Genomic DNA, 55,821 nt, shown 5'->3' on the forward strand with positions numbered 1-55,821 from the left:
TGGAAATTGCCGTTGCCAAGGCTGCCAAGCCGGCAAGCCTGGCACCGGTGGCCGCACTAACACCTAGAAAATGTCTGCGCGCGGCATTGCGCGGCTGATTCTGTTCTTTCGGGTAAGACATCCTGACGCTCCTTTGAAATGGTCTCGGCGCGCCCACCAAGCCACGCGTGTGGTTTCCCCAAAAGACAGAATATTACGTCAGCGAGAACTGGCCTCGGACCAAGGTCTTACGCCTAGATTATCAAAAAGCTTAATGAGGGTTGTCCCGTTGTTTAACGCGGTGCCGTTCGTCGCCCCGACCTAAGGTGCGCTCTCGCAACGCTTCGAACGTCTTTGGTCCGCTTGCTTCTGAGATAGCATCGTTTGGTTCCATTTTCAGCTCAGACGACATAAATGGCAGAGCTCGACAGCGCGGCCGACCCAATGCGTTCGCCGCGGGAAATTGTTGCACTCCAATCGCGGACGGCGAACCTCCTAATGGTGGTCGGTAGTAAGATTAGGAAAGAGGCAGGCGACTTGCCGTCGCCTCCAGCGGTTCGAAAGACGCTTTCACGTTCGAAATCGTCCCTGAAATTCGCTTTGCCCATGAAGCCTTCTTTACGTCAAACCAAGGAAAAGAAGCCCTCTGCAAATCTAGGGGTGATTCAATGGGAACATCGGGGAGACGCCATAGTTCAGGCGCGCATGGTCAACGACATAAAAGAGCTGATAGAGCAACTGCGTGACCCTGCGCGGGTTTATCCAATTCCGGGCGATTCGGCGGCCGCCGACAAGATTGCGACACTTTTGGAAAATGCTGCCATTGTCGGGAAGGCACCCTTGAGCACCGTGGACGTTCTTAAAGACACGGCGGTCAGATTGCTCGGCCGATCTCACCTTCTCAGTTGATTGCTATTGTCCATGGTCAAAGCTCGATTTGGAAAAACCTTCCTTTGCGATCTTGTGCACGAGACGAAACAGCGCCGCGTCGATATTAGGGCCATCAAGGACGGTAGGATCATCTGAGATCATTCGAAGCGCACGTTCCGCAAGACGAGCGGCGTCTGCATCCGACTTGACGTAGCGGCGCGTAAGTCTGTTCAGAGTGGAAATAGTCGTCGAGTGGGATTGCCGGAGCACATTGCACCCTTTCCTGTTCGGTCAGCGGGTGCACGTATAAACACTCGGCCATCAGCGCCAACGGTTCAGAACTGCTGATGATGGGCCAAGAGTACGCATTTTTACTGGGCGAGTCTATGCGATAGGGTAATTATCGGCGCGTTCGATAGCGAAAACACCAACTGAGGCCGACGACGGCCTCGACAAGAACCGAAAAGGGTGGTTCCCGGTCCCAGGGAAAAACACCCCTTTCGTGCGGACACTGGAGTTGTCAGCAAAACAGCAAATAGCGGACTGAAAGGGGGCTGCAATCGGACCAAAGTCCCGCGCCTTCTCGGAGAGTGCACGCGACGAATAGCCCCCAGGTGGGGCAGGCGCCGTGCGGAATGAAATGACCATTGGCGGAATGGAGGAAGCATCGAACCTCCTGTCCAGCGTTCCCAGGACGTATCCATGTGCCGTCTCGCGCGGCCTTATGCTCGCGGCCGTGCACGGGCCCAACCGCCTGCAGATCTCGATCCGGCCGGTTTGCGCGTGAACGAGCCCTCTGCTGCGGCTGCTCCGTATGGAGAGCCAGGCAGGCGGCGATTGCCGCGGGGTCATGGACCGGCTGCGGGCCTATACGCAGGCATTCTGCCAGCGGTTGCTGCAATCCTAACGCGCAAAATTTCGGCGCCATACGTTGCCGCGGCGCAATCTTCATCGACATAGGGTTGGGCCCGGTGGGCATGATCGATTTCAGGAGACGATGGCGTGTGGATACGTGTCTGTTCATGCGGGCTATCGGCATTAGACGATCGACCGCTGCGCTGAGAAGAATATAAAAACGATGTCGCAACCACCACGCCGTCTCCAGACGCTGATACGTCGGTTCCGACGAAGGGTGATTTGCCCACTTGAGACGAGGCCGGGATTCGCGTGGGAACTGTCTCGGCGCATGGCAGTTTGTGTGCGACGCGTCCGCAGCAGCGGAACCCGCACGGAGAATATGCCATCGTGACAGAAGCCGACCTCAAGAGATCACCCGCCTCCCAGAGCAAGAAGAGCGGTCTCGGGAGAATCCTGGGCCGAGGCATCATATCCGGCGCTGCGGACGACGATCCCTCCGCAATCGGCACCTATGCCAGCGCCGGCGCGCAATTCGGACCCGCCATTTTATGGACGGCACCCGTCACGCTGCCGATGATGTTTACAGTGGTATATCTATCATCGAAACTCGGTCAGGTCTCTGGTCGCGGTCTCTTTCATGCGATCCGGGATTTTTATCCAAGGTGGCTGTTATGGTCTGTTCTTTTCGGCGTGGTCATCGGAAACACGATCGAGGCAGCTGCCAATCTCGGAGGCATGGCGGCGGCGATCAACATCTTGGTGCCGGTTCCCATACCGCTTATCGTAGTGGCCGTCGCCGCCATTCTTCTCGTTATCCAGGTTTTCGGCTCCTATGACTTGATCCGCCGCATCTTCAGATGGCTGGCCTTGACGCTGCTGGCCTATGCCGGCGCAGCGGTTCTCTCAAAGCCTGACTTCCTCGCAACATTTAAGGGATCATTTGTTCCAACGGTCGAATTCAACAAGGAGTTCCTCGCCATTGTTGCCGCTATCATCGGCACGACACTGTCTGCGTACCTCTACACATGGCAATCCAATGAGGAGGTTGAAGAAGAGATCGCCGAGGGCAAGGCAACTGTTGAAGAACGAAAGGGGGCGAGCGATGACGATCTTCAAAAATCGAGCCGCGAAATCCTCGTCGGCATGACATTTTCCAATCTGATCATGTACTTCATCATCCTTGCGACCGGCTCGACCCTGCATGCGAACGGCCAGACCGAGATCGGAACAGCCGCACAGGCGGCCGAAGCCTTGAAACCTATTGCTGGCGACGCTGCCGGGTATTTGTTTGCGGCTGGAATCGTCTCCGTCGGTTTTCTGGCCGTGCCGGTGATGACGACGGGGGCTGCTTACGATCTCGCGCAGTCTTTCGGGATCAAAGGCAGCCTCAATGCGAAGGCTGGGCGGGCGCCGATGTTCTACATCATCATCGGACTTGTCACGCTCATTGCGGTCGCGCTGAACTTTTTGGGCTTCAACCCAATGAGAGCTCTCGTATGGTCGGGCATCGTGCAGGGCTTTTCGACGCCGCCGCTGCTTTTCTTGATCCTGCTGATGACCAACAACCGGCAGATCATGGGCGACAAGGTGAATTCCAGGGCCATGAACGTACTGGGCTGTGTAACGGCAGCAGTTATTTTTGCTGCAAGTGCCGGGCTCGTCGTCACCTGGTTCCTCTAATCTGTCTGCTGACACTGCGTTCCCGTGCAGGCGCTGCTCGCGGCTTGTGGTTCTTTGGCTAACCATTTTCGAGGAAGCGAATGAGCGGCTAGCGGCAGCGAGATTTCACGATTGGATGCGTAGCTCTCACCTCTGCTGGAACTGGTTTCATCCCCACGTCGAGTGCGACCCCAGCAATGGATGGTGATTTTACTGAGAATGCAGCTGGTCCGCTTCAGGTGGATATTCCCCCCCAAGCTGTCAATCAAAACCAATAGCTGATGCTTGAAAGGGACCGGTCGAAGGTCGATCCCCTTCACCTGTCAGATTGTTTGAGAGGATAGGCGACCTGCCGTGGCGAGCGCCTCGCACGCGCGTCTGGAGGTATGTCGCTGAATGACGGCCTGAGTTGTTGCTCCGGCCGTCGGGATCTCGATAGACGGTCGCTGGGTCTCGTCATGTTCTCCGTCTCGGCGCCTAAGTTCTTTCACGGCCGGATGTCGATGATCGTCTTGCCTGTTCGCCGTTCAATCGGGTTGAATGCCGCAATGGCATTGTCGAGTGTTGAGACATTGCCGATGTTCGTCCTCAGGCGTCCATCACGTATCCGCTGGACGATCTCACGCAATTGGGCACGATCCGTCTCGACGACGAAGTCGATCGCCAAGCCATCGACCGGTCGCGCTTCGGCCGGACCAACGATGGAAATCAGCGTTCCTCCGGTTCGTACCAGCGCGGCTGAACGCTTCTGAATGTCGCCGCCGATGACATCAAGCACCAGATCGACACCGCGCACATCTTCCAGTCTATCGTTATCGAGGTCCAGAAATTCCTGCGCGCCAAAGTCGAGCGACTTCTGACGGTCATGAGCGCGGCCGGTACCGATGACATAGGCTCCGAATTCGCGGGCGAGCTGCGTCGCAATCGCACCGACCGCACCGGCGGCACCATGCACAATAACGCTTTGGCCTGCCTGGAGGCGGCCATGCTGAAACAGTCCTTGCCATGCCGTCAGACCCGAAATCGGCAGGCTTGCTCCGACTGTGAAGTCGACGTCACCCGGGAGCGGGGCAAGATTGCGTGCCTCGACAGCCGCATATTCCGCCAGAGTGCCGTCGCGATACCAGTCGGTAAGGCCGAATACCCGCTGCCCCACCGACAGACCGCTCGTGCCATAGCCGAGAGCGGTAATCACTCCGGCGAACTCATGGCCGGGAATCGACGGTGCCCGCTTGCGACCGACGCGATCGGTCCAGGTGGAGGGCCAGGTCAGTTCGGTCGGCACGAAGCCCGACGCGTGGACCTCAACGATGACGTCGTTAATCGCCGCCTGCGGCTCGGGCCGCACTTCGACGGTCATGCCTGCCGTTCCTTTGGCTTCATCAGTGGCTACGATCGCTTTCATGATCATGATCTCCTAATATTTGTTGCATAGACGCGGTTTTTCTTCTCGCGCTGGCAGTTACGGGTTCCTTGCCTCCCGATGGCACTTATTACGGCTTACGATGTGATGCTGACGGCATCTGCTTGGGTCTCTTTGGAGCTGCCTCATAACGGCAGTCCAACACCTCCCCGACCCTTATTGGCGCGGGGGCGGGGGGCGTTTCATTGTCAAAAGCTCGACCACATCTTGCAGATCATCTTCAGACGAGATGCCAAGAGTGAGCCATTTCCCGTCGACGTAGGTTTTGGCTTCGTCGTAGAGCTTGACCAGTTGCGGACGCCAGACATAACGCCGCTCCTCGAACCTCTCGCGTTCTGCTCGGCCCATCACCACGAGGGCTGAAAGGAGCCGGTATTCCGGCACCAAAGTGGTGAATGCCCGGGTCTTCTTGTAGCGCAGGGACCAACCCCGGTTCTTGCCGCCGTAGAGCCAGTCGGGCACGAAAACCCCCGGGTAGAATTCGTCGATCCAGTCGCGCAGCTTGGTCCAATGTCCGAATGCCTCGGGTCCGATCCATTCGTGGACAGCGGCGTCATCGGGAGGCCCGGATCTTTCGATCATCCTGTCGCCTTTCTGGGGAAGTTTAGCTGTATGTTGAATCATCTGAAACCTCTTGTTCATCTTCGGGCTGCGCCGACGGGTGGAGATGGCGATGCCAGGAACTCTGGGTCCTCAACATGCTCCTGGCGACAGCTGCCGGAGCGAGGGGTGGTCTCGATACCAACTGCCCGCGCGTGAGGGCGCTGCGAGCTGATCTTGGGTTTTCCGCAGGTGATCCACGGCGGTGAGGTCGAGAGAGGCGAGGCCCTTGTCCCTCGCTGACGACGCCTGGCTCCAGTCGAGGAACGCAGTGCCTTCAAGCGGGAGAAATTGCTGGGTCTTCAGCCCGATGGATTTGAGCGCAACTGACAGATAGGGCGTCAGAAAGTCCGGTTGGTTGGCTCGCTTGCCGGTGAAAAAGCCCCCAGACGTCACGCCGATGAACACCGGACGGTCCCGGAGCATTCCGACCTTGCCAGCAGGCGTTGACGTCATGGTGCGGCCGACGCGCAGAATTTGGTCGATCCATGCCTTGAGGACCGATGGAATGCTCAAGTTGTGCATGGGCGTCCCGATGACGATTGCATCCGCCGCCTCGACTTCCCGGATAAGCAATTCTGAAAGATCCAGGGAACCGACCGGCGGGGCGGCCAAAGTTGCCGGCGACGCCAACGCGGCAGCGTAAAGGGCCGTGGTCTGGGGGAGGGGTTCCGATCCCAAGTCACGCCTGGTGACGTCAGCGCCTGGCGCGACCTGAAGAAGCCTTTCGACGATCGCCGCCGAAAGCTGCCGGCTGTGCGACTGTTGACGCGGGCTGCTATCGATATGGAGAATGTTCATGGGATTGATCCAACAGCTTCATGAGGTTGCGATAATTGCGGACTCAGATCGCGCCGGCCGGAGCAACGGCGGGAAAGTCCTTGTCGGGATCGAAGACGTTGTTGAAGAAGTTCGTCAGTGAGTACATGGCTACCAGGGCGACGATCTCCATGACGTTCGCATCGGTGTAACCGGCATCGCGGACGGCTTTCAGATCGGCGTCGCTGACCTGCCCTCGGGTCACGATGACCTTGCGCGCAAACTGGACGGCAGCATCGCGCTTCGGATCGTTTGCATGCCCTTTTCGGGCGAGGATGATGTCGTCCGCCGGCAGTTTGGCCATATGTTCGGCGGTAAAGCTGTGAACCGTCAGGCAATAATTACAGCCGTTCACTTCGGAGACGGCAAGCCCGATGCTGTCGCGGGTCTTGACGTCTAGCGTTTTGCTCAGTGAGCCGAGCAGGGCAGCCCATGCGTTGAAAGCGATGGGGCTTTGCGCGAAGGCTGCCATCATGTTCGGGGTGAACCCGATGTTTTTGGTGAAAGCGTCGAGGGTCTGCTTGGATGCGGCCGGTATCTCTTCCGGCGTCAGAACGCGGGTTCTGGCCATGATAGTCTCCATGAATGTTGATCAGGTCGAGGGTTATGCGAAGGACAGGACGTCGGCGAGGGGAAGGCGCGGCTTTTGCGGCCAGTTGCCGGCCCGCTCCGGTCCCACGGTCAAGAGCATGACCGGGATCTCGTCTTCAGCCAGCCCGAATTCGCGATGCACGGCCTCTGCGTCAAAGCCGATCATCGGCGTCGAACCAAAGCCCAGCGAGCGAGCTGCATAGATGATCGCTGCGGTACCGAAGGTCGCCGAGCGTACCGCCTCGTCACGCTGTCGCTGGGGCTGATTGTCATAGAGGCTGCGCGCGGGAGCCTCCCATTCCGGCACCAGGTGCGCCGGCATGATCCCTGCTTCCACCACCGGCGCCAAACGAGCGGGCACGGTGCTGGCATCTGCAAACCGACCGACGATGATGAAGGTGACGGCGGCTTCGGTGATCGCCGGCTGGTTCCAGGCGATCGGACGCAGGCGGGCCTTTGCCTCCGGCGTCCGGACGGCGATAAAGCGCCAGTTCTGCAGGTGGAAGGAGGTGGGCGCCGAAGTGCCGATGCGCACCAGGTCCCGGATCTGGTCATCGCTCAGTGTGGCGGAAGTGTCGTAATATTTGGCGGCACTACGGCTCAGAATTGTTTCGATGACGGGGTTCGTCGGCGTCAATTCGTGGTGTGTGTTGCTGATGTAGTTCATTGGGTGGCTCCCTCATCAAGTGATTACGGAGCCGATATTACGGCCAGTGCTGATGATTTCGAGACTGGATTTCCTCAAACTGCTGCTCGAAAGGATCAACCATTCGAGCCCATCCTACGGAGCGCGTATCTAGCCCGATTGCGCGAGCCGGCGCCATTCCCCTGGCGTCATCCCCATTCTCTCGGCAAACACACGTCGGAACGCCGAGACGGACTGATAGCCGACCGTTTCGGCGATGGCCTCCGTGCTGATCCCCGACTTTTTCAGCTCGTTGGCCGCCAGGCTCATGCGCAAATCAGTCAACAGGTCGAGGGCCGAGCAACCGAGCCTGTCCTGGAAGTGGCGCATGAACGTGGCACGCGACATGCCGCACAGGTCCGCCAGACCGGGCAGTTTCCATGGCTTGGCCGGATCGGCGAGCATGGCCGTAATGGCCGGAGCCAGTCGCGGGTGGCCGGCGAGGGCCAGCAGGCCTGCGGGGGCCTTCTCGGATTCACTGGCCGCGCGTAACACCAGCGTGAACAGCGCTGAGGAAAGCGCATTGAGCACGGCGCGTCCTCCCGGCCGATCGCCTGCGGCCTCCATTCGCATCAGGCCCACGAGACTGGCCAATTGGTTGGTTGCGGATGCGGCACCGTCTTTGCCGTGGCCAGCTCGGGCAACGAGATTCAGCGGCAAATAGGTACGGATCAGTCGATCATGAGGAGGTGCGATGAAAAATCGGCCACATAAGAGGTCGAGCTGCTCACCGTTGCTGTCGTTCTCGCTCAGCATCCAACCGGCAGAAGCCTGCCGCTGCTGAGTGGGAACCGGCGTTTGTCCGCTACCGTCATGCAGCACATGCGCCGCGCCATGCGGTAGCAGCACGATATCACCGCTCCCCAACTCCCGCGTTGTCCTTGCCTCCGGATCTTCAAAAATGGCCCGGCCCCTGACGATGACGTGGTAGGGGATTTCGTTCGCAGCAGCTCGGTTCCACATAATCCGCCATGGCGCGCCGTAAGCGCAGCGGACCTCGAGCTGGCCGGTCACCGTAATGATTTGCAGAAGATGGCTTAGCCAGTCGAGTTCAGACATAGGACACGCAGATTCTTGTGTTCAAACTCCTATACTACTTCCACAGTGGATGTCAGCGGGGTGGCCCGCGCCACGCCACGGCTGATCTGCGCGCCGCAACGGTCGCGCCGGCTCGCCTGAAGGAACAGGTCCTTTCGTTCTGCGGCTGCCGAGGCCGTCAACACAGAAACAGGTGCTGCGGCGCGCTCACAGCCCGACCCTCATCCGTCGGTCCAGCTTCGTCTATGGCCCTTGTGGCCTTGCCATATATGTCGATTCCGACAATGACCCGAAACCGCTCGATGCTTGAGTTTCTTGTGAGAGGGCAGGCTCCGGCGAGATGTAGGGGGAACCAGTTGCCGAAGGTCTGTCACACTCGGTCGGAGAGAGCAGCTTGGCCGCTTCCAGAAGCAGACGTCCCCAGCGGCAAGGCAGGACCATTCGATTGCTCCCGCAAGTCCGCCGTTGCCTACCCGCAGGTTCCCACCTGAAAACCGACGCTGGTAGTGCAATGGAATGAGTTTCAGGAATACTCAGTCAACGACCGCCGACGAAGAAGTTACAACAATAGCGGTCGCAATTTCCTTGCCTTCACGGCGATAACTGTGCGCAACGCTAGAGTCGAAATATATGGCGTCCCCCCCATCCAGCACGGCCTCCTTGCCATCCACTTTGACTGTAAGCCGACCGCTGAGGACGTAGATGAACTCGGCGCTGCCATGTCGATGCGGCTCCGAGGGCGGCCCATCGACCGGGAACTCGGCGTAGAATGCCTCCATGCGGCGGCCAGAAGCGGGATAGTCGAGGCTTTCGAACAGATAGGGCGGGTGCTTTTCGCCCGGCCGGCTTGGAAGTTTGAGACGCTGTTCTTTTCGGACGATCGCGATGAGCGGCTCCTCCTTCTCGGCACTGAAGAAGTGATCGAGGCCGACGCCGAACACCATGGCGATCCGAAGCAGCGTGGGCAGCGTTGGAAACATCTGCCCGCGCTCGATCTTCGACAGCATCGCAGGCGAGAGCCCGGTGTGTTGGGCCAACTGCACCAGCCCCAGCTTCTTCCTCAGACGCAGCGCCTTGATACGGGGGCCGATCGCGTAGCGCTGCAACTCGTTAGACAGCGTGTCGGAGAGCACGTCGCAAACTCCTTTTCATGTCGAGAAACTATCACGAGCACACTTCTCTTCACAAGAGAATTATCATTCTTCTCACGAAAATTTGAGTAGAAAGAAAACTAGTTATCTCCATATGAAATACCGCGTGCATCTCGTACCGTCACACAGAGAGGAGAAATGCCATGAAAATGAAAGGCCTTTTACTGGCTGCGGCAATCGCCCTTTGCAGCAGCGTCAGCGCGTTTGGCGCGGAGAAGGACGTCGTCGACACCGCTTTGCAGGCGGGTCAATTCAAGACGCTAACCACCGCGCTCGAAGCGGCGGGCCTGGTCGCCACTCTCAAAGGCCCGGGTCCCTTCACGGTCTTTGCGCCGACCGATCAAGCCTTCGCCAAGTTGCCCGCTGGTACGGTCGAAACTCTTTTGAAGCCGGAGAACAGACAAAAGCTCACCGATATCCTCACCTACCACGTCGTTGCGGGGAAGGTGATGGCCGCGGATGTTGCGGGGATCGATGAAGCGAAGTCGGTGAATGGCAAAATGATCGACATCAAAGTCGACGGCTCCACGGTCAAGGTAGACGATGCCACCGTCATTGCTGCCGACGTTGCTGCCTCGAACGGGGTTATCCACGTCATCGACCAGGTGATGATGCCGCCTGAACACTGAGCCCTAGTCCGCGATCTGGAGAAGAACCATGAAGTTCATCAACATTTTCACGCTCGTCCTCGTGATCATCGGCGGCCTGAACTGGGGGCTGGTCGGACTATTTGGCTTCGACCTCGTGGCCGCCATCTTCGGGGCTGGCTCGGCGTTCGCCAGGATCATTTACATCCTGGTCGGGCTATCGGCGGGATGGCAGATCGTCCCCCTGTTTTCTGCAATGGGCTCCGGCGGGTTCGCTGCGAGCCAGAACCGATAGGGCCTTCGAAGGGAACCGCCTGTTTCGCCGGCGGTTCCCTCGATCGTTTGGCGGATGGATATGCATTCCCTCCTCGTGCTGGTCGCCTTCGAGGTCGCAAGCTTTACTGCGGCAGCTACCGGCGTGATGTTCAGACCAGGCGACTGGTACAAGCAGCTCGACAAGCCAAGGTGGCGCCCGCCCGACTGGCTGTTTGCACCGGTCTGGACAGTTCTTTATGCGTTGATCGGGCTCTCGGGCTGGCTCGTATGGCTTGAGGCGGGCATTGCCGATGGAGCACTGCCTCTCGGCATCTATGGAGTCCAGCTTCTGCTCAATGCCGCATGGTCGCCGATCTTTTTTGCACTTCACCGGCCGGGGCTGGCAGCGGTAGAGATCATCGTGCTTTGGGCTGCGATCCTGACGACGATAATCATGTTCTTCCCCGTGACTGCGGCCGCCGCCTTGCTGCTTTTGCCTTACCTCGCCTGGGTGAGCTTCGCGACGGCACTCAACCTTTCCATCTGGCGGCGGTACCGCCCGCAACTACGATCGCAGGGTGTCCGATGAGAGCCCGGTGGATCATCGTGAACGATCGAATGCAGCAAGGCTACCGGTACGCTCTCGTTGCGCCCATGGGCCGCGACTTTCATCCCGATTTCCGGCCAGACTTGACACCGGCCGAGATGCTCGCGCTCGGCGTGTTCGGTGGCAAGTACATGACCGATTGCCGGGAAGAATTTCCTAAGAGCTGGTTTGCAGAGGCCCGCCTGTCGTCGCTGCGAAAAGACCCGTCACTTAATTGGTTCGGTATCGACGCCAGCCAACCGCTCAGCGTCTGGCGAGCCAAGGGATGGATATACCCCGACGATCCGCGTGGCTGGTTCCAGTGGTACTGCCGCTACTACCACGGGCGTCGCATTCCTGGCGAGGACGAGAGACAAATCGCCCGTTGGAAAGCCATTCGCCGCCATATCTCGCAGGTTCGCCGGGCCTGCAGGCCTGGGGACTGCTGGTGCCGGCCGCGTCAGCGCCAGGCTCTGCTGCATTGGGCATATGACAGCCGTTCAATTTGACCCTTATGCCGCTGCTGTGCTGAAGCGGCGCCAATCGTCAGCCAGGGCATCAGATCGGAAATTCGTTTCGATCCAGAGGATGTGGCGGCGCGTGCCGGTGCGGGATCGAGGTCGCTCTCTCCGACTTGTCATTCCGGCGGCGCGAACTTGAACAGCGAAAACGAATCGTCGGTCCAACCCTGATGAAACCAGGGCGAATCCTGAATATGTGATGCCGTGATGTACATGGTGCCATCTGGTCCTTGAGCGAACGTATCAGGCCAGCGTAGTCGACTGTCCTGAAGCAGAGGGGTGACTTTCCCGTCCGGCCCAAGGATCTTCACGCCGTCGTTTTCCATAGTGCTTAGAAAGATGCGGTTCTTGTCGTCTATCCACAATCCGTCGGTCGGCTCGGTGTCGGCATACTTCTCGGGTTTCGCCGCAGATGGATCCTGGGATGCTTTCTGCAATGCCTCGGTTGAAATGCGATACATCGTATTTCCGGTGAGCGCTTTCCAATAGAGCGTCTTGCCATCCTTCGAAAGCGCAATGCTGTCGGCGTTGAACTGCGGTTGACGGCCGTCGGGTCGGCGAAGTGGTTCGCCATCGACATGGACGACCACTCCTTTTTCGAACTGGGTGGAGGGATCGTCACTCAGAACCCGCCACGCCTTTCCAGAGTTCAGGTCGAGAACAACCAAACCGCCCGGCGAGCCGGAATCGGTGAAATAGGCAAACGCCCCATCTGGAGCGATGCGCACATCGTTGAGGTAGCTAGCCGGACCGGCGACATCGGGTCCGACTGGGTAAACGCGTTTGACAGCGTTGGTCTTCAAGTCGATCTGCACCAGTTTCGGGCCGTCCTTGACCGTCTTTTCGCTGTTGGGCGCTGCCGGGTCGACGACCCACAGCGAACCTCTGCCATCGGCAACAACGCTTTGCACGGTGACGAAGTGATCCTTCGGAGAAAGTTCCGACATCTTAGCGTTTCGCCACGCATTCCACTCGTCGTTCGGATAGGGCCTGATTGAACCATCCGTCATCACTTCAGCAACGGAGACTGGAACGTCTTCAGACCAGCGGGGGAAGTTGACGAAGATCCTCCCATCCTCCGAAACGGTAACCCCTGTGACCTGATGCTCGAACATAGCGACCTTCTGCAATCGGTCATCGGTCTTTCCGGCGACAGGAGCTACCAGTTCCTTCGCCTTGTTTGTCAGCCTTTCTATGGTCTGGGCATGGGCGGGCGGCGCTGACAAAACGACAGCAGCAGCTGCGGCCGACAGAGAGCTCATTCGAAAGTATGTTTTGGGCATAGCTCCGCTCCGGATCGTTGCCGCCCTTGAACCTCGCCCGCGTTTGAAAGTTCCCGCGTCCGGAAAATGAAATCTCTCCCGATCGACGATCGCAGATCTCGACACTTTATTCCCCGCCGCATCTGCTTTTCTGCTTGAACGATCGAAACATCTCATTCGCGCCGTCAGGAGCTCAGCTTTTCCGTCTCCTGCATCAGAGGCTTTGATCGTTCGCTATCTGGCGCCAGGTAGCCCACCGGGCGGGCTTGATTGGTAGAAGTCCATTTCGAAGCCTGTAGGTATAACGGGTGCGCCTTCCTTCTTGGGCTTTTCGGCGATCATGGCTTCCGTGGTTGCCGGAAGGCCGACAAAAGAGACGCGTCCTGCAGAGCTGCGCGCACCACCTTTGCCGGATCGAAGGCGCCCTGAGCACTAGAGATTGCCGTATTCGCCGGTTCCAGCCATAGGAAACGTCAGTCATCTCGCGCACTTGTCGGCGACATCTCGCCGGCTTGAAAATTTCTCAACTCGGTTCTTGAATCCGGAAATCTGAAAACCAAATCGATTTTCGCCAGCCGCTGATGACGGGGCTGGCCTTTACTGGGAGCGCCGCTTTCGGCACTTGCGTACCCATGTTGCTTCAAGGAGGATATGGCTATGGCAACATCTCATGACTACACGCCCTCCGCTCGAGCATCGGCTTCGACCGCGTCTTCAATCTTCTTGAGAACGCTCAGCGGGCTCGCTCGATCAGCGAACGATATACGCCGTACTTGCGGCGCCCGGTAATATTACGGGTTGGGAAGGAGAGAGCGATGAAACCCGACATGTTCAAACGGCCGGTGTCTATCCTTGTCGGCCTTGGCTTTCCAGCTGAGGTCGGCGGTGTTATGGACGCGTATCGATACCTTTCAGAATGGCCTGCCTCGTTGAGGGATGCCGCACACTCAATCGCGCTGAAGGCTTGTGGCGCGGCATTGCGCGGCGAGGTGGAAGCGGAGACCGCGCGTGGCTTGTTCGCCGCCTTTGCCGAAAAGCACGATTTACTTGCGCCAAAGATGGGCCCCGGCGTTGCCGCCCACTTTCGGCGGGACAGAGATCCGCACGTCCGGTAAGCAGGCCAGACATGCACGAGATGTTGCGGCAGGCTGCCAGCGATGCGGTGGCAATGGGTCCGGCGATCTTGCTCCAAGGGTTGCATGTCGCGCACCCGCTAGACGTGGTCAACGCTTCTGCACTTTATCCTGACGACCGACGAACCATCCTCGCGGCGTGGATATCGGACGTCTACGCCGTCGGATCAAATCCGGCGTTACGTTACATGCCCGGCACAAGTAAACCGGTAACCGTAGATGAAATTGACTCAGCACTGACAGAGCTTGATCGACGTTTCGGCGCCTAGGTGCCCTCTTCTGGCAAGAATTCGGCGCTTTTCAGGGGAACGAACAGGTCACCGGTTGACACCTTTTTAAGAGCGGTAGTGCGAAAACGTTGACAAGCGCATGCGATGGAAGCCGAATGGCGTCATCCGTCCGGGTACGCGATTGAATGGACCGGGCAGACTCCAGGCCTTGAAAACACAGTTTCTCGCGGGACAGGTTCAAGTCGATTCGCTTCGCTCTTCAAGTGCCTGGCGTTGGTCACTCGCTAGCAGATCCCAAAGCATGCCATCATCTCACCAACTCAGATGATCGTTGTCATCGGGCATTTGTGGCAGGCAAGCTCTCCTTAAATGCCTGCGTGCCCTTCATCATTTCGGCAAGAAGATAGCTGCGGCTCGCCAGAGGATGATAGCTTATCGTTCTTGGCAGATTTTGCGCCGCTCAGCAGGAGCCCGGCAACCGACGCGATGATCATGACTGCGCCGACAAGTATGAGCGATGTTGGTCGTTCGCCGAGAAAAGCCCAGCCGAGGGCAACGGCGATGATCGGATTTACGAAGGTGTAGGTGGCGACCAGGGCAGGAGCAACCCGTTTTAGGAGCCATATGTAGGCGGAAAAGGCGATTACCGTGCCGATGAAGGTGAGGTAGGCCCAGCCCCCAAGTGAGACGGCGGAGATCTCCGTCCATTTCAGCGTTCCCAATTCGCCGGAGACTGCGCTGATGGCGAGCAATGCAACGCCGCCGGCGAGCAATTCGAGGCCTGCCAGGGCTGTCGAGGCAAATTCGGAGGAATAACGCTCCGACAGAATGGTACCGACTGCCCAAGACAAGGACGCTCCCAGCAGGAGAATCACGTCCACGGGATGCATCGTATTCCCGCCGGAAGTGACTTCCTGCCATGCAATGAGTGCGACACCCGCGACGCCGGGAACCAGAAGCGCACCGGCCACGCCGGTTGGGCGTTTCCCTCCCGGAATAAGGAACTGCAAAAGTGCGATCCAGAGCGGGATTGTTGCCAGCAGCAGTGCTGCCACACCTGAAGGAACCCGCTGTTGCGCTTCCGCCAGGACACCGTGACACCCGACAAAAAAGAGAAGTCCGCACATGATCGCAATGGAGCACATCTTGGTCGATGGCAGTGCCGCGCCTCGCATTCTCGCATAGCCGTACAGGATCGTGCCGCCGACAAGGCAGCGCGCGGACATCAGAAGAAACGGGGGCAGGGTTTGCAGCCCAAGCGCCAAAGCGAGATAGGTCGAACCCCAAATGAGATAAATCGCTGCAAACGCCGCAGCGATGGCGATGTATGGTCTTGAAAGTGTCATGGCCGACTATAACCTCTTAGAGGGTTATAAACACAACCAGGATCGGGATATTAGGTTCCATGAGCACGCGCATGAATTCCAAAGCGAAAGCGGGAGGCCCCAAAGAGGATCTGGCTATAAGCTTTGTGAACACAGCAGCTTGGCGCCTGCGCGCGGCTCGGGAAGAGCGGCTTCCGGACGCGCACGCATTTCTGCGCTGGATGGCCGCCAATGTGACTGGAGATAGCCAGCATCTTGAGGCAATCCGCGAACGCTGGCATCGCATTCCAGATGAGGCCGACAGCCTCTACGAGACGATCATCGCGCTGCGTGAGGCGATTTATGAAGTGCTCGTCGCGCGCTTGGCCAATCGTCCTGCGCCAGTCGCTGCGTTCGATTTTTTTAACGGACTTCTGGCTCGATCCGCTGATGGAATAAGACTTAAAGGGGAAGCGGGCGAAATCATCTGGAGTATCGATGGGGCCAGTGACATCGATCTGCTGAGACCCGTCATCACCTCGGCTGCGGCTCTCATGACGGGCCCGAAGGCGCATCGAGTGCGGCAATGCCAGGATGAGCGCGGCTGCGGATGGCTGTTCATCGACGAAAGCAGGGCTTTGAACAGACGGTGGTGTTCGATGGGAGACTGCGGAAATCGAGCGAAGGCGCGACGGCATTACTTGCGATCACGTGCTGATTAGCGCAACCAGGACCTCTTCCGGCTTTCATCCTACGTCGACCGCGCGTTCGACCAGATCCCTGAACTACGATGTGCAGCGCGTCCTGGGAACGCAGGAAGCGATCGGGATCTTTTTCATGGGAGAGGTCGGCGTTAAGGTACTCACCCCGTAAGATTGGAGAACGACGCGGCGTCAACCGGGGCCAGTTGCACTGCCATCTGAATTGACCCTCATCGTCGCCTCCTATTCGCGCGAAGAAGAGGACAGGTTGGACGGGAGGTCAGATCCTCACTTGTGAGGGCGCAGACCTCCCGTAGAGGTAAGGAGGATGGGACCGCACGCTTGAACAGGGGAGATTGAGGGGCACACTTCAATCGCGCGATCCCGACGTCTCAACCGACAGCATGTCCGTTTGTTCCCACCATCTTTGACCGGTGTTGGATTTTGGAGCATTTGCTGATGTAGTGGCGAGATGGCAAAGCCGCCAACGTCAAAACGCTCCTGCAGGATGACAAGCGCTCCGCCGACAAGCGCGCAAGCCGCGAGATCCTTCACAGCCAAAACTTCCCATCCGGCACGCATTGACTGTGGCTTGCGGTGCTGAAGCCAAAGCCGCCCAGAGGGCCGCAACCGGTTTCGAGGTGAAGTGGGATGGCTGCCCGATCCGTACACAGAGCCGAAGGGCATTCGCATTCAGACGCGCGGCGGCCACGATTGGAGGCACGGTTTCCCGCAGCTGCAGCGCGGCCACTGGGATCCTCGATGGCAAGGCCGTGATCGTCGACGAGCGAGGGCGCTCGGATTCTTAGCTGCTGCAACAATCGTTCGGCGGCGGCGCGTCCGTGATGATAGCTTTCGACCTTCTGTATCCGACGGTCACGACCTTAAGAACACTGAGCTTTCGACGCGCTGGCAGTTCTCGCTCAAGGCCGTTCCGCAGGCGCACACCCGCAAGATGTTATGATCGTCGGCGATCGGCGCCTCTTGGGCGGTGTGCCAGCACATCGTGTCCGTCCTCCGCGTTACCTTTCGATGATCATCTAGCCATTTTTAGTCTCCTCTGAACAAAAAAAGGCCGCCCTATCGGCGGCCCTGATCGCATCGTAGCCTCAGGCGACCTTCTGACCCTTGGCATTCGCCTGCGCCTGCGCAAGCTGTGTCAGCTTCTTGTCGGTCGCTTCTTCTTCGGCCAGGTTGGCCTTCAGCAATGGAACGGCGTCCTGCAGGCCGAGCTGGTTTGCCCAGGCGATCAACGTGCCGTAGCGCGCAATCTCATAGTGTTCGACGGCCTGCGCTGAGGAAATAAGGCCAGCATCGAGTGCTGGCGAGCCCTTGAACTCCTCCATGATTTCCTCGCCTTCGGCGATGATTCCTTGGATTGCCTCGCAGGTCTTGCCGCGTGCCGGCTTGCCCAGCAGCTCGAACACCTGCTCTAGGCGCTCAATCTGGCCCTGGGTCTCGTCGCGGTGCTGAATGAAGCCAGCTTTGCCCTCCTCGGATTGGGCTGCACGCGCCATTTTCGGCAGAGCCTTCAGGATCTGCTTTTCGGCGAAATAGATGTCCTTGAGAGTATCGATAAACAGGTCATCGAGGGTCTTCGCAGTTGCCATGAGGGCTCCTCCTGTTGAATGTGTTGATGGTGCTCGTCGCACGAAAGCCTGTCTCAACGCGGGCGATACGACAATGTTCCCGTCCGAAGGCGGACCGAAACGAGTTCGCCCGCGCATTCCACCTTGTTGTGGGGAGTGGACGGATCGCAGCTTCATCATGCTCTGGGTTTGGCGCTGAGACTTGAAGTCATTTCGTCCCTTCCTTCATCGAAGCCAGCAACTGTCCAGGGCGTCGCTACAGGAGGAGCGCTTGACGAGGTAGTTTATTGCCTGGGTTCGGAGATGATCTGACTATTGTGCGTAAAGCTAACTGCGCAACTGGAGGTCTGCGGGGCCGCCTCGGCGGCGCTAATCTTGCGCAGGATTTTTTTCTTTACCCTCCAAACCGGAAGGACTCCTGGAGTGAGCGCGCCTGCAAGCGCCGGGGCTCCTTCAAACGGGTGCACGATCTTGCCTCTCTTCCCGAATATTCTCATGGCATGGACTCCTTATCGGATGACCAACGTCGCCGTACCCTTGCAGTTCCGCTTGCCACGGACGCGCCGACAGCAGCATCGTCGTCTTCTCCATCGAGCACCTGTCTGGCACAACAAGAGGGCCCTCTACCGCAACGTTCGCTCCTGCCAGGAGACTCTCGAATGTTGGGATAGCGATGCTGTGCAGAACGGCCGGTCCGCGGTCGCGGAGTTCGGCTATCCTCCGCGGTCTTGGGCCGCTGACCGTCAGCCCTGATCACAGATAAAACATTTCGCAAGCCGCAGCGCCTTAGGTCGGCTGGTCGTCAGTTTGACTCTCGCCGGGGGGCCTTTCTCTGGTTGCCAGCGTAGCGGAAGCCGGCAGGCCTTTAGCATCGCGACTGCCACGCGTCCTCGCGGAATTGCTCGGTGTTGTCTGGGATCGGCGTGCTCGAGCGTATTGCAACACAGGCTCGCCATCGAGTCCGAGACCACAAGCCGCTATCGCGCCTCGTCGTCGGAAATTTCTTCCAGCGTAACACCGGCAAGCTCTTCATTCAGTTTGGCGATATCGCCAAGCGACAGGATTCCTGTGATCATCCCTTCATCACTGAACACCAGAAGCCGGCGCATCTGAAGCTCTGACATCCTGTCGGCCGCTTCGCGAAGTTCCGTACTTTCCAGGCAGCTTTCAATCCCACTTGTCATGATCGTCGAAATCGGGCAGCCGACATCGATGCTTTCCGCAACGGCACGCACGACGATATCCCTATCGGTCACGATGCCAACGACGTCGCCTTCAATGACAGGAATGATGCCGGTATCGATCTCGGACATGAGCCGGGCGACGTCTCGGATGCTCGCATCGGGCGCAACGGTAACTACCTGTCTTGTCATTACATCCTTCACCAGCATGCTCATCTCCTTTTTACACTCAAGCCAAACTTGCGCGCTGGCCTCGAGGTTCCACGAAGTTGCAGGTTCGATGCGCCAAGCCAGCCGGGCGCACGGTCGCGCGCTCGTTCCGGTTCAAGACGAGTTTGTTCCTGTGATCGGATTGCCGGCCTTCCTCGCCGTAGTCTCAGGCGCCACGTCAATGGCGGAATCCATGCCCTGCGTTGGGCTGCCAATCGTGGCTGACCGACGTGGCAGCAGCGAAGATGAGCGAAAGCTGTTCCTTTCAACTGCGATGCAACCGGGATCGAGCCTGTTGGTCCGGATGCGAGGAACAATGCGGTCGAAACGACGTTCCGTGCCAATCGAAAAGGAGACGCGTATGCCCGCCACCGATCTGTCGGCAAAGCCTGTCGAAGAGATTGCATCGCAGCTTTCGGCTATGAGCATCGAGGAGGTTTTCGCGATGATGCGCCAGCTGGAGATTGCCAGCGAGGAAGCGGACGTTGCCGGCCGCGACCAAGTTCTCTCGCGCATCGCGCTGGTTGAGGAGGAAATCGAACGCCGTTTTCCGGGACAGGTCCTCGCCCCTTATCGAGACTGGAAGAAAAACCATCCGCTCCTACAGATTTAATTGGGCGTTTCGGCAGCAACCACAGGAGGCTAGATTGAGCAGTTCTGACCGGACGACCGATCACAAGACGATTCGTGCCTGGGTCGAGGCGCGAAAAGGACGCCCCTCGGTTATCCGCACCAAAGGCAAGGGCGGGCTACTCCGTATCGACTTCGGCGAGAAGGAAGAATCCTTCGAGGAGATCGACTGGGACGAGTTCTTTCAGATTTTCGACGAAAACAAGCTGGAGTTTCTTTACCAGGAGGAGACGAAAGACGGCGAGATGAGCCGGTTTGCCAAATTCGTCGAGCGAAGCTAGGCCTGTTCTTTCATTCAACTGTGTGGTGAGTATGACAATCGACGATCAGCAAAGACAGATTGCCGAGCGGCTCGGCGTGTCGAACGAGTTTGACCCGGCCACAGAGGCACGCCGTCGCAGGCAATTTCTCGCCGATTATACCCGCGCGACATCCTCTCGGGCGTTGGTGCTCGGGATCAGCGGAGGCGTCGATTCCCTCACAGCGGGCCTGCTTGCCCAGCAAGCTGCAGCCGATCTTCGCGCGCATGGTTACCAAGCGTATTTCATTGCCGTGCGCCTTCCCTACGGCAGGCAAGCGGACGAAGATGATGCCCAAAGGTCACTTCAGGTGATCGCACCGGACCGGGTCGTAACCGTCGACATCAAGCCAGCTGCCGATGCCATGCTCGATGCCATCACGCGCGATGGGGCCGACCTCATGGTGCAAAGCCGGCTTGACTTCCACCTCGGAAATATCAAGGCCCGCCAGCGTATGATCGCACAATATGCGCTCGCCGGCACGACGCGCGGACTTGTCATCGGCACGGACCACGCGGCCGAAGCCGTCATGGGTTTTTTTACAAAATTTGGTGACGGGGCCGCGGACATTGTGCCGCTGGCCGGCCTGACGAAACGGCGCGTGCGGGCAATCGCTACCCATCTCGGTGCACCGGACGATCTGGTATTCAAGATTCCGACCGCTGACCTCGAGACCGATGCTCCGCTGCGACCAGACGAAGACGTCTATGGCGTGACCTACAGTGAGATTGATGATTTTCTCGAAGGCCAGCCCGTCTCAGAGGCCGCCTTCGAGACAATTCTTTCAACCTATCGTGCAAGCGAACACAAGCGCCAGCTTCCCCATTCGCCCGACTCGCTGTGAGGCCTGCGGCCAGCGGCAAGGCAGGACCTGTCGGCCCTGTCCCAGGCTGCTGGCGAAGGTGTGGGGCCAACCAGGCGCTGCCGGGAAGGTCTCATGATCTAGGAGCGAGCGAGGACACCGCTGCTCGCGCGTCGTCGATCGTCCGTAACGACGCGGACGATCCGCGTGGCTTTGGTCCGCTAGCGTACAGCCGTGCATCGTTCTTGCTCATGAAGCGTTTGGTGCTCACTAGCCCAGGAGCGCCTTTCAATGATTGACGATACGCCACGCCACCCGTCCACATCACTTGAGCGACGGAGGGAGGCGTTCGAAGAGATAGCTCGGGCTGCGCGAAACGCGCTTGACGAGGAGCGCAGTCGACGCAACGAGAAGAACGCCCGGCTGAAAGCGGGCCGGCAGCAGGCGCAAACGCAAAGCTCGAGACCGTGAGCATGCCGGCTGGAGATGGAGTGGAACCTCGACACGAGCACCCGCACTCGACGGGGTGGCAGGCGAGGGCATGCCGGACCAGAAGCAGAGGCGGCGCCCGCATGACGCGACGCCTGATCAAGAGAGCGGACAGCGTGGCCATCTTCTTTAAACGTACTTCTTTGGTCAGCGCGTTGGCGTGTCCACGTCTTCAACAGGAAACCTTCGCGGCTTACCCCGGCGCATCGCCACAAAAGGTGATATCTTGCGAACGACCGATTTGACCGGAGGCGTCCCGGGCGGGCCCGACGCGGATCTGCAAAAGCCTTCACGTCTGCCTGCCGCCTTCGTCGCCGATCGCCTTCTGGTCGCGATGGGGCAATGCGGACACGGCCTTGTCTATGTTGCATTGAGCGAAGGCGGGGCGCGCGCAATCGTTGATGCGGTCCGTTGTCTCGATCCACGGCTTGCCGCGATCCTTCTCCCACCCTGGGACTGCCTGCCCTTCGACCGTGTGCCGCCCTCACGCCAGTCGATGGGGCGCAGAATGGAGGCGCTGTGGCAGTGGGCCCATAGCGAAGGATCGAGATTGTTGGTGACCTCACTCGATGCAATGCTCCAGCGTGTACCGCCCGCCGCGGTCATAGCGGCCAATCGATGCCGGTTGCGGGTGGGCGAGCCATTGGAGCGCATCGCGTTCGAGCATTACCTGCAGACAACGGGCTACATCGAAGACAGTGTTGTCGATGATCATGGCGAATACAGTATTCGCGGTGACGTGATCGACATCTTTCCTGCCGGCGGCGATGCGCCGATCCGCATCTTGCTCTCCGCCAAGGGCGCGATCGCGGAATTGCGCATCTATGATGCGCTAACGCAAAGGACGCGGGAGACCCTGGATACGGTCTCGTTTGGACCAGCCTCCGAAGCGATTCTTTCTGGCGAGCTTTCTGATGGCCCTGACAGCGAGCAGCCGCCCTCGCAGGACATGGAACGGCACCTGTTGAGTCTCTACGGCAGCCTTCAGACCGTGTTCGAGGCGATCGGCGACGTACCGATGATATTTGCGTCTGGATCTGATGCGAGGGCCGAAAGTTATCACGCCATCATAGATGACGCCAGGCAAGCCCATCGCGCCTTACGCGGCGGTCTGCAGGTTGAAGGGCACTCCCTCTATCTCGACCGCAAGGAATGGCAGGCGGCAAGGCATGGACAGGCTTCGTTGGCTGTGGATTTTGCCGGCGGCGAGCCCGTGCCCATGTTTTACGAAAGCCCGCAGCCACGTCGAGCCTTTGCCGATTTTGTCAAATCCGCACTTGGCGAGCGCAGAAAGCTGGTGCTGGCGGGGCGGGGTGAGGTGTTCGATAACGTCTGCAAGCGCGTTGAACGGATGAGCAATGTCGGCGCCGAGCCCGTCTTTCGGTGGTCCTCCGTCAAGGACGCCGCACCAGGAGCGCTGCTGACGTTTTCGAGTGACTTGCATGAGGGTTTCTTCTGCGCGGCGCATAATCTCGTCGTCCTCGGGCTTGGCGATATCGTCGGTCCTCGCTCGGATGGGGGTACACAGCAGGCGCTTGCGGCGCCTGATCTGCAAATCGGCGACGCGGTCGTTCACGAGGATCATGGGATCGGGATCTTGCGCGATCTTGAAAGCCTTGAAATTGACGGAATGGTCCAGGACGCAGTCCGGCTCGAATATCATGATGGGGCATCGGTCCTCGTTCCGATGGAGGATTTCGACAAGATTTGGCGATATGGGGGAGAACCGGACGCCGCGCCGCTCGACCGTCTGCACACGGAGGCATGGGCGAAGCGCCGAAAGGCGATCTTGCGCGACATTGCCCTCGCCGCGCGTCACCTTCGCCGTCTTGCCAAGCAAAGACAGGAGACGAAAGCACGCCTGTTCGTGGCTCCGCGGTCCGCCTATCAGCGGTTCGTGGCTCGGTTTCCTTATTCATTGACCCGCGATCAATCCGAAGCAATCGAGGCCGTAATGGCCGATCTCGCCTCGGGCAGGCAGATGAGCAGGCTCGTCTGTGGCGATGTCGGCTTCGGAAAGACCGAAATCGCCCTGAGGGCTGCAGCGGCGGTTGCGCTTTGCGGTTCGCAGGTTGCCATCATTGCTCCGACGACCGTGCTGGCGCGCCAACATTTCCAAACGTTTGAGCGTCGTTTCGAGCAGACGGATATCCGCATAGCTTTGTTGTCAAGACTGGTGACGGCAAAAGAGGGAGCAAAAATCAAGGAGGGGCTTGCAGATGGGAAAATCGACATTGTGGTTGCGACCCAGGCGATCTTGGCGCGAGCTCTCTCCTTCGCGGATCTCGCTTTGGTCGTAATCGACGAAGAGCAGCGCCTTGGAACGCGCGCCAAACAAAAAATCAAAAATCTTTCGCCGGCTCTGCACCGGCTTACCATGTCGGCAACGCCCATTCCGCGAACGTTACAGGCAGCCATGGCCGGTCTGCAGGATGTCAGCCTGCTGAACACCTCTCCGGCGCGTCGCAGGCCCGTCAGGACGTTTCTTGTTCCCTTTGATCCGGCGGCCGTTCGCGCGGCGCTTCTGCGCGAATATCGGCGGGGTGGTCAAAGTTTCGTCATCGTTCCCCGCATCGAGGATATTGATCATCTGGCGAAGGTTCTGCGCGAGATCGTTCCCGAAATGTCGGTCCGAACCGCGCATGGCAAGATGCGGACAGCAGCCCTTGATGGAGCCGTTGTTGATTTTGCAGATGGTGACGGCGACATTCTTCTTTCGACGAACATCATTGAGAATGGCCTTGATGTTCCACGAGCCAATACGATCCTCATTTGGCAAGCCGATCGCTTCGGTCTGTCTCAGTTGCATCAGCTGCGTGGTCGCGTTGGTCGAGGCCAGATGCAGGCGTTTGCCTACTTACTGACCAAACCGGAGCGCGAGCTGCCGGAGGAGGCACGCCTTCGCCTGTCGGCACTCATTGATAACGACAGGCTTGGCGCCGGGATTTCGATCAGCCTGCAGGACCTCGACATCCGCGGCGGCGGCGACATCACCGGCGAGGATCAGGCCGGCCACATGAGGGCCATTGGCGTTGGCCTCTATCAAAAATTGTTTGAAGACGCGCTCGATGGGGGATCGAGGAGTTTGTCTCGCCGACCACGATCCGTCTCCACTGTGCTCGGTGAGACTGGATCGATACCTGCCAGTTACGTCTGCGATCCGACTCTGCGCCTCAACCTCTACATCCGGCTGGCAAAAGCGACATCTGCCGCGCAGATCGAAGAACTTGGAGAGGAATTTGAGGATCGTTTCGGCGAGTTGCCGCAGGACGTGCTGACCCTGCTGCGGATCGCAAGGCTCAAGATCATCGCTCGCGAGCGTGGCATCTATAAGCTTGAGGCAGGTCCGAGCGGCTTGGCGATCAGATTTGCCGCCGGGACCGGGCCGGGGATTGTCAAAAAGTTGGCGCAGGGCAAGGATGCCGTACTCCAGGGGGATCGTCTTGTCTTTGCGAGGACGACTGCAACAGAGGATCAACGAATTGCATTCTTCGAAGATCTGTTGGGTGTGATGCGTGCTCGATGATGTCTGAATTCGACAACAACGCGGGACTGCTCGGCTGGAGGTCGTGATATGGAGATTGCAACAGGTATCGGCTACGCAGCGTCGGTGTGCTCGGTAGCGAGCTTCGTGCCGCAAGCGATCAAGATCGCGCGCACCCGCGACACCGGGGCGATTTCGACGAGAATGTATATTCTGACCGTGACTGGTTTTGGGTTGTGGACCGTGTTTGGTCTGCTACGGGATGAGCTGCCGATCATTCTTGCGAACGCGGCCTGCCTTTGCCTTTCGGCCTTCATTCTCGCTGTCAAACTGCATTCGCAGTTGAAGCTTTGATTGTATCGAGTATGGCGATGGCCGAGCACCACGTGGTCTATCGACAGAAGGGGCGTTTTGCAGCATGGCCCGCCAATTACGGAGCGTGGATATGGGACCGCGAGGTGCTCGCAGTTTTTGCGGTCGGATCCAAGGGCAGTCAGGGAAAGCTGCACGCGCGCGACAAGAACCGTCCCTTTCCACCGCTCCAGGCTCGCAGTCTGGACGGCGGTTGCACTTGGACGATCGAAGCCTTCGACGCCGTCATCCCGGGTGGTGAAAGCCTTTCTGCAGACGAACACCTTTCCCCGCGTCTGAAGACAAGAACGCATTTTCAAGGCCTCGCCTTGCCACCCCCACCGAGCCCGGTGAATTTTCTGGATCCCGAGACGATTGTCATGGCAGCCCGCACGGGCCTCGGCGGTGATGCGATCAGCTGGTTTTACGTCAGCCGCAATCGCGGAAAACGGTGGGAAGGCCCCTATGCATTCAGCGGCCTGATGAAGGAGGGCATTGCCGCGCGCACTGACATCGTCGCCCTGTCGGCCGAGAGAGCTCTGTTCATGCTCACGCGTGCCAAGGCTGATGGAACAGAGGGTGAGACTTGCTGCGCGCAAACCTGCGATGGAGCAAGAAGCTTCCGAGTGATCGGAACCCCGGTCGGCAATCCCGACGGCTATGCCATCATGCCCGCCAGCGCCATGCTTGCCGATGGGAGTATTCTGACGGTCTTGCGATGCGGTCGCAGCGTAGACGATCCTGGCTGGCTCGAAGCCTATCGCTCACCGGACGGCGGCCACACATGGCATCGGACCGGCACAGTCGTTGACAGCACCGGCAGGGGCGGCAATCCGCCCAGTCTGACGATGTCTGCCGAGGGGCGTCTGTTCCTGGTCTACGGCGTCAGGGCCAGGCCCTTCGGCGTGCGCCTGAAGACCAGTGCGGATGGCGGAGAAACATGGTCTTCGGAGCAAATCATCCGCAGCGATGGACACCTTCCCGATCTAGGCTACGTCCGATCGATGCTGCGCTCAGACGGAAAGCTGGTTTGTGTCTATTATTTCAACGAGGCGGGAGAGCGTTACATCGCCGCATCGATTGTCGACACCAATGGGCTTGTATAGGAGGTCCGCGCGCCCGATCAGGCCAAGCGCTCGCCCGGCCCGGACCAGACGATGCCCGTTCTGCCACCTGTTGCAGGTGCGACCTGGTGCCACTCGACGTGAAAGCCGAGGCCTTCGAGGGCAGTCAGAACGTCAGCCCTGTGGGCCGTTTCCATGCCGCCGAGCGTCGCGTTTAAAGCGGTCAGTCCACCTTGCCTGTAGATTTCGATATATTGGTCGACGATGATCGGTGCTTCCATTTCATTCAACGCTCCCATTCGCTGTCAAAACACCCAGTGCGGACGCAAGTTCCCGATCTGGAGCGCTCCCATGGGCGTGATGTAGCGCACAAGGATGCACCCGATCTCGTCGCACCTGAGACGATGACGATCCTCTTGCGAGGATAAGCCGGAACCACGACCGTGACGCGTGCAGATCGATTTCTGTTTGCAGCCAGCGGGTCGCCCACGTCTCAGGCAACGCGACAAGCGCCGTTCTAGAGAACAGCTGATCGTCCCTCTACCTCGCCGAGAGATTTTGGTTCAGGAAGGCGGCTGCAACGTTGGCAGTTTTGGCCCGAGCGAGGGGCAGCCGCGCTTGGCCCCGGAGTGTCCTTCGACAACGGTCATTTGGCGTCTTCGGGCCGGAACAATGAGGTGGCATGTAGGTTAAGGGCTCGTGATCAACGCAACCCCCTGGAGAACCACATGCGCATGAAAATAATCGTCGCGTCCCTTTTCGCGATCGGCCTTGCCAGCCCGGCCCTGTCTCAGTCGAACCCTGCGCCGACCGGTGCAACGATTGACCGCAACACAAACGATGCTGGCGGCGGAGCGTCCGCTGACACCAAGAAGCCGATGGCCGCGGATCCCACCATGACCGGCAGCACGACGTCAAGCGGTTCAGTCAACGCAAACTGCAACGGCAACGAAGCCGCCAGCAGCACGGGCAGCGGCAACCTGCAGACCCAAGGCGGCAGCAGCAATGCAACGCCGATGGATGAAGCCTGCTCGGCACACAACAACTGATCAACAAGAGGCAAGAGGAACTCAGACATCCTCTTGCCTCCTCGCGCGATCGCGTCGTCTCAACGAAATTCACCTCGGAAAACGGCGGGCGGCGCCCATGAACAAAACGTCAAGGCCGGCCTCCAGAGCCACAAGAAAAGCCAGTGACATCTGCCGAAATGAAAAAAAGCCCCGCTGAGCCGCGCCGTTCAAGAGGGGCCGTCATCGCCTATCGGTCGGAATTTAGTGCATTGTCAGGGGCGATGGGAACGGCTGGCGCATGTCAATTTTTCGATCGTTTTTTCACACGCACCCGAGCCACGAAATTTCGCACCGTTGGCATGCGCTCCGGGGCAGGCACGCGAAGTCTTTGTACCTGCACGAAGAGGACGACGCGGGGCCGCAGGTGGCGACAGGATTTCAACCACGGGAGGAACCGATGCGCATTCTCATCGTCGAAGACGAGCCGATCATTGCCCTGGAGCTTGAACGAATTGTTCGGGAGGAGGGGCATCAGGTGGTCGGGCTGGCTGCAACGCTGGAACAGGCCCTTGCGCACGCTCATCGCACCGATGCGGCGCTCGTCGATGTTGGTCTTGCGGACGGAGCGAGCGGGGCTGTGCTGGCGCGTCGGCTGATCGATCGTTTCCAGATCAAGGTCATCTTCATCACCGGCGCGCCCGGCGCCATTGGCTCTGGCCTTGAAGGATCGCTCGATGTCATCGCAAAACCATTCACCGACGATGCCGTCCGTCGAAGCCTCGCCAGAGCTGTCGTGGTTCCTTGAACCACCAAGGTGACCATAATCACGCGCCGGCGGATACAAGAGGCATCATCAGCGTTACGATCATGGTAGCATCAATGGCGGAGGCCGAGACGCCCGTCACTTTGAGCTGAACGTCGAGAGAGGAAGGATGCGGATTCTAATCGTCGAAGACGAGGCACTCATTGCAATGGATCTCGAGGATATTCTGGTCCGCCTCGGTCACGAAGTCATCGGGCCCGCCCGAACGCGCGACGAGGCGGTCCATCTTGGTGATCAGGCGCAGATTGCCCTTGTCGATGTGCGCCTCGCCGATGGCCCGACCGGCCCCGAGATCGGCAGCATCCTATCGTCGACGTACGGGACGACCGTCGTCTTTACCACCGGCAACCCAGAGAGCGTAATGGACAGCAAGGCCGGCATCGGCGTTGTCACAAAGCCCTACACGCCGGAGGCGATCGTGGAAGCGCTGGATTATGCCATAGCGCAACGAACCGGTCGCGACGCAGTGCAGACGCGTTTCATGAAGCGCATTCCGGTCGCCCTCTAAGACCTGTGCGGCGGTAGGGCGCGAGGGAAGGGCGCCTCATCGTAAAAGTCGGTATGGATCTGCCAATACGCAGAGCCATCACAACCGGCGGCTTCCCGAGAAGCCGCCAGTTTCCTCATCACGCGTGCCTTAGACGCGGCCGGAGCGATACCGCTGGCGCTCAGCTTCGATCTGCTCGGACGTGTACGGTGGCGCAGCCTCGTCGAAGCGGCTCCAGCCCTGCTCCTGATAGCTCGCCCGGCGGGCGTTGTAGTCGACCGGTCGTGACCGGTGAAGAATGGCCTGTGCTTCGGCAACCCGGCTCTCGTCAACCCTTGCGGTTACGACTGAGCCGCCACGGCGGATGCCTTCAGCGTAGAAGTTCGCCTCGTCTTCCGGAACACCCTCCTTCATCATCGCACCGACGATGCCGCCAACAGCGCCGCCTGCAATCGCGCCTGCAGCTGCGCCGGCCGCTGTGGCGGCCAGCCAACCCGCTGCGACCACCGGGCCGACCCCGGGAATTGCCATCAGACCGAGGCCTGTCAGGAGACCGCCTGCGCCGCCCGCCACCGCACCGAGGCCCGCGCCAGTGCCGGCGCCTTCGGCGGCGTAGCTTCCTTGGCCCTCCACCTCGGGGCCGTTCATCTTGTTAGTGACGATGCTGATGTCATCGGAGGGAATTCCCGCATTTTCCAGTGCTCGGACGGCCGCACGGGCATCGTCATAGCTGTCATACAGTCCAGTAATCGTTCGCATCTTCGTCTCCTCGATCGTTGCAGAATCTATTACTTCGCCATCGTCACATTGCCCTGGAAGTCCAGGGAAACGCCGGCGTCCTTACCGTCCTTCTTGGCGCTTGCCCGCCACACGCCCTGATCATCGAGCTTGAGACCGGAAACATCGGTATAACCGGCAGCCTCGATCCGCGACTTCGCCTGGTCTTCGGTGAAACTGTTCTTGCCGGCAACAGGGGCACCGGGATTGTGTTCGGTGTTGACTGCCGGTGTGGTCTGTGACGTCGACGGTGTCTCGCTCTGGGCGAAAGCGGCTGTCGCCGAAAGCAGAAGCCCAAGGGAAAGTACAGCGATCTTTTGCATGGTTGTCTCCTTGTTTTGCCGGACACAAACATCGAAAAACACAAAATGTTCCTCACCTTAGAGCATTCGTTGCAAACGTCCTCGCCGATGCGCCCGGCCGTGCGGCGGCCTTGATCGTTGCGCAATCCAATGCAAAAGGTGGGAAATCGGACCGCAAAGCCCGCCAGTAGGATCGAAGCGGGGGCGAGGGGAGTGGAAACCCACCAGGTGCAACGCGCTGTTTGGCCAAGCGGCGGCGAGGAAGCCGCTCATCAGCACCGCGAGCGAGTGCCTTGAAGCGCAGGCGCAGATCAAGCGGGAGCGGTCATTGGCCGCAGCATCGGCTTGCGTTCAATCAATCTGAGTCCGATCTTGCAGGCGCTGGTCAAGCGATCATGCGATGGACCAGAGTACAGACCATGCGCCCAGCCGACCGGAAATGAACGAGCCGAACAGGAAGATGCTCTCGTCAGCGTCCGCCTGCTCTCCGGTCTCGACGGTTTGGTCGGTGAGGTTGGCCAGAAGTCGCAACTTGCGACCGGTCGAAACGTCCCACTCGACGATCAGGCCTCCCCCTGCGGATGAGCGATAGCGCCCGCCGCCGGTCATGCCCGTCACGAGCGGCACGATGCGCTGGTGGCGTAGGGAAATCAGGTCCCGGTAAAAGCTGAACCACTGTCTGCCTTGTTCCGTATCCACCTTCGCCCAGTCGAGCTTGGCAGAGATGAACGTGGTTTCTGCCGTCGGGTCCGGTAGATCGTCGGCATCGAAGCCGGGCAGGCGCGACAGTTCCTGGCGGCGCCCCGTCCTGACCTTCTCGTTGAGATCTTCATCGAAATCACAGAAATAGGGGAAGGGCTCCTCAGCGCCCCATTCTTCCCCCATGAAGATCATCGGCACTTGCGGACACAGCAGGTAGACGCAGGCAATAGCCTGAAGGGCGGCTGCTGCCCTTGCGCCGATACGGTCGCCGAGAGCGCGGTTGCCGATCTGGTCGTGATTTTGGATGAAGGAGATGAATGAGGAGGGCGGCAGATGTTTGCTGGGCGTTCCGCGTTGTTCGCCACGATAGGGCATGTGCTCGCCCTGAAACACAAATCCTTCCGCCAATGCTCGTCCAAGCTTGGCCGATCCATCTCCGTAATCGGCATAATAACCGAAGGTTTCGCCGGTCGCCGCGACATGCAGGGCATGATGGACGTCGTCGTTCCATTGCGCCGAGAAGAACTTGGGCTGGCCTTCGTCATCGCGTTCGAGAAGAGATGCATTATTATCTTCATTCTCGACGATCAGGTGGATCTTCCGCTCGCCGGCTGCCGACCTCACCCGCCGCGCCAGTTCGTGGAGCAGATGCTCCTTCGACCCATCCTTGATGGCATGCACTGCATCCAGGCGAAGGCCGTCAAATCTGAACTCGCTGATCCAGTAGAGGGCGTTTTGAATGACGAACTCCCGGATCAGCCGAGAGCCGTCCCCGTCATAGTTGACGGCATTGCCCCACGGCGTCTTATGATGGTCGGTGAAGAGCGGCGCCAAACGGGCAAGGTAGTTCCCGTCCGGACCAAAATGGTTATAGACGACGTCCAGGAACACACAGATGCCGCGAGCATGAGCTTCGTCAACCAGTCGCTTCAACTCTTCGGGACGCCCGTAGCTGCTGTCGGGCGCATAGGGCAGGACGCCGTCGTAGCCCCAGTTGCGGCGGCCGGGGAAATCGGCGACCGGCATGATTTGCAAAGCCGTGACGCCGAGTGCCTTCAAATGGTCGAGACGATCGATGGCAGCGACGAACGTTCCCTCCCGCGTGAATGCGCCAACATGCATTTCGTAGAAAACGAGATCTTCGAAGCAACGGCCTTTCCAGCCCGCTGCTTTCCACTGATAACCGTTGGGATCGACAACTTCGCTTGGACCATGCACATCGTGCGGCTGGTAACGGGAGGCCGGATCGGGAATGGAAAGACCACCGGGGAGGATGTAGAAATAGGTGCTTCCTGGCCGCACGCCGACAATTTCGCAGCGGTGCCAGCCCTCCTCGGATCGCATCATCTTTTTCGGTTGTCCTGCCTCGATCGCGACGGCGATTTCGGTCTCGAGGGGCGCCCACAGGCGAAATTCCACCGCGTTCGCTGAAATTCTTGGGCCAAAATCACATTCAGTCATGAGTAGCACCTTCGTTTGCCTGAGAACCACGAGAGTGCGGGCCGTCAGCACAAATTCAAAACCGTCGAGGGCGCGCGCCTGAGCCGTTGGATCGGCGGTCTCAAGAACGACGCTCCATCCATGAGCCGATTGCGGAAGCGAGAACGCGACATCGCCGTCATGCGGATTGAACAGGATCAATACGTCCTGCCACATGCCGTCGTCGCCGCTCGTCTGTTGCCGTTGCAATCTGAGGCCGATTGTCGTGCTGCCGGCGTCGGCCCACTGTTCCGCGGTCTGCTCTCCGCCGCCGGGATTGAGCCAGGAGACGAGCATGCCATCGCGCCAGTTGTCGCGCCGGAAGATTGCTTGTTCCTGGCGCATCGCAATCAAGCGCCGGGTAAAATCGCGCAGGGCTTCCGCACTTGCCGGCAGGCCGTCCCAGTGAAGCCAGCTGAGTTCAGTATCCTGGCAATAACCGTTGTTGTTTCCCATTTGGCTGCGGCCGAATTCGTCACCTGCAAGCAGCATCGGCGTGCCGTGCGAAAGAAGCAGCGTTGCAAGCAGGTTACGCTTCTGGCGCTCGCGCACGGCGTTGATGCCGTCGTCCTCCGTCGGTCCTTCCACGCCGTAATTGAGGCTGCGGTTGTCGTTGTGGCCGTCCTGATTGCCTTCCTGGTTAGCGTCATTATGTTTGTCGTTATAAGAAACGAGATCGTTCAGCGTGAAACCGTCATGGGCGGTGATGAAGTTGACACCAGCCCAGGGTCGTCGGCCGCGCAGGTCGTAAACATCGCCGGAGCCAAGAACGCGGGCGGCAAAATCCTGCGCCGTCCCGTCCTCATCCTTCCAATATTCGCGGACGGTATCGCGATATTTGTCGTTCCACTCGGCCCATCCTGGCGGAAAGCCACCCACCTGATAGCCACCGGGCCCGATATCCCAAGGCTCGCCGATCAACTTGACCTTCGACAGGGCGGGGTCCTGACCGACGGCATCAAAGAAACCACCACGCTGGTCGAAGCCTTGCGGCTCTCGCCCGAGGATCGTGCCGAGGTCGAAGCGGAAGCCATCGACATGCATCTCCTGCGCCCAATAGCGCAGTGAATCCGTGATCATCTGCAGGACCCGGGGGTGCGAAGTGTTGACTGTGTTGCCGGTCCCGGTGTCGTTGATGTAATAGCGTGGCTGGTCAGGCAGGGTGCGATAATAGGAAAAATTGTCGATGCCCTTGAAGCATAAGGTCGGACCGAGCTCGTTGCCTTCGGCCGTATGATTGTAGACGACATCAAGGATGACCTCGATACCGGCATCGTGGAAGGCTCTGACCATGTTGCGGAAACCGGCAATGCCCTTTGGTCCTAGATAACGGGCGGCCGGCGCAAAAAATCCGAGGCTGTTGTAGCCCCAATAGTTCCTGAGACCCTTTTCGAGGAGATGCGCGTCATCTGGAAACCAGTGGATCGGCAGCAGCTCGATCGATGTCACGCCAAGGCTCTTCACATAGTCGACGATTTCTTTCTGGCCAAGGCCCTCGAAGGTGCCTCGAAGCTCTTCCGGCACGGCAGGATGCAGTTGCGTAAACCCCTTGACATGTGTCTCGTAAAAGATCGTGCTGGCCCAGGCGATAGCTGGGCCCGAGTCATGTCCCCAGTCATACTCGAATGGATCCACGACCTTGCATTTGGGCATGGATGCCGCGCTGTCGCTTTCGTCGAAGGAAAGATCCTTGTCCTCGCTTTCCAGTTGATAGCCGAACTGTGCCTGTCCCCAGCGAACGTCACCGACAAGTTCTTTGGCATAGGGATCTAAGAGCAGCTTGTTGGGGTTGAAGCGATGACCTTTGTCCGGCTCGTAAGGCCCGTGCACGCGTAGTCCATAGAGGGTTCCCGGTTTTAAGCCGGGCACGTAGCCGTGCCAGATTTCATTTGTAAATTCTGGCAGAACAAGGCGCGCGACCTCAGTCTTTCCGTCGCCTGAAAAGATGCAGAGCTCAACGCGCTCCGCATGTGCGCTGAAGACGGCAAGATTTACACCCTCGCCGTCGTAAGTCGCCCCGAGACGGGTGTAGTCACCCGATAGAATTTTCAGCTCTGATTGTGTCATATCGTCCGCCTTGCCGTGATGCGGCCTCTAAATCTGCATTCCGACCAATAGTTCCCCTAATGTCCTGTTTCGTACCCGGGCCACCGCCTGATGGCGTCCTCTGATTTTAAGGATGCCCGTCCAGGAAGTTTCTCATGTGATCACGGTAGGAGGGCCAGCAACATCACCAGTCGTCCAAATCCATCGAGACCGCTGAGGGGCCGGCGGATGGCACAAGAGCCGAGGGCAGCGGCAGGGTCTTGCTCTACCCGATGGCCGATCCTGGCTTGGTTCTTCAATGCGTGGCCTACTCGGAGTTCCTTAATGGAACATTTCGTGCGTAGAGACCGTTGCTATGGCCGATACAACGGAGATCGTTGTCGACCAGATTCGTCGTGCGGAGGATGTATGCGCCAGACCAAGCCGTTCATTGTCGAGATCAAGCAGACCAGGAAATCCAAGGCGGGTGCTCAAAAGCCGTCGATCTGGGGCAATCTGGACCTCAATCAGTATCGGGATCTCGTGACCATGGCGCCGGCGAAAGACGTTGAGGCGTCTGCGAAGGCGACCCGCGACTAAACCAGATGTCGGTCGGGGCCGGCTCAAACAACCAGGGTTCCCTGCGATCCGCGCTTTCAGTCCTGCCGCTCACCCCAAGGAATGTTTTCCCTCTTCCGCCTCTTGTTGGCGAGGCGCAGGAAACGCGAAACGGTCTGCTTCATCGCAGAAGATCTCGCTCTTTTGACCGATGATGCGGCCCCGATTGCCGGCAAAGTGCCTTTTGCGCAAAAAAGCAAGGAGCGCCTTGTTTCCCTGCCAGGTTGGACGGCATCCTTCACAGGTGAGATATGGCTTGCTGCCAATGCAGCAAGGTCGGGCCGTCAGGTTTCGGCTTCTGATCGGCCTTTCTCGGTGCGAAGACAATCGCGCTGTCGGCATCCAGCACCCAACGCCGTTGCATATCGACAGACCGCCTGCCGCTTCCGCCATAGGCAAAATCCTCGCTTGACCATTCGGCAGTCCATTGACAGCCCGCAGGCGGTGCAAGGAGCGGGTCGGCGAGGCTGAGGATCGGAAGATGTTTGCCCAAGTTGACAAACAACAGGCGTTCGTCCTTCGCATCGTCGGCGAAATACCGCAGAAGAAGCGCCGAACGACCAAGAACGCTTCCGTCCACCGATACACGCGGGCAACTTGCCGACGCTTGTGCGAATACGCGCGTCTGTCGCCGCAACAAAAGCAAATCGCGATGAAGTGCAACAAGGTCGCTGTTGCGATCACGTTCGCTCCAATCCAGTTTGGAAGCTTCGAAAGTGGAAGGCTCTGCCGGGTTAGGCATGATGTCGGCGAAGATCTCGTCCTTAAGGTTTGGAAACTGGCGCAGGAAATCAAGCCGTCCGTTGCGCACGCATGTTTCCAGTTCACCCGCTCGATCCGCGAAATAGAAGAACGGGCTCGATGAGCCGAATTCCTGTCCCTGAAACAGCATCGGTGTCTGCGGACCGAGAAGCAGGAGTGCGGTCATTGCCCGCATGCGTGCCGGTGATGCGATCCGTCCAAGGCGCTGGCCAGTCCCCGAATTTGCGATCTGGTCGTGGTTCTGCAGAAAATGGATAAAACGGAAGGCCTGCAGATCGAGACCCGGCCGCCCCCGGGTTGCATCCTGCCAATCGTAGCGTTGCCCCTGGAACAGATAGCCATACTTTGCCGCCGACACGAACTCCTGCGCCGTTCCGCTATGGTCGTGATAATAGGCATCGTTGCGGCCCGTCAAAGCGACAGTGGCGGAATGATGGAAGTCGTCGTTCCACACCGTATCGAGCCCGAAGCCGCCTTTGCCCGGAGCTCTGATCAGCCGGCTGTCCTGAGGCTCGTTTTCGGCGACGAGGTAGATCGATCTTCCCTTGGCTGCCGCCCGCGCCTTGCGCGCGATGACCGCCACGATATGGTCGTCACTGCTATCGAAGAGTGCTTGGGTGGCATCGATCCTTAACCCGTCGAAGTGATACTCCTCGATCCAGTATGCGCCATTGTCTGCAATGAAGCTGCGAACGCCGGCGCACATTTCGCCGTCGAAGTTGAGGGATTTGCCCCACTCGTTTTCATAGCGGTCGGTGAAATAGTGAGGCGTGAATCGTGCGAACTGCTCGCCTGCACCGAAGTGATTATAAACCACGTCGAGAATGACGCCGATCCCCAGCCGATGCGCCTCATCAACGAAGGCCTTGAGTTCATCGGCAGCACCGTAAAGTCTGGTCGGCGCGTAGGGCAGGACGCCGTCGTAGCCCCACCCGAAGTCACCACAAAATTCGTTAACTGGCATCAGCTCCAGACACGTGATGCCAAGCTCCTTCAAGAGCGGCAGTTTGCCTGCAGCGGCCGAGTAGGTGCCTTTCGGCGTGAAGGTGCCGATATGCATCTCGTAGAGGACTTGGCCGTCGGGTTCGACGCCTTCCCAGCCGTCGTCTCGCCAGGTGTAGCCGTCAGGGTCGATCACCATGGACCAGCCGGCCGGGCCGTCCGGTTGAAATCGTGATGCGGGATCTGCCAGCAGGTCCCTGTCCTCGCCGAGGCGAAATCGGTAAAGCTGGCCAGGGCACACGTCCCTCAGATCGAGGCGAAAATAGCCCGCCTCGTCGGTCCGCATCGGATATTCGTCTCCGCTTTCGAGGACAAGGTGGACCTGTGCGTGTGCAGGTGCCCAAACTCGGAAGGAGACACCGTCGGGGAGACATTCGCTTCCGACGCAATAACGCCGTTCGAAACCCGTTCGAAAATCGCCTGTCTCAATTACTGACCCTGACATGGCTGTCCTCATGGCCCCGACGCGGTGGATGAAAACACCGGTCTCAAGATTTTGTTCCGTCGCGACCTGCGACCTCCGCCAACACCGCGAAGGCTTCATAGGGACGCAGGCTCATCGTCGTTTTCAGCGCGTCAACCGGATCGTAGTTGCTGATGAGGCATCGGCCCGTGGCGAGCAGTTCATGGGGGAGATCGAACGTAATGGTCCGGGCCGAGAAATTTGACAGCACAGTCAACCGCTGGGTGTCCAACGTGCGGGTATAGGCCAGAACATCCGGATGCTGATCGAGATATGATTGGAAGCGACCGTAGATGATGACGGGATATGCCTTGCGCAGCGAGATCAGCTTGCGGTAGTGGTTCCAGATCGAGTGCTCGTCGGACATTGCCGCTTCGGCATTGATCGTGGCGTAATTCTTGTTGACCTCGATCCATGGAATGCCCGTGGTGAAGCCTGCATTGGCACCGCTTGTCCACTGCATTGGCGTTCTGGCATTGTCTCGGCCATTTTCGTTTGCACCCTTGATGAAGTCTTCTGGCGATAGTCCGGCTTCGAGGTGAAGTCGATGCATATTGAGCGTTTCGATGTCGCGATATTGTTCAATCTTGGTGAATGGCGCATTCGTCATGCCGATCTCCTCGCCCTGGTAGATGAAAGGCGTGCCCTTCAGAAGGTGTAGGACGGTGGCGAGCATCTTTGCCGACTCGACCGGATAGCCCTTGACGTCGCCATATTTCGAGACGGCGCGGGGAAGATCGTGATTGCCCCAGAACAGGGCATTCCATCCATCGTCGGCAAGCGCATATTGCCACTTGCTGAGGACCGATTTGAGCTTGATCAGGTCGAACGGTCGCGAGCGCCATTTCCCGTAAATCTCATCCCATTGCTGGGTCACGTGCTCGAACTGGAAGATCATCGACAGTTCTTCTCGATCCCGTCCGGAATAGAGCAGCGCCGAGCCCGGTGTTGCGCTCCACGTCTCGCCGACGGTCAGGACGTCTCGGCTGCCGAAGGTCGCCCGGTTCATCTCATGAAGATAGGCATGCAGATGCGGCCCGTCCGTCACAATGGCCTGGTCCACCTGTTTGCCGATATAGTCGATGACGTCCATGCGAAAGCCGGCGATCCCGCGTTCCAGCCACCAGTTCATCATCTGGTAGATCGCGCCGCGGACGTTCGGATTTTCCCAATTGAGGTCGGGCTGCCGGCGCGAGAACAGGTGGAGATAATATTCGCCCGTGGTCTCGTCGAGCGTCCAGGCGGACCCGCCGAAGGAGGACGTCAGGTTATTTGGTGGCCCGCCGTCGTCGGCGGGCTTGCGCCAGATGTAATAGTCGCGAAACGGGCTTTGCTTGGACGCGCGCGATTGGACGAACCAAGGATGCTCATCGGACGTGTGATTGACCACGAGGTCGAGGATGACGCCGATGTTTCTGAGACGCGCTTGAGCGAGAAGTTCGTCGAAATCCGCCAGTGTCCCGAATTCCGGTGCGACGGCCTGGTAATCGGAAATGTCATAGCCATTGTCGTCCATCGGCGACGCGTAGATCGGCGAAAGCCAGATGAGCTCTATGCCAAGGGCCTTGAGATATTCGAGCTTTGAGGTGATGCCTGGCAGGTCGCCGACGCCGTCGCCATTGCTGTCTGCGAAGCTGCGGGGATAGACCTGATATACGGTAGCCTTGTGCCACCACGCCGTCCGGATTGTCGATCGCAATTCCATCAGACTTTCCTCCGTTACGTTCAAGAAGGGCCGGCCGCCTCGTGCCTCGTCGTGTTGTGGGTGGGGAACGCCCGTCGGCCCTCCCCGTTCCGCGCAAGTCCTAGGGCACAAGGCAAAGAACGCTCGTCGCCCGCTCGCCCCCGATGCCGTGTCCCAGACGCACGATCCGCGGTAAAATCATTCACGAGTGTCGGTTTTTGGGAACTGCGCTGGCCGCAACGGACCGTCGAAACGTCGGTCAGTGCCAGCGCCCCATCTTGCGTGGCAATTTGGAAACAAAAGCCGCTCCAGGCGTTTCATGCGCGGGTGATAACACCAGCTACGGAGAGGAGACGATGAGCCGCAATCAGCGAAAATACGTGCAGGTTCCGGAGGGATCCGCAATATCGCTGCGTGGACGGTGTTTGGGTCCCTTGTGCTGTTGATATATGGCGCGTCGCCGTCGTGGTATGGTGGCCACGATGATCCGATTGAAACGGCCCTCACCATGGTCGGCCCTCGGGGGGACCAAGAGGCTACGCCGGAACAGACGCCGGCAAGCCGCGTTCCGCCAGCAGGACGCGTTGTCCCTTATCCCGGAGGTAGCCCGTGGTCGTTCGCACATTCACGATAGCCGATGCAATATTCGAACGATCGCCAGGGCAGGATGGTGACATCTTCGCGGGCAATCTGCTTGACCAGCGAGATAATGGTCCCGTCACGATCGGCTACGGGCGTTACGGGCCCAACGCCGTCCTTGAGCAGATGATTGCCGTTCACGATACGATGATCGTCATCCAGGGGCGACTGTCGATATGGACGGAGCGTGCCGCATTCACGGCAGGGCCCGGCGACATCGTCAGCATGCAAAGCGGCGACAAGGTAACAATCAGAGCGCATGATGAAGGCTGCGTGACGGCTTATGTTACCTATCCTCATTGGCAGGAAGCGGAATGAGAGGATCCCATCTTCCGTGCTATCTCGATCATTTCGTGGATTGGGAACAATGCCCGGGATCGGGCGTTCGCCTCGACCCAATCAAGGAGAACGTCAATGGTTCAACATACTCGGGAGGGGTCTATCTCCAACTCGGACAGCGCTACGAGTTCGCGTTCTGGTAAACGGGGGGAACTGACAGACCGGATTCGCAACCGCGCACGCGAGATCTGGCTTGCGCACGGACGCCCGGATGGCCGGGCGGACGAACATTGGCTGCAGGCCGAGCACGAAATCCTGCACGAGCAGGATGAACTGGAGGGGAATGATGTGCCCAAGCTCGACGCGCTTCGAGAGGCCGCGCGCGAGCATGCCGACAGCTTCATCGTAAAAAGCGATCTTGAAGACGCCGATCAACGCGAGGCGACGCCCGGCGTGCGGGAGCAGCCTTGAACAACCGATTTCAGTCGCCTGGTGCGTAGCTGTTTCACGACCATGAGAAACACGTTCCGCAGTGGCTTCAACCGTCGCAAGCGGCATGTTCTTGTGGCCGACGAGACGTACGCGTCGGATCATTCAATCAGGAAGCAGAGGTTCATGTGAGGGAGGTTTGGCGTCGTCCGATCCATTAAAAGAGCACATTGCTTGTGGCGATGGACGAACGACGAGAGATCGCCGCGCAGTTCGATCTCAGATGGGAAGCGCGACGAGCCTAATTGACCGACAGGTCCGATTTCGCAGGGACATTGGCTGAGATCGGCCTATCGTCGCTGCAACTCGTTTGCGACGCCTTTTGGTCAGCAACATCTGCTTGGCGATGGAAGCCCAGCTACCGCTTGCATGATCGAGCCGATCGCGTAGGCTTGGTAGATGCGCGAATACTGATGGGGGCGTGGGGTGTTTCAGGCATTCGACAAGAACGGCGGACAGCCGCTCACCCCGGCTGACGTCGAGATGCTTCAGGGCTTGATCAGCGAATATTGCCAGACGCGTAACCTGCAGCTTGCGAGCCCGCAGGCGAATGAGGCGGCGCGTGACCTGGTGAAATGGTTTCAAATCGGTGTCACCGATCCGGAAAGGCTTAGAGAACTGATCAATTCGACCTGAGCCGGCGGCACAGCCCTCCCGCGTCCGGTTGCTTCGCCCTGCCTTGCCTGAGGCGCCGATCCGGCAACCTTTCGAAGCGAGGTAAGGAGACCGAAATTCTGCAAATGAAAACGCCCCTATGGAACCCTTGGCGAATGCCCGACGAGGACGAGCAACCTTCTTGCAGGGCCGCGGGAACATCTAGATCAGACCGAAGTTTGTTGAAAGGGCGCGGCGGCCATGTCTCCTCTCGACGTGTCACGAGAGATGTCGCGTCTCCTGCACGACGCCCTCGATCTTGGCGGATCGGGGGCGTTGCATGAACGGGTCGACCCGGGAGCCCGGACAACGCCTTTCAATCGTAATCTTGTCGAGAAAACCGAGGCTGGCATGATGATCGATCGAAAGTCAGCGATCCGTGTCCGTGACTACTCCGCATTGACGAGAGGCGAGGGCTCTGTCCCCGATCGCCGACGCCTCGGCAGAGGAGGTCACGTTTTGAGCTCAGCTTCGAGCCAATCGTCGAAGTCCGCTTTCTGCGGCGACTCGACAAGCTCTCCACCCGACGAAGCGAACGGAACTTCCGCAATACGAGGGAACCTGATGGCGCCACCGCGGTCGGTCATCTGCGATTGGAACGCGACGACGGTATCTTCAAGTCATGGGCGCTCGCGAGGGGCCCGTCTTCGATCGGGTCGGCAAAAGAATGGCTGTGGAGGTAGAAGAGCCATCCGTTGGACTATGGCGACTTCGAAGGCGGAGGAGCACACGAGCGTGGCGGTGTCCATACTGATCCGTGTCTAGCCGCCTGCGCCGGGCGGCGCGTCATTCATCAGGTGTTCCTCGTATTGCACGGTCTGCGCCTGGTCGACGTCAACCGAGGCTCCGACCGGCGAAGCGAGCCGCACGCCAGGGCCGCCGGCGCCAGAATAGCTGCCGTCAATCAAACGGACGCCGGCCGCTTCAAGGGCGCCTACGACTGCCGCAACGTCATTCTTCATGTCTTCGGCAGGGCCATCGCTCGCTTCCATCCGCTGCAGCATTTGAACCGAAATATTGGCCGCCGCGGCCAACTCCGCCTGGGTGAGATCTGCAAGTGCACGCGCCGCCGTGAGCTGTCTTCCGATAATCATGACGATCCTAAGTACGACGTTTCCCAACTGTCGATATGCATTGGGGCGTGAGCTAAAAGGGTCATGCCACATTCGATGCAACGGACGAGAAGCAATCCGTGGGGTGAATTATGATGTTTCACCAAAGCCACCGCAGGGCGCCCGTCGGCATCACCAGCCGGCGGGCTTGCTGATTGGGGTTTTACTTCGCTGCGTTGGCAACGCGATGGCCTGCATTTTGGGTGGCATTGACGGTGTTTGCCGTATCCTGGCCCATGCCGCGGATCGTATTGCCGCATGATGAAAGGGTGAGCGTCAAGAGGAAGGTTACTGCGATTGCGGAAGCGATCTTCATTGGAAGTCCCCGGTTGATCGAACGAGGCCATAACACTTTAAAGACTTCACAGTTCCAATGAATCGATGCAAGCGCGATGGGCCCATCGAAGCCCTCGCCCCGGCCTGCGCCGCAGGGGGGACCAATTATCGGACGGGACGCTGGCAAGGTGAAAAAGTCCCTGACGATCGAGGAAATGAATGAAATTGCTGCCGAAGGCTGGAGCCACGAGGCGTGAAAAATCGCCGTTGATACCAATCGTATTGCGAGCTTTAGGAGATCAGCAGGACTCTGCGGCAGGTCGGCGACGCCCGCCTGACCGATCGAACGGGCTGCCTCACCCAAGGTCCGCCCGGTTTTCATGCAGCGGCCAGTAGCGGTCGGACATATAATCGGCCGGCAAGGGCGACAGCTGCGACAAAGCCTGGACTGCAAATTCAATCTGCAGCTTGAAGAACTTCAGCGATGGCGGGATGGCGTGACCCGTTACCCTTTGGCGTGATTCATAGCGTTCGATGCCTGCCTGCCGCAAACGCCGCTGCCCCTCTCCGCGAAGTTTTAAGACCGCGTCGCTCGCACAATCTTGCGCGGCCGGACAATGAAGCCCACCCTCGATGACCCTGAACAAATCGCACGCCCTCATCGTTTCACCCGGATTTCTCACTTCGCGCCTTTCGCGATTCGCTTCAAGACGAGCGGCTAAGCCTGACGAAAAACGCCGCCAGTGTGACAAAGCCATGACATTAGGGAGAGGGAGGCTGCGGAACCAACCGGCGCAGGCGCTGCCCGAAGGTCGATCCGCGCGAATATCGGGATGTTGGACGTGCCTGTGTCGCTGTGATCGCCGAGGACGGTCGAGAGAGCCGTAGCTTTTCGAGAACCATTGTGGATAGAGGATGCATCTGGAACAAGACGAGCCCACGACGATTTTCCTCCTGCCAACCAAAAAGGAAAACCGTCATGCGCAGGCTCGTCGCATTAACGTTGATTGTTCTGGCCGGCTTCGGCACCGCCCCCGGCTTTTGCCAGTCTTTTGGGGACATGGACTCCAGCGGTCGTTTCGGGGGTATGCCGCCTGGGACCGATCGCTACCGTCAGGACTACGACCAAGGGGGCATCTCGATCCCGCTCGACCCCGTCGAAACCGGAAGCGTTACAGCGATCCACCGCACCGAGCGCTCATGCCCGCGACCTGACACGCGTGAGTGGCGCGCACAAATGCGCAATGGCACCTTGAGAGCGGAGTGCCGTTAAGCGAGCAGGGGGTTACCTGCGGTCGGACGCGAAGGTCCTTGATTTCAGGACGGAGCCGCAGCTATCTGCGCGCGCCTGACGGAACTCCGACCTTGCGAGGCGCCGTCGCTGACGGTCGAAAATCGGAATCTCATAATCTCCCCGTCGGTCCCTTTAGCTCTTCGACACGCCAGTTTCAGGCGCTTTCGTCGAAGCATATCTCCGTTACGCAATCGCGGAACAATCAAGAGCCTGCGCCATTACGCCGCCAGTGCACAATGGAGCTTGCAATGACTGAAACGACGACAACGGAGCGCAAGCGCACAATGCGGGGCCGTCCCTATTCCCTGGAAGAGTTCGAACGAAAATATAAGCTTGATCGTGAAAGCGCCAAGAACATCTACGAGCGCTTCGGACCGTCCTCGGTCGAACTCGACCTGTTGATGGCGGCCAAGAAGCGAACGCCTTCCATTCACGCGATCACGGAAGATCTAGGTTTCTGAAGAGGCGCCTGCGATTTAGATCTAGCGCGCGAGGAGGAGCGGAAGTGCTTGTTGGAAACGCCTGACCGGTTGCCACATCGTCGTGAGTGCCGACTGCGGCGCAAGGCAAACCGACATCTTTTGGACACGAACGAGAGGGTTCGGTTCAATATCCACTCGCCGGGCGGCGACTGTTGCGCCACTCTTCCGTCGAGCTGGATTCGGTGAACCTTTGACATTGCCAGCAACGACCCTTCGCGCTGAAAGACGCTCATGTTGCCGCCGCCGAACGCCGCTTGAGAAGCGCGGCCCGTATCAGTTCATTCTTGGTCGGTTCGCGCGCGCCTTCCGGCCGTTCAGGCACTGTGGCTGGCGGCGCGTCCGCGGTGAGCGACTGCTTCATCTCCAGAAAACGTCGTTGCGCTTCCAGCCGGTCCTTATCGGAAACCGGCTCAACCGGCGCGCCGGCCAAATCGTGGCGCATGGCGCCTGGCTGGGCGCTCGCAAAGTAATACCGTTTCAGCCTCACATAAACTGCGGTCGCGCGCCTCAACTTTGTCAGCCCGACTTCGGGCTTGAGAAGCGGGCGCATCTCATTGAAGATTCCCAGCGCGAAAGGACGGATTGGGTCGCCTGGCTGGCGCGGCAAGACGTCGATCGGATGCACGAGCAGCGCGTTGATCGCGCCGGCCTTTTGAACATCGCGTTGCGTCGCCCTGACCGGTCCCCGGCTTTCTGTCCAAAGATCCATCATTTTCCCCTCCGAAGATTGCATGAACCGTCCGACTGTCACATGATCATGACGATCGAGTGAATGACCTTGGCTATCTGCTACGAAGATCGACCGTCATGGCTGAAGCCACGAGCCGACCCTGGAAATGGAACAATATTCCGGCGGCGGACGGCCGATCAAGCTGCGGGGCGAGATTGCTACTCGCATAGCCATGATGGCGGCTGCATCGGTTTTGGCGAGGCCGCTCACACAGGCATATACTCGAACTGCGGCCGCCGGTTCAATGCGGAACGACAAAGAACACCCACCAGGCGATTCGGCATCCGGCCAGCATTTTGCGGTTAGGGGTGTCAGCGACGGCAATCGCTCTCAGAAGTTCATCTGAGGAGCGTAAAAGAAGCGCACCACGTCTTCGTTGGGAAAGAGGCATAGGTGATAGAAGCCGTCCATCGACATCATCGCTTTCGATTGAGGAACGGAGAACAGATGCCCGTGCGTTGCCAGCCGATGATCTCCTGGCTTGAGCGCAATTTCATAGTTGGCACCGTCGATCTTGACATCCTGCGACGGGATTGGCTGGCAATCGCCAGATTCGCCGTCGCCGTTGCAACAGAAAGCAGAATACTGGAAACCGGACGGCGCTTGGTGTGCGTAGGCAACGCCGGCGAGGCCCGCCAGGATGACCGCATAGACTATTCGCTCCATCATTGCCTCCAGTAAGATCGCCTACGCAACCATGCCGCGATGGCCGCCCTTCCAACCGTCACTGACCGGCAAGGTTCCCCTCGCGAATCGATTTTCCGGCGACGGGCGTCACGCGCAGACTCTGTGCTTCCGCCTTGCCGGCCGAAGCGCCCAAAGGCAATTGCGAACCCATGGGGACGTCAAGCACCCGCAATGAGGAGCGCCACCTGCTCCCGTGACAGTCGATCACGAGAGCGTGCTTTTGCTGCATCCGAGACGACGCCTAGCCGGCAGCGTCTCTGTTCTTCAGGGCATCAATTTCTTTATCGATGCGCTCCTTGGCGGCATCGTGCACGTCGGCTGTCACCGATACGGCCTTGTCCAGCATGTCGGAGGCAACATCCATGCTCTGATTCACGACGTCGCCAGCCCTTGAGGCAGCGTTCGCCTTGACAGCGTCCGAGGCTTCGCCGAGCAGCTCGTCTTCGTGCTGTGAATGCGGCAGTGCGGCTCCGATCGCCGCACCAACCGCAAAAGCAAGAGCACCGCCGACAAGCGGCTGATCACGGAAATGAGACAGGATTGCGTTGTTCAGCCGGCTTGACTGTTCTTTCAGAACCGTTCCCGTTGACGATGCGGTGTTGGATACAGAGCCTGCAACTTGACCGACCGTCTCCGCTGCGCCGCCGACCGTTCCTTTGACGCTGCTCCAGGTATCGGAAGCCCAGCCCAACGACGCATCCAGAACGGAGCCCGCCTCATCGCGAATGGCAGAAATTCGCTCGCCGGCAGCATCCGAAAAGCCGCGATAGGCTTTGCCGCTTGCGTCGAGGAAATCGCCGGCTCGCCGACCCGTCTCGTCGGTAAGGGCCTTGAACCGTTCGCCGGACTCATCGGTGAAATGGCTGTAGCGAACACCGCCGATCTCCTCGGGCGGTCCGATGCGCTTGATCGTCCCGCGGGCAGGATAAAGCGGCCTGACCTCGCTGTCGTCGGCGCCTGGCGTCCGCGTCGATGTGCCCTGCTTGGCAACGAGCCATGCCAAGCTGACGCCCATCAGTGCGACAGGCAATGGATTGGCTTTGACCGCCTTTCCAAGATTGGTGAGATAATCCGCACCGCCGCTGCCTTTGGCGTATGCAATGACCTCATCCACAAGCTGTCCGGGCGACATGCGCTCCTGGATCGCATCGATGCGTGCTCCGATCCTTTCGCGATCCCTGTCGATTTCGCGCTGCAGCTCGGCTGAGGATTTTTCGGAAGAATGCGCCATTACACTTTCTCCTTCACGATATCAGTATCGCGCCGAAGCGACGCTGCTGTGCGATCAAGCGTCAGCTGCGTGTCTCGCACCGCGGAAATGCCTCTCGAGACGAGAAGCCAGGCAATCACACCAATAACGAGCCCGACGATCACGGCCGCGAGCGCGCTCGCAGTGGGCTCACTCATACCGTTTCGAGCAAGGACAGCTGAAAGCCCGCTGACCAGAGCGCTGAGAAGCACGCCCACAGCGCCGATAGCGAGCACGATCCCGATCACCAGGGTCTCGATCCCACCCAAGGCCCTATTGAGTTTTTCTGAGGCCTCGGTCTTTGCAAGGTCGATTTCCTTCCGCAGCAATCCCGTTACGTCGGAAAGAAGCCCTCCGATCAATTCTGATAAAGGTGTATTTTCGTTGGGTTTAGCCATTGTTGCTTCTCCCGGGTTGTCCGGACGCCGTGGGCGTCTTCGAACGTTTGGCCGATGCGGTCAAAAATCGACTTGCCACAAGACCCGCCAAAGCTGCGGCCCCCAGGAAGGCCACAGGTTCCCTTCGGCCGAAATCTTCGGCCATGCCGGCAATCTCGCCGAGATCGCGCCCTTGCATATTGCTTGCGATCGCTTGGACGTCGCGACCGATCCGCTTGGCTAGACGCCCGACATCGCGTTGATCACCGCTTTCCAGCTCATTGCCGACTTTTTCAAGCGCAGCGGCGACGCCCTCGATCTGGCGTGCAGCGAAGTTTTTCTGTTCGACGGCGGTCTCCTGGACCTTGTCGATAACCGTCGCAGTGGTTTCTCCAACGGCATCGCTGGCCTGCGTCAAATCTTCGGAAACCTTCGCTTTGAGATCGCTGAACTTTGGCGCCGACTGGTCTGAACCTGGTCCGTCATTCCCTCGCGAGGTCCTGGCTTGCACGTTCAATGGATCCTGTGCGGATTTGGAGATGTCTTCCGGCATGGTCTTCCTCGCATTTTCTGGCTGTTCGGATGCCTACCAACCTCGATCGGATCGGATTGTTCCGGCAGGTTAACGCTTCTTGGCAAACCAGCTCTCGAAGCGTACCGCCTGTTGGCTCAAATGGGCGTCGAAGGCTCATCGCCGATGATAGCTGCCGCAACCGCTATCATGGCGCGCCGGCACCATCTGTGATGATGGGCGAACTCAAACCCTTCCTGCCAACTGGCGCCGGCTTCAAGCCTGGCGCGGGGGGGCGCGAACAGGGCTTGCACGCATGGAAGGTGGACCTATCGCGCGACGGCCGCCGTCAGTGTTGCTCGGACAACAATCTCCGCGTGGCCCACCCAGCAGCTTGGTCGTTGGTTCGCCCGGCCCGCCTGCAAGATAGCTACCACGGACCAAAGTCCTATTCCCGGAACCGACTGCGCGATCGCTCGTTCTTGGCCTGCGGTCCCATGGCCGCATCAGTCAAAGGAGGATATGATGTTTCACAAGATCATGATCGGCGCGGCTGTCTCCGCGACACTTATGTCGGGCGCGGCTTTTGCTCAGTCGTCGACGGTCAACGGAGCTGCAGGCGGCGCCATTACCGGCGCGATCGTCGGCGGTCCGGTCGGTGCAGCTGTCGGCGGCGTAACCGGCGCGATCGTCGGCACGGCAATCGATCCGCCGCCGCAGAAGGTCGTTACCTATGTCCAGCAGGCCCCGGCGCCCGCGACCCCCGTCGTCGTCAGGGAGAAGGTCGTGGTTGGCCAGCCGCTTCCCGAAACGGTGGTCGTGACGCCGGTTCCGGAGAACCCGAAATATTCCTATGCGATCGTGAACGACGAGCGCGTCATCGTCGAGCCGTCGTCCCGCAAGGTTATTCAGGTCATCAACTGACCTTGCCCCTGGGACGCGGCACGCTGCCGCGTCCGTCTCTTTCCAAATAAGCAGGATTTTGATCATGAAGGCCATCGCTTCACTGGCGTTTGGTATCGCGAGTTCCATTGGCCTGTGCGTTGCCGCCGGCTCGGTCGCCTCAGTCGTGCTGGCCGATCCCGGGCCTCACACGTTCGAAAGCCTCTCGCGACCGGATATCTGGACGACGAAACCGGTGCGGGTAGACGTCGCCAGCCAACATTACGAACGCATTCCAGCTGTCTATTCCAGCTATGTCACCGACGCGCCGAAACTGGCGGTTGCCTCGCGGGCCGAGGCGCCTGCCCCGCACGAACTGGAGGCAACACCGATAGCGACGATGTCGCCAGAGCACGTGGACTGGTGCTCCAACCATTATCGGTCTTTCGATCCCGCTACCAACAGCTATCGAGCTTACAGCGGGCAGACAAAAACATGCACCTCGCCGTATTCGGCTCCTCTGAGGACGGCCGGAGCGAGTCCGCAACAGCACGAATCCGGACCCGCCGACAGCGCCGCCAAAGCGTGGTGCGCGGCCCGCTACCAGTCCTATCGGGCAGAGGATAACAGTTACCAGCCCTTCGATGGCCCGCGCAGAGCCTGTGTTGCGCCAACGCGCCAGGTTGTTGCCTCGGCCACCGGTTCAGGCCCGCGAGCCGAGAACACGTTCGTGTCGAACTGAGCGTCATGACGGAGGTTTCCGACCCACCAAAGCTGCCGCCGGACACAATCGGTATAAATGCCATCAATGAAAGGCCTTTGACAGCGGATGGATATAGAGCGGCTGTGACCGACATCGGGATCGCCGGGGGACAGGCTGATTTTTCCGTCGGTAACGCGGATCTCCGCCTACGTTCTACTTTTGACGTGGCTGGGTAAGGGTTGAGCGGGCGGTGAGCTGTTGTCCGTGTTTTGCGGCGAACATTGCCTCGAGAAGGGTTCTTGCGGCGTTGCGGACCTCCTCTTTCATTCCTTCGTCTTTGTCGAAGGATTCATGGCTCGTCGCATAGGGCTCCCAGTAGCCGATATAGCGGTCGATCTCTGCGAGAGGCCCGGCCGAAACGAGCCCCATCGATTGCAACCAATCGGAAATGCCCCGTCGTACGCTCTCGGCACCTTCGGTATCGCCGTGCACGATCACAGAAAACAAGCGCCCCTTCAAATGACGAGGGTAATCCCACCCGCGCATCTCGATCTCCTTTGCTTCCTTCGCATGCTTGCCGTGGGTGCTGGTTGGATCGGGGTTGCCGCCGTCCGCGCAGACGAGCCGGTCGATCATCAGCTTTAATGGTGATGAGGTCTGGTACCAGTTTACGGGCGTCACGATCATGACGCCATGGGCTGCCACCCACATTGGATAGATCTCGTTCATCCAGTCGTGAATCTGCCCGAGGGAGTAGTTCGGATAACAGGGAGCAAGGCCAGTGACAGAGGGCTGCAGACGTCGAAAAACAGGACTTGCACGGGTGGATCTGCCGCCCGTATTCGGAGGCTACTCTGCTTAAGTCCAGCGATTCCGTTTCCACATGAGCTTCCATGAAGATCTGTTGCGCCATCTCCACCATCCGGAAACTTTTCGAAACCTCGCCAGGACAGGTATGTTCGCTGCGCGACGACCCATTGATCAATAGAACGCGCCTTGGCGCCCCAGCATCATCGTGACGAGCCTGCGCTCGTCCGATAGCCCTCCACGTCCGGATCCAGTCGACTGAAAGATCGTAGTGGGGATCGGCAAATCCCGCTCCGGCTTTTTGTGTCTTTGGGCTTTTTCGCGAGTTCGCATAGGCATCCCACGCAGCATCTGCAATCTTTCGCAATTCCTCGGAAAGCGGCGTGAAGGAAGGATCGCGAAATTGATTGAGGAAGCGATGCTTGAATTCCTCCTCGTCTATCCGTGGGCTCGGGCTGCCTTTTCGGGGCTCAAGATCGTGTGTGGTGGCTGGCATGGAGGCTCCGTCGAGATCGTTTTCACTCAACGTTTCGAATGCGCCCCGTGTTCCTAAACCCATCGGCAGAGGGGAAGTGGCGTGAGCGAGGAAAAGCGATAGACAAGGAGCCTTGCGTTATCTCCTGCGATGTCCATGCCAGCCGATCTCTATGTCGAAAAAGGGGATCAGGGCCTGAATTTCGATTCACCAAGAAGCGCCCCGCTGACGTCGTGTCACCGCGTCGAGGCTCTCGGCTTTCGAGGAAGGCCCTGTCGGCGTTGCCGATGCTCCTGGGCGCGCGGCCGACCTGCGGCCCTGCGCTGTGGCTGCCGGCAGAACACGGCTTTTTGAGCAGGACCATCGACTTGTAGACGGTGATCCTTTGATTAGCACCTGCTCTGGCTTGGCAGCTTTCTGACACAGCGTTCTCGGCGAGCTCGCTAGTTGAGAGAGCGACGGATCACGCCAAGATAGGCCTCGGCGAGCTGGACGCGCTCCCAAGCAACACTGTTCAAGGTGCGTTCCAGACGGAGAGCGGCCTCCTTCGCCATGGACGGCTCTGGGCGCCACCGGGGCGAACCCGGCCTTATTCGGATGCGAGGGCCAAGGCCTGGCCGGTATTGGGCAAGCGAGATCCCAGCTTTGATCAGCAGGTTTCTGACATCGGGCCGCCGTTCTGCGGCGATGACGATGGAGAACGCACCGATCAGAAACGCCTTGGAAACCGGTAGTTCGAGCTCGTCGATAATGTCACTGCCGATATCGTTCGCCTTGACGAAGAGGAGGAATTCATCGACGCACTGCTGAGCTCTGTCCAGGCTCGCCGAATCAGGATACTCTCCCGGCATATACCCTAAACGGCTCTCGATGATCACGCGCATGGACAACTCCTTTGCGCGATTAACGCAATTGGCGTTCTTTTGTTCGAAAGCGCCACGTGCCTGCGGCGTTTTCAACACCAGCCGCATCCCACTCCTTTTGATGGTCGGCTGAGACGGAACATTGGTTTGACTAGCGAGTTCTAGGTCGATGGAACAGGATAACCTCAAGAGAACGATCCCGCACTTTTCACGTCATCCCGAGGCTGTTCATTGGCTGACGACATGATGTCGGCCAACCCGGGTTGCGCATGAAGCGACACACGCTCAGATTCGGAAGCTCCTGAGACTTCGGCCAGTTTCGTCGGCGCCCCTTAAAAGTCGGGGCAGGATCCTGCAGGCTTGTATGCACACGACCAGCGCTCGCACTTTCGTGCCGCCGATCGGTTTACTGCTCACTCTCCTGACGAAGCGCCACTGTGATAAAGAAGGCGCGCAGCGCAAAATTGTTCAGATTGGGTCTACCACTTTCGGGATTGCCTCCCAAATTGTGACGGTCAAGCGAGATGGCGCGTCGATCGACAGCGTTATCTCATGTCCCGATTTATCCCGCCGTCAATGCCCACGAGAACAGTCACGATGCAATCCCAACCGTCCGGTATTTCCACACGAATGCTGGGACTTGATCCGCCTATCGCCCTTGGACTTGTCGGCGCATTCCTTTTTTTCCTGGTCAGCGGGTTCATGGCCTATTTCAATCTCCAGGCCCTGGAAGAGGGCAACGCGAGAATAGTCCAGACCCACGTCGCGATCGTCGCGCTCGATGAACTGCTCTCGCAACTTCAGGACGCCGAGACAGGGCAGCGCGGTTTCCTGCTAACGAACGACGAAAGCTATCTCGCTCCTTACAATACGGCGCTTCGTGCGATCAGGCCGCAGTTGGACAAAATCAGGGGCCTCACCAGCGGTAATCCCGGCCAGAGCGAAAGGTTGACGACGCTTCAGCAACATGTCGAAGCCAAGCTGGGAGAGCTCGCCAGATCGATCGATCTACGCCGCAACGCCGGCCTCGAAGCGGCACTCGCCATCGTCAACTCCGATAGCGGCAAGATCGAGATGGATGCAATCCGTGCGCAAGTCGCCGCTATGACGGCAAGCGAGGGAGAAACCAGAATCCAGCGGCTTAGCGAAATGAATAGCGCCCAACGCACGGCGCTCGTCAGCACGCTACTCTCCGGGGCTCTCGGGCTCCTGCTCACGATGACGATCGGCTATCTGGTGCGCAGGGCCACGCTTGCCCGACGCCGGGACGAGTGGCTCCAGTCGGGCCAGGTCGGACTGGCGAGCGCCATGATGGGGGATCAAACTCTGGAGCAGCTCGGCAACAGCATCCTGGACTTTCTGGCCGCTTACGCTGGCGCTGTCGCAGGCGCCATTTTTACCAGTGATGGCTATAATTACCGACGGGCCGCCGTTTACGGAGTTCGCGACAATGGGAGCATCCCGATCGAGTTTAGGCCAAGAGAAGGCCTGCTCGGGCAGGCAGCTGCGCAAGACAGGTCGATAGTGATCGATGAGGTGCCGGACGGCTATCTCGCCTTCGGTTCGGCGTTCGGTGCGGACAAGCCGAGACATCTGGTCATTCTACCCGGTAGCGTCGACGGCGCCGTCAACTCGGTGATCGAACTCGGTTTCCTGCGCCCCGTCGACGAGAGGGTGATCGTTCTTCTGGAGCGGGCATCGGAAGCCGTTGCCGTCGCCGTTCGATCGGCGACCTATCGCAGCGAACTCCAGAACCTGCTGGAAGAGACCCAGCGACAGTCCGAGGAATTGCAGACCCAGAGCGAGGAACTCAGGGTCTCGAATGAAGAATTGGAGGAACAGAGCCGGGCTTTGAAGGAGTCCCAGGCACGCCTCGAGCAGCAGCAGGTCGAGCTCGAACAGACCAATACACAGCTCGAAGAACAAGCCCAGCAACTGGAAAAGCAGCGTGACGATCTCGAGCAGGCCAATGCCGCCGTCAGCCTCAAGGCGCGGGAACTGGAGCAGGCAAGCCAGTACAAGTCGGATTTCCTCGCCAACATGTCGCACGAGCTGCGTACCCCGCTCAATTCGTCGCTCATCCTTGCCAAGCTTCTCGCAGACAATCCGGAAGACAACCTCACCGAAGAGCAGGTCAAATATGCAAAGACCATCCAGTCCTCCGGCAATGACCTGTTGAATCTCATCAACGACATTCTCGATCTTTCGAAGATCGAAGCCGGTCACGTGGAGATTCGGCCCGAAATGATGACGGTCGAGCGCCTGGCGAGCAATCTTCGCCAGGTTTTCCATCCGCTGACGGCCCATAAGAAACTGGACTTTGCCATCGAGATCGCGCCGGATTGCCCTACGGTCATCGAAACTGATCCGCAGCGACTTGAACAGGTGCTGAAGAACCTCCTGTCGAACGCCGTCAAGTTCACCGATGCAGGCTTGGTCACGCTGTCGATCCGCAGCGCCGATGCCGGACAGGTCGCCTTCTCCGTGAGCGATACCGGCATTGGCATAGCGAGCGAACAGCAGCGCCACGTCTTCGATGCCTTCCATCAGGCCGATAGCACCATCAGCCGCAAGTATGGTGGCACTGGCCTCGGTCTCTCGATCTGCCGGCAGCTTGTGCGCCTGCTGGGCGGCACGATCGGTCTTGCGAGCCAGCCGGGGCAGGGCAGTACCTTTACCGTCACCATCCCCCAAGCCTACGACCCGGCAAAGATCGTGCCGGAGGACCTGAAGCCTGGCGCACTCGTGGTGCCCCCGGTTGCAATGCCGGAGCAAATCCGTGTTTCGGCGCCGGGCCCCGTGCACAAGATCGCGGACGATCGTGCTGCACTGACCGACGCAAAGCGCGTCCTGCTGATCATCGAAGATGACGAGATGTTCGCCTCGATCGTGCGCGATCTGTCACGTGAGATGGGCTTTCATGCGCTGATCGCGGGAACGGCTGATGAGGCGCTGCGATTGGCCAAGGAGTTCATGCCGAATGCGATCATCCTCGATGTCGGCCTGCCTGACCAGTCAGGGCTTTCGGTCCTCGATCGCCTCAAGCACGACGTCAAGACCCGCCACATTCCTATTCATATCGTATCGGCAGGCGATCATGCGGAAACTGCCTATTCGCTTGGCGCCGTCGGGTATGCCGTCAAACCGGTCAATCGCGACGAACTCGTTGATGTCCTCCAAAAGCTGGACGCAAGGCTTTCTCAGCGCGTCAATCGGGTTCTGATCGTAGAGGACGATTCGGTACAGCGCGACGCGGTCGCTAAACTGCTCGGGACGCAGGACGTCGAGACGGTCACCGCGAGCACGGCGGCAGAGTGCCTTGAACGTCTGCGACAAGAGACCTTTGACTGCATGGTCCTCGATCTCTCCCTGCCGGATGCATCCGGCTACTCGCTTCTCGAGACATTGAGCCAGGAGAGCGCCTACGCCTTTCCCCCCGTGATCGTCTATACCGGCAGGGAATTGTCGGCGGACGACGAGCAAAAGCTGCGCCGTTACTCCAAATCGATCATTATCAAGGGGGCAAAGTCTCCCGAGCGCCTTCTCGACGAGGTGAGCCTCTTCCTGCATCAGGTGATTTCGGAGCTCCCAGCCGAGCAGCAGAAGATGATCCGCAGGGCGCAACATCGCGACGCGCTTCTCGAAGGGCGCCGTATTCTCGTCGTCGAGGATGACGTGCGCAATGTCTACGCGCTTACCAATATCCTTGAGCCGCGGGGCGCAATCATCGAGATTGCCCGCAATGGCCGGGAGGCGCTGGATGCCCTGGAGAAAGCGATGATCGACCCGCGGTTCGCGATCGACCTGGTGTTGATGGATGTGATGATGCCCGTCATGGACGGCCTGACGGCCACGCGTCAAATTCGCAAGAACCCCGAATGGAGGAAGCTACCGATCATCACACTGACCGCCAAGGCCATGCCGGATGACCAGCAGCGCTGCATCGAGGCTGGTGCCAACGACTACATGGCAAAGCCCCTCGACGTCGAGAAGCTTCTGTCGCTCGTTCGGGTCTGGATTCCGAAATGACGGACGGGCCTTCGGAAAAAAGCGAGGACATCGAGATCCGGCTCCTTCTGGAAGCTTTGTTCCTCAAATACCACTACGACTTTCGCAATTATGCGATGGCATCGATCAAGCGTCGCCTCAAGCAGGCGCGCCTGCAAATGGGCTTTGCAACCTTCTCGGCGCTGCAGGAGGGTCTTTTGCACGACCCCTCGCTGCTGCCACGACTGTTGAGCTTCCTGACCGTCCAGGTCAGTGAAATGTTCCGCGACCCGAGCTACTTCAAAGCTATCCGCGAGACGGTCGTGCCGCACCTGCGGACCTATCCGTCGCTGAAGATCTGGGTCGCCGGCTGCAGCAGCGGCGAAGAACTCTATTCCCTGGTCATCCTTTTTCGGGAGGAGGGGCTCGAAGCGCGCACCCTCTTTTATGCAACAGACATCAACCAGGAAGCCCTGGGTGCTGCGGAGGCCGGCGTATACGCGTTGGACCGGGTGCCGCTGTTTACCGAAAACCATCGTAAATCCGGCGGCAAGTCTTCGCTCTCCGACTATTATCAGGCGGCTTATGGCAGGGTGCTATTCGACAAGACGCTGCGGCGAAACGTTGTCTTTTCGGATCACAGCCTCGTCACGGATGCCGTCTTTGCGGAAATGCATTTGATTTCCTGCCGGAACGTGCTGATCTATTTTGACCGAGCGCTGCAGGATCGCGCGCTGGGCCTATTCAAGGATTCGCTCGCCCGAAAAGGATTTCTCGGACTGGGTGCCAAGGAGAGCCTGCGGTTCTCGCGCCATGCCGGAGCCTTCAGCGACTTCGTGC

Annotated in this window: 55 protein-coding genes and 3 pseudogenes (1 of these 58 only partly in view); 29 read left to right on the forward strand and 29 right to left on the reverse strand. The window is 59.1% G+C overall.

Going from position 1 to position 55,821, the window contains the following annotated elements; genetic code table 11:
• The first annotated feature begins 393 nt into the window (after positions 1-393).
• A complete protein-coding gene (locus EV281_RS28750; RefSeq protein ID WP_132658074.1) occupies positions 394-888 on the forward strand; it encodes a hypothetical protein in 495 nt (164 codons plus the stop codon).
• 1,206 nt (positions 889-2,094) lie between these two features.
• Positions 2,095-3,387 (forward strand): Nramp family divalent metal transporter, encoded by a 1,293-nt coding sequence (locus tag EV281_RS28755; protein ID WP_132658076.1) that lies wholly within the window; start codon positions 2,095-2,097, stop codon positions 3,385-3,387.
• Positions 3,388-3,853: 466 nt separating this feature from the next.
• On the opposite strand, the gene EV281_RS28760 is transcribed toward EV281_RS28755, so the two are convergent.
• The 7 genes from EV281_RS28760 to EV281_RS28790 all read right to left on the reverse strand — a co-directional run bounded on the left by EV281_RS28760 (position 3,854) and on the right by EV281_RS28790 (position 9,655).
• Positions 3,854-4,771, reverse strand: a complete 918-nt coding sequence (locus tag EV281_RS28760; RefSeq protein ID WP_132658078.1) for an NADP-dependent oxidoreductase — start codon at positions 4,769-4,771, stop codon at positions 3,854-3,856.
• 174 nt (positions 4,772-4,945) lie between these two features.
• Positions 4,946-5,413 carry a DUF3788 domain-containing protein gene (locus tag EV281_RS28765; protein WP_132658080.1) on the reverse strand — a complete coding sequence of 156 codons (468 nt, stop codon included), beginning with the start codon at positions 5,411-5,413 and terminating at the stop codon, positions 4,946-4,948.
• Positions 5,414-5,482: 69 nt separating this feature from the next.
• Positions 5,483-6,190 (reverse strand): NAD(P)H-dependent oxidoreductase, encoded by a 708-nt coding sequence (locus EV281_RS28770; RefSeq protein WP_132658082.1) that lies wholly within the window; start codon positions 6,188-6,190, stop codon positions 5,483-5,485.
• A 43-nt stretch (positions 6,191-6,233) separates the two neighbouring features.
• A complete protein-coding gene (locus tag EV281_RS28775) occupies positions 6,234-6,779 on the reverse strand; it encodes a peroxidase-related enzyme (protein ID WP_132658084.1) in 546 nt (181 codons plus the stop codon).
• A gap of 33 nt (positions 6,780-6,812) precedes the next feature.
• Positions 6,813-7,466 (reverse strand): nitroreductase family protein, encoded by a 654-nt coding sequence (locus EV281_RS28780; RefSeq protein WP_132658086.1) that lies wholly within the window; start codon positions 7,464-7,466, stop codon positions 6,813-6,815.
• Positions 7,467-7,595: 129 nt separating this feature from the next.
• Positions 7,596-8,543 carry an AraC family transcriptional regulator gene (locus tag EV281_RS28785; protein WP_132658088.1) on the reverse strand — a complete coding sequence of 316 codons (948 nt, stop codon included), beginning with the start codon at positions 8,541-8,543 and terminating at the stop codon, positions 7,596-7,598.
• A gap of 512 nt (positions 8,544-9,055) precedes the next feature.
• Positions 9,056-9,655 carry an XRE family transcriptional regulator gene (locus EV281_RS28790; protein ID WP_132658090.1) on the reverse strand — a complete coding sequence of 200 codons (600 nt, stop codon included), beginning with the start codon at positions 9,653-9,655 and terminating at the stop codon, positions 9,056-9,058.
• 161 nt (positions 9,656-9,816) lie between these two features.
• On the opposite strand from EV281_RS28790, the gene EV281_RS28795 reads away from it, so the two are divergent.
• Genes EV281_RS28795 through EV281_RS28810 form a run of 4 tightly spaced genes read left to right on the forward strand, consistent with a single transcriptional unit; the run spans position 9,817 to position 11,610 of the window.
• The gene (locus tag EV281_RS28795) at positions 9,817-10,302 is read left to right on the forward strand and encodes a fasciclin domain-containing protein (RefSeq protein ID WP_132658092.1); all 486 of its coding nucleotides are present in this window, start codon (positions 9,817-9,819) and stop codon (positions 10,300-10,302) included.
• 28 nt (positions 10,303-10,330) lie between these two features.
• Positions 10,331-10,555, forward strand: coding sequence for a DUF378 domain-containing protein (locus EV281_RS28800; protein ID WP_132658094.1), 225 nt, complete (start codon positions 10,331-10,333; stop codon positions 10,553-10,555).
• 60 nt (positions 10,556-10,615) lie between these two features.
• Entirely contained in the window at positions 10,616-11,104 is a 489-nt protein-coding gene (locus tag EV281_RS28805) for a TspO/MBR family protein (RefSeq protein ID WP_132658095.1), read from the forward strand.
• Positions 11,101-11,610: a hypothetical protein gene (locus EV281_RS28810; protein ID WP_132658097.1), complete on the forward strand. Its 510-nt coding sequence runs from the start codon at positions 11,101-11,103 to the stop codon at positions 11,608-11,610. The genes EV281_RS28805 and EV281_RS28810 overlap by 4 nt, the downstream gene beginning before the upstream one ends.
• A 128-nt stretch (positions 11,611-11,738) precedes the next feature.
• Here the strand turns inward: EV281_RS28810 and EV281_RS28815 are convergent, their stop codons facing one another.
• Positions 11,739-12,884, reverse strand: a complete 1,146-nt coding sequence (locus tag EV281_RS28815) for an L-dopachrome tautomerase-related protein (RefSeq protein ID WP_132658296.1) — start codon at positions 12,882-12,884, stop codon at positions 11,739-11,741.
• Between the two features lie 234 nt (positions 12,885-13,118).
• Positions 13,119-13,371 (reverse strand): annotated as a pseudogene (locus EV281_RS31920) (hypothetical protein); the annotation flags it as partial.
• 328 nt (positions 13,372-13,699) lie between these two features.
• On the opposite strand from EV281_RS31920, the gene EV281_RS28825 reads away from it, so the two are divergent.
• Positions 13,700-13,999: a DUF982 domain-containing protein gene (locus EV281_RS28825; protein WP_132658099.1), complete on the forward strand. Its 300-nt coding sequence runs from the start codon at positions 13,700-13,702 to the stop codon at positions 13,997-13,999.
• An 11-nt stretch (positions 14,000-14,010) separates the two neighbouring features.
• Entirely contained in the window at positions 14,011-14,286 is a 276-nt protein-coding gene (locus tag EV281_RS28830) for a hypothetical protein (protein WP_132658101.1), read from the forward strand.
• 326 nt (positions 14,287-14,612) lie between these two features.
• On the opposite strand, the gene EV281_RS28835 is transcribed toward EV281_RS28830, so the two are convergent.
• Complete coding sequence (locus tag EV281_RS28835; RefSeq protein WP_132658103.1) at positions 14,613-15,593, reverse strand: EamA family transporter; 981 nt, start codon at positions 15,591-15,593, stop codon at positions 14,613-14,615.
• A 59-nt stretch (positions 15,594-15,652) separates the two neighbouring features.
• Between EV281_RS28835 and EV281_RS28840 the strand changes: the two genes are divergently transcribed.
• On the forward strand, positions 15,653-16,273 hold the full coding sequence (locus tag EV281_RS28840) for a CGNR zinc finger domain-containing protein (RefSeq protein WP_132658104.1): 621 nt from the start codon (positions 15,653-15,655) through the stop codon (positions 16,271-16,273).
• A 1,088-nt stretch (positions 16,274-17,361) separates the two neighbouring features.
• Here the strand turns inward: EV281_RS28840 and EV281_RS28845 are convergent.
• Together EV281_RS28845 and EV281_RS28850 are read right to left on the reverse strand one after the other, a co-directional pair.
• Positions 17,362-17,862: a ferritin-like domain-containing protein gene (locus tag EV281_RS28845; RefSeq protein ID WP_132658106.1), complete on the reverse strand. Its 501-nt coding sequence runs from the start codon at positions 17,860-17,862 to the stop codon at positions 17,362-17,364.
• A 956-nt stretch (positions 17,863-18,818) separates the two neighbouring features.
• Positions 18,819-19,232 (reverse strand): CBS domain-containing protein, encoded by a 414-nt coding sequence (locus tag EV281_RS28850; RefSeq protein WP_132658108.1) that lies wholly within the window; start codon positions 19,230-19,232, stop codon positions 18,819-18,821.
• 361 nt (positions 19,233-19,593) lie between these two features.
• Between EV281_RS28850 and EV281_RS28855 the strand changes: the two genes are divergently transcribed.
• From EV281_RS28855 to nadE, 3 genes are read left to right on the forward strand one after another with little or no spacing between them, the layout of a single operon-like run.
• Positions 19,594-19,845: a hypothetical protein gene (locus EV281_RS28855; protein ID WP_132658110.1), complete on the forward strand. Its 252-nt coding sequence runs from the start codon at positions 19,594-19,596 to the stop codon at positions 19,843-19,845.
• A gap of 34 nt (positions 19,846-19,879) precedes the next feature.
• Positions 19,880-20,143: a hypothetical protein gene (locus EV281_RS28860; RefSeq protein ID WP_132658112.1), complete on the forward strand. Its 264-nt coding sequence runs from the start codon at positions 19,880-19,882 to the stop codon at positions 20,141-20,143.
• 31 nt (positions 20,144-20,174) lie between these two features.
• The gene (gene nadE / locus EV281_RS28865) at positions 20,175-21,005 is read left to right on the forward strand and encodes an ammonia-dependent NAD(+) synthetase (RefSeq protein WP_132658114.1); all 831 of its coding nucleotides are present in this window, start codon (positions 20,175-20,177) and stop codon (positions 21,003-21,005) included.
• Positions 21,006-22,014: 1,009 nt separating this feature from the next.
• Here the strand turns inward: nadE and EV281_RS31925 are convergent.
• Positions 22,015-22,167: a hypothetical protein gene (locus EV281_RS31925; RefSeq protein WP_245508403.1), complete on the reverse strand. Its 153-nt coding sequence runs from the start codon at positions 22,165-22,167 to the stop codon at positions 22,015-22,017.
• Here EV281_RS31925 and EV281_RS28870 point away from each other — a divergent pair.
• The 3 genes from EV281_RS28870 to EV281_RS28880 are packed head-to-tail and all read left to right on the forward strand — an operon-like array spanning position 22,096 to position 26,393.
• Positions 22,096-24,978: a DEAD/DEAH box helicase gene (locus tag EV281_RS28870; protein ID WP_245508400.1), complete on the forward strand. Its 2,883-nt coding sequence runs from the start codon at positions 22,096-22,098 to the stop codon at positions 24,976-24,978. The two genes, EV281_RS31925 and EV281_RS28870, sit on opposite strands and share 72 nt — an antisense overlap.
• Positions 24,979-25,026: 48 nt before the next feature.
• The gene (locus EV281_RS28875) at positions 25,027-25,290 is read left to right on the forward strand and encodes a SemiSWEET transporter (RefSeq protein WP_132658116.1); all 264 of its coding nucleotides are present in this window, start codon (positions 25,027-25,029) and stop codon (positions 25,288-25,290) included.
• Positions 25,291-25,307: 17 nt separating this feature from the next.
• Positions 25,308-26,393 carry a sialidase family protein gene (locus EV281_RS28880; RefSeq protein ID WP_245508397.1) on the forward strand — a complete coding sequence of 362 codons (1,086 nt, stop codon included), beginning with the start codon at positions 25,308-25,310 and terminating at the stop codon, positions 26,391-26,393.
• 17 nt (positions 26,394-26,410) lie between these two features.
• Here the strand turns inward: EV281_RS28880 and EV281_RS28885 are convergent, their stop codons facing one another.
• The gene (locus EV281_RS28885; protein WP_132658120.1) at positions 26,411-26,632 is read right to left on the reverse strand and encodes a hypothetical protein; all 222 of its coding nucleotides are present in this window, start codon (positions 26,630-26,632) and stop codon (positions 26,411-26,413) included.
• Between the two features lie 447 nt (positions 26,633-27,079).
• On the opposite strand from EV281_RS28885, the gene EV281_RS28890 reads away from it, so the two are divergent.
• The 3 genes from EV281_RS28890 (at position 27,080) to EV281_RS28900 (ending at position 28,692) form a co-directional block, all read left to right on the forward strand.
• Positions 27,080-27,400, forward strand: a complete 321-nt coding sequence (locus tag EV281_RS28890; protein ID WP_132658122.1) for a hypothetical protein — start codon at positions 27,080-27,082, stop codon at positions 27,398-27,400.
• A gap of 418 nt (positions 27,401-27,818) precedes the next feature.
• Positions 27,819-28,166: a response regulator gene (locus tag EV281_RS28895; RefSeq protein ID WP_132658123.1), complete on the forward strand. Its 348-nt coding sequence runs from the start codon at positions 27,819-27,821 to the stop codon at positions 28,164-28,166.
• 127 nt (positions 28,167-28,293) lie between these two features.
• Complete coding sequence (locus tag EV281_RS28900) at positions 28,294-28,692, forward strand: response regulator (protein ID WP_132658125.1); 399 nt, start codon at positions 28,294-28,296, stop codon at positions 28,690-28,692.
• 129 nt (positions 28,693-28,821) lie between these two features.
• On the opposite strand, the gene EV281_RS28905 is transcribed toward EV281_RS28900, so the two are convergent.
• From EV281_RS28905 to glgX, 3 genes are all read right to left on the reverse strand, one after another.
• Positions 28,822-29,430, reverse strand: coding sequence for a general stress protein (locus EV281_RS28905; protein WP_132658126.1), 609 nt, complete (start codon positions 29,428-29,430; stop codon positions 28,822-28,824).
• A 29-nt stretch (positions 29,431-29,459) separates the two neighbouring features.
• Complete coding sequence (locus EV281_RS28910; protein ID WP_132658128.1) at positions 29,460-29,771, reverse strand: PepSY domain-containing protein; 312 nt, start codon at positions 29,769-29,771, stop codon at positions 29,460-29,462.
• A 372-nt stretch (positions 29,772-30,143) separates the two neighbouring features.
• Complete coding sequence (gene glgX / locus EV281_RS28915; RefSeq protein WP_132658130.1) at positions 30,144-33,998, reverse strand: glycogen debranching protein GlgX; 3,855 nt, start codon at positions 33,996-33,998, stop codon at positions 30,144-30,146.
• A gap of 387 nt (positions 33,999-34,385) precedes the next feature.
• Between glgX and EV281_RS31340 the strand changes: the two genes are divergently transcribed.
• Positions 34,386-34,556, forward strand: coding sequence for a hypothetical protein (locus EV281_RS31340; RefSeq protein WP_165911988.1), 171 nt, complete (start codon positions 34,386-34,388; stop codon positions 34,554-34,556).
• Between the two features lie 256 nt (positions 34,557-34,812).
• Here EV281_RS31340 and treZ read toward each other — a convergent pair whose 3' ends face one another.
• Both treZ and EV281_RS28925 read right to left on the reverse strand, forming a co-directional pair.
• The gene (gene treZ, locus EV281_RS28920) at positions 34,813-36,795 is read right to left on the reverse strand and encodes a malto-oligosyltrehalose trehalohydrolase (RefSeq protein WP_348631038.1); all 1,983 of its coding nucleotides are present in this window, start codon (positions 36,793-36,795) and stop codon (positions 34,813-34,815) included.
• A 31-nt stretch (positions 36,796-36,826) separates the two neighbouring features.
• Positions 36,827-38,506 carry an alpha-glucosidase gene (locus EV281_RS28925; RefSeq protein ID WP_132658134.1) on the reverse strand — a complete coding sequence of 560 codons (1,680 nt, stop codon included), beginning with the start codon at positions 38,504-38,506 and terminating at the stop codon, positions 36,827-36,829.
• A gap of 588 nt (positions 38,507-39,094) precedes the next feature.
• Between EV281_RS28925 and EV281_RS28930 the strand changes: the two genes are divergently transcribed.
• From EV281_RS28930 to EV281_RS28940, 3 genes are all read left to right on the forward strand, one after another.
• Positions 39,095-39,442, forward strand: coding sequence for an ethanolamine utilization protein (locus EV281_RS28930; protein ID WP_132658136.1), 348 nt, complete (start codon positions 39,095-39,097; stop codon positions 39,440-39,442).
• Between the two features lie 96 nt (positions 39,443-39,538).
• Positions 39,539-39,874, forward strand: coding sequence for a DUF2934 domain-containing protein (locus EV281_RS28935; RefSeq protein WP_132658137.1), 336 nt, complete (start codon positions 39,539-39,541; stop codon positions 39,872-39,874).
• A 444-nt stretch (positions 39,875-40,318) separates the two neighbouring features.
• Complete coding sequence (locus EV281_RS28940; protein ID WP_132658138.1) at positions 40,319-40,528, forward strand: hypothetical protein; 210 nt, start codon at positions 40,319-40,321, stop codon at positions 40,526-40,528.
• Positions 40,529-41,307: 779 nt separating this feature from the next.
• On the opposite strand, the gene EV281_RS28945 is transcribed toward EV281_RS28940, so the two are convergent.
• Together EV281_RS28945 and EV281_RS28950 are read right to left on the reverse strand one after the other, a co-directional pair.
• Complete coding sequence (locus EV281_RS28945) at positions 41,308-41,640, reverse strand: helix-turn-helix transcriptional regulator (protein WP_132658140.1); 333 nt, start codon at positions 41,638-41,640, stop codon at positions 41,308-41,310.
• 181 nt (positions 41,641-41,821) lie between these two features.
• On the reverse strand, positions 41,822-41,974 hold the full coding sequence (locus EV281_RS28950; protein ID WP_132658142.1) for an entericidin A/B family lipoprotein: 153 nt from the start codon (positions 41,972-41,974) through the stop codon (positions 41,822-41,824).
• Between the two features lie 127 nt (positions 41,975-42,101).
• On the opposite strand from EV281_RS28950, the pseudogene EV281_RS31930 reads away from it, so the two are divergent.
• A pseudogene (locus EV281_RS31930) lies at positions 42,102-42,191 on the forward strand (AbrB/MazE/SpoVT family DNA-binding domain-containing protein); the annotation flags it as partial.
• Positions 42,192-42,290: 99 nt separating this feature from the next.
• On the opposite strand, the gene EV281_RS28960 reads toward EV281_RS31930, so the two are convergent.
• Positions 42,291-42,581, reverse strand: coding sequence for a hypothetical protein (locus tag EV281_RS28960; RefSeq protein ID WP_132658143.1), 291 nt, complete (start codon positions 42,579-42,581; stop codon positions 42,291-42,293).
• Between the two features lie 332 nt (positions 42,582-42,913).
• Between EV281_RS28960 and EV281_RS28965 the strand changes: the two genes are divergently transcribed.
• Both EV281_RS28965 and EV281_RS28970 read left to right on the forward strand, forming a co-directional pair.
• Positions 42,914-43,207 (forward strand): hypothetical protein, encoded by a 294-nt coding sequence (locus EV281_RS28965; protein ID WP_132658145.1) that lies wholly within the window; start codon positions 42,914-42,916, stop codon positions 43,205-43,207.
• A 269-nt stretch (positions 43,208-43,476) separates the two neighbouring features.
• Positions 43,477-43,689 carry a hypothetical protein gene (locus tag EV281_RS28970; RefSeq protein ID WP_132658147.1) on the forward strand — a complete coding sequence of 71 codons (213 nt, stop codon included), beginning with the start codon at positions 43,477-43,479 and terminating at the stop codon, positions 43,687-43,689.
• 250 nt (positions 43,690-43,939) lie between these two features.
• On the opposite strand, the gene EV281_RS28975 is transcribed toward EV281_RS28970, so the two are convergent.
• From EV281_RS28975 to EV281_RS28995, 5 genes are all read right to left on the reverse strand, one after another.
• Complete coding sequence (locus EV281_RS28975) at positions 43,940-44,419, reverse strand: ProQ/FINO family protein (RefSeq protein WP_132658300.1); 480 nt, start codon at positions 44,417-44,419, stop codon at positions 43,940-43,942.
• 351 nt (positions 44,420-44,770) lie between these two features.
• Complete coding sequence (locus EV281_RS28980) at positions 44,771-45,106, reverse strand: hypothetical protein (protein WP_132658302.1); 336 nt, start codon at positions 45,104-45,106, stop codon at positions 44,771-44,773.
• A gap of 262 nt (positions 45,107-45,368) precedes the next feature.
• The gene (locus tag EV281_RS28985; RefSeq protein WP_132658148.1) at positions 45,369-46,358 is read right to left on the reverse strand and encodes a DUF3618 domain-containing protein; all 990 of its coding nucleotides are present in this window, start codon (positions 46,356-46,358) and stop codon (positions 45,369-45,371) included.
• Positions 46,358-46,774: a phage holin family protein gene (locus EV281_RS28990; RefSeq protein ID WP_132658150.1), complete on the reverse strand. Its 417-nt coding sequence runs from the start codon at positions 46,772-46,774 to the stop codon at positions 46,358-46,360. The genes EV281_RS28985 and EV281_RS28990 overlap by 1 nt, the downstream gene beginning before the upstream one ends.
• Positions 46,767-47,306 (reverse strand): nutrient deprivation-induced protein, encoded by a 540-nt coding sequence (locus tag EV281_RS28995; protein WP_132658152.1) that lies wholly within the window; start codon positions 47,304-47,306, stop codon positions 46,767-46,769. The genes EV281_RS28990 and EV281_RS28995 overlap by 8 nt, the downstream gene beginning before the upstream one ends.
• Positions 47,307-47,789: 483 nt before the next feature.
• On the opposite strand from EV281_RS28995, the gene EV281_RS29000 reads away from it, so the two are divergent.
• Together EV281_RS29000 and EV281_RS29005 are read left to right on the forward strand one after the other, a co-directional pair.
• Entirely contained in the window at positions 47,790-48,188 is a 399-nt protein-coding gene (locus tag EV281_RS29000; RefSeq protein ID WP_132658304.1) for a DUF1236 domain-containing protein, read from the forward strand.
• Positions 48,189-48,252: 64 nt separating this feature from the next.
• Positions 48,253-48,888: a BA14K family protein gene (locus EV281_RS29005; RefSeq protein WP_132658154.1), complete on the forward strand. Its 636-nt coding sequence runs from the start codon at positions 48,253-48,255 to the stop codon at positions 48,886-48,888.
• 174 nt (positions 48,889-49,062) lie between these two features.
• On the opposite strand, the pseudogene EV281_RS29010 reads toward EV281_RS29005, so the two are convergent.
• Positions 49,063-50,152 (reverse strand): annotated as a pseudogene (locus EV281_RS29010) (flavodoxin family protein).
• Between the two features lie 422 nt (positions 50,153-50,574).
• Positions 50,575-51,102 (reverse strand): hypothetical protein, encoded by a 528-nt coding sequence (locus EV281_RS29015; RefSeq protein WP_132658156.1) that lies wholly within the window; start codon positions 51,100-51,102, stop codon positions 50,575-50,577.
• Between the two features lie 489 nt (positions 51,103-51,591).
• On the opposite strand from EV281_RS29015, the gene EV281_RS29020 reads away from it, so the two are divergent.
• Positions 51,592-55,023, forward strand: a complete 3,432-nt coding sequence (locus tag EV281_RS29020) for a response regulator (RefSeq protein ID WP_132658158.1) — start codon at positions 51,592-51,594, stop codon at positions 55,021-55,023.
• Positions 55,020-55,821: the 5' portion of a CheR family methyltransferase gene (locus tag EV281_RS29025; RefSeq protein WP_132658160.1), read on the forward strand. Its footprint extends 35 nt past the window's final position; 802 of the gene's 837 nt are visible here — the first part of the coding sequence; it begins with the start codon at positions 55,020-55,022; its stop codon lies beyond the right edge, outside the window. The genes EV281_RS29020 and EV281_RS29025 overlap by 4 nt, the downstream gene beginning before the upstream one ends.

Origin of the sequence: Rhizobium sp. BK418 (assembly GCF_004341105.1) — a bacterium.
Taxonomy (GTDB): Bacteria; Pseudomonadota; Alphaproteobacteria; order Rhizobiales; family Rhizobiaceae; genus Rhizobium.

Excerpts from the sequence above, each read along its gene's own strand:
- EV281_RS28950 (WP_132658142.1), bottom strand. The coding sequence starts at position 41,974 with ATGAAGATCGCTTCCGCAATCGCAGTAACCTTCCTCTTGACGCTCACC.
- EV281_RS28845 (WP_132658106.1), bottom strand. The coding sequence starts at position 17,862 with ATGGCAACTGCGAAGACCCTCGATGACCTGTTTATCGATACTCTCAAG.
- EV281_RS28925 (WP_132658134.1), bottom strand. The coding sequence starts at position 38,506 with ATGGAATTGCGATCGACAATCCGGACGGCGTGGTGGCACAAGGCTACC.
- EV281_RS28840 (WP_132658104.1), top strand. The coding sequence starts at position 15,653 with ATGAGCACGCGCATGAATTCCAAAGCGAAAGCGGGAGGCCCCAAAGAG.
- EV281_RS29020 (WP_132658158.1), top strand. The coding sequence starts at position 51,592 with ATGCAATCCCAACCGTCCGGTATTTCCACACGAATGCTGGGACTTGAT.
- EV281_RS28975 (WP_132658300.1), bottom strand. The coding sequence starts at position 44,419 with ATGGATCTTTGGACAGAAAGCCGGGGACCGGTCAGGGCGACGCAACGC.
- treZ (WP_348631038.1), bottom strand. The coding sequence starts at position 36,795 with ATGAGGACAGCCATGTCAGGGTCAGTAATTGAGACAGGCGATTTTCGA.
- EV281_RS31925 (WP_245508403.1), bottom strand. The coding sequence starts at position 22,167 with ATGATCATCGACAACACTGTCTTCGATGTAGCCCGTTGTCTGCAGGTA.
- EV281_RS28850 (WP_132658108.1), bottom strand. The coding sequence starts at position 19,232 with ATGCTGGTGAAGGATGTAATGACAAGACAGGTAGTTACCGTTGCGCCC.
- EV281_RS28825 (WP_132658099.1), top strand. The coding sequence starts at position 13,700 with ATGAAACCCGACATGTTCAAACGGCCGGTGTCTATCCTTGTCGGCCTT.
- EV281_RS28945 (WP_132658140.1), bottom strand. The coding sequence starts at position 41,640 with ATGATTATCGGAAGACAGCTCACGGCGGCGCGTGCACTTGCAGATCTC.
- EV281_RS29000 (WP_132658304.1), top strand. The coding sequence starts at position 47,790 with ATGTTTCACAAGATCATGATCGGCGCGGCTGTCTCCGCGACACTTATG.
- EV281_RS28765 (WP_132658080.1), bottom strand. The coding sequence starts at position 5,413 with ATGATTCAACATACAGCTAAACTTCCCCAGAAAGGCGACAGGATGATC.
- EV281_RS28965 (WP_132658145.1), top strand. The coding sequence starts at position 42,914 with ATGCGCAGGCTCGTCGCATTAACGTTGATTGTTCTGGCCGGCTTCGGC.
- EV281_RS28980 (WP_132658302.1), bottom strand. The coding sequence starts at position 45,106 with ATGGAGCGAATAGTCTATGCGGTCATCCTGGCGGGCCTCGCCGGCGTT.
- EV281_RS28775 (WP_132658084.1), bottom strand. The coding sequence starts at position 6,779 with ATGGCCAGAACCCGCGTTCTGACGCCGGAAGAGATACCGGCCGCATCC.
- EV281_RS28880 (WP_245508397.1), top strand. The coding sequence starts at position 25,308 with ATGGCCGAGCACCACGTGGTCTATCGACAGAAGGGGCGTTTTGCAGCA.
- EV281_RS28995 (WP_132658152.1), bottom strand. The coding sequence starts at position 47,306 with ATGCCGGAAGACATCTCCAAATCCGCACAGGATCCATTGAACGTGCAA.
- EV281_RS28935 (WP_132658137.1), top strand. The coding sequence starts at position 39,539 with ATGGTTCAACATACTCGGGAGGGGTCTATCTCCAACTCGGACAGCGCT.
- EV281_RS28800 (WP_132658094.1), top strand. The coding sequence starts at position 10,331 with ATGAAGTTCATCAACATTTTCACGCTCGTCCTCGTGATCATCGGCGGC.
- EV281_RS28910 (WP_132658128.1), bottom strand. The coding sequence starts at position 29,771 with ATGCAAAAGATCGCTGTACTTTCCCTTGGGCTTCTGCTTTCGGCGACA.
- EV281_RS28835 (WP_132658103.1), bottom strand. The coding sequence starts at position 15,593 with ATGACACTTTCAAGACCATACATCGCCATCGCTGCGGCGTTTGCAGCG.
- EV281_RS28785 (WP_132658088.1), bottom strand. The coding sequence starts at position 8,543 with ATGTCTGAACTCGACTGGCTAAGCCATCTTCTGCAAATCATTACGGTG.
- EV281_RS28895 (WP_132658123.1), top strand. The coding sequence starts at position 27,819 with ATGCGCATTCTCATCGTCGAAGACGAGCCGATCATTGCCCTGGAGCTT.
- EV281_RS28985 (WP_132658148.1), bottom strand. The coding sequence starts at position 46,358 with ATGGCGCATTCTTCCGAAAAATCCTCAGCCGAGCTGCAGCGCGAAATC.
- nadE (WP_132658114.1), top strand. The coding sequence starts at position 20,175 with ATGACAATCGACGATCAGCAAAGACAGATTGCCGAGCGGCTCGGCGTG.
- EV281_RS28875 (WP_132658116.1), top strand. The coding sequence starts at position 25,027 with ATGGAGATTGCAACAGGTATCGGCTACGCAGCGTCGGTGTGCTCGGTA.
- EV281_RS28810 (WP_132658097.1), top strand. The coding sequence starts at position 11,101 with ATGAGAGCCCGGTGGATCATCGTGAACGATCGAATGCAGCAAGGCTAC.
- EV281_RS28855 (WP_132658110.1), top strand. The coding sequence starts at position 19,594 with ATGCCCGCCACCGATCTGTCGGCAAAGCCTGTCGAAGAGATTGCATCG.
- EV281_RS28890 (WP_132658122.1), top strand. The coding sequence starts at position 27,080 with ATGCGCATGAAAATAATCGTCGCGTCCCTTTTCGCGATCGGCCTTGCC.
- EV281_RS31340 (WP_165911988.1), top strand. The coding sequence starts at position 34,386 with ATGCGCCAGACCAAGCCGTTCATTGTCGAGATCAAGCAGACCAGGAAA.
- EV281_RS28760 (WP_132658078.1), bottom strand. The coding sequence starts at position 4,771 with ATGAAAGCGATCGTAGCCACTGATGAAGCCAAAGGAACGGCAGGCATG.
- EV281_RS28795 (WP_132658092.1), top strand. The coding sequence starts at position 9,817 with ATGAAAATGAAAGGCCTTTTACTGGCTGCGGCAATCGCCCTTTGCAGC.
- EV281_RS28900 (WP_132658125.1), top strand. The coding sequence starts at position 28,294 with ATGCGGATTCTAATCGTCGAAGACGAGGCACTCATTGCAATGGATCTC.
- EV281_RS28990 (WP_132658150.1), bottom strand. The coding sequence starts at position 46,774 with ATGGCTAAACCCAACGAAAATACACCTTTATCAGAATTGATCGGAGGG.
- EV281_RS28815 (WP_132658296.1), bottom strand. The coding sequence starts at position 12,884 with ATGAGCTCTCTGTCGGCCGCAGCTGCTGCTGTCGTTTTGTCAGCGCCG.
- EV281_RS28830 (WP_132658101.1), top strand. The coding sequence starts at position 14,011 with ATGCACGAGATGTTGCGGCAGGCTGCCAGCGATGCGGTGGCAATGGGT.
- glgX (WP_132658130.1), bottom strand. The coding sequence starts at position 33,998 with ATGACACAATCAGAGCTGAAAATTCTATCGGGTGACTACACCCGTCTC.
- EV281_RS28780 (WP_132658086.1), bottom strand. The coding sequence starts at position 7,466 with ATGAACTACATCAGCAACACACACCACGAATTGACGCCGACGAACCCC.
- EV281_RS28970 (WP_132658147.1), top strand. The coding sequence starts at position 43,477 with ATGACTGAAACGACGACAACGGAGCGCAAGCGCACAATGCGGGGCCGT.
- EV281_RS28805 (WP_132658095.1), top strand. The coding sequence starts at position 10,616 with ATGCATTCCCTCCTCGTGCTGGTCGCCTTCGAGGTCGCAAGCTTTACT.
- EV281_RS29015 (WP_132658156.1), bottom strand. The coding sequence starts at position 51,102 with ATGCGGCTGGTGTTGAAAACGCCGCAGGCACGTGGCGCTTTCGAACAA.
- EV281_RS28905 (WP_132658126.1), bottom strand. The coding sequence starts at position 29,430 with ATGCGAACGATTACTGGACTGTATGACAGCTATGACGATGCCCGTGCG.
- EV281_RS28770 (WP_132658082.1), bottom strand. The coding sequence starts at position 6,190 with ATGAACATTCTCCATATCGATAGCAGCCCGCGTCAACAGTCGCACAGC.
- EV281_RS28885 (WP_132658120.1), bottom strand. The coding sequence starts at position 26,632 with ATGGAAGCACCGATCATCGTCGACCAATATATCGAAATCTACAGGCAA.
- EV281_RS29005 (WP_132658154.1), top strand. The coding sequence starts at position 48,253 with ATGAAGGCCATCGCTTCACTGGCGTTTGGTATCGCGAGTTCCATTGGC.
- EV281_RS28750 (WP_132658074.1), top strand. The coding sequence starts at position 394 with ATGGCAGAGCTCGACAGCGCGGCCGACCCAATGCGTTCGCCGCGGGAA.